Origin of the sequence: Xanthomonas sp. XNM01 (genome assembly GCF_014851915.1) — a bacterium.
GTDB lineage: Bacteria > Pseudomonadota > Gammaproteobacteria > Xanthomonadales > Xanthomonadaceae > Pseudoxanthomonas.
In genome coordinates, this window is sequence record NZ_JACVAP010000005.1 from 113,816 (window position 1) to 169,441 (window position 55,626).

At 70.8% G+C, this 55,626-nt stretch carries 52 protein-coding genes, 1 pseudogene and 1 riboswitch (1 of these 54 running past the window's edge); of the genes and pseudogenes, 26 read left to right on the plus strand and 27 right to left on the minus strand.

The genetic code is table 11. The annotated features are described in order from the left end of the window. Positions 1-56: 56 nt before the first annotated feature. A complete protein-coding gene (locus tag IB242_RS17190) occupies positions 57-746 on the minus strand; it encodes a hypothetical protein (RefSeq protein WP_192282455.1) in 690 nt (229 codons plus the stop codon). Between the two features lie 94 nt (positions 747-840). On the opposite strand from IB242_RS17190, the gene IB242_RS17195 reads away from it, so the two are divergent. Further along, positions 841-1,299 carry a GNAT family N-acetyltransferase gene (locus IB242_RS17195; RefSeq protein WP_192282457.1) on the plus strand — a complete coding sequence of 153 codons (459 nt, stop codon included), beginning with the start codon at positions 841-843 and terminating at the stop codon, positions 1,297-1,299. Between the two features lie 85 nt (positions 1,300-1,384). Next, complete coding sequence (locus tag IB242_RS17200) at positions 1,385-1,894, plus strand: hypothetical protein (RefSeq protein ID WP_192282459.1); 510 nt, start codon at positions 1,385-1,387, stop codon at positions 1,892-1,894. 84 nt (positions 1,895-1,978) lie between these two features. On the opposite strand, the gene IB242_RS17205 is transcribed toward IB242_RS17200, so the two are convergent. Both IB242_RS17205 and IB242_RS17210 read right to left on the minus strand, forming a co-directional pair. Then, positions 1,979-3,481: a hypothetical protein gene (locus IB242_RS17205; protein WP_192282461.1), complete on the minus strand. Its 1,503-nt coding sequence runs from the start codon at positions 3,479-3,481 to the stop codon at positions 1,979-1,981. A gap of 85 nt (positions 3,482-3,566) precedes the next feature. Further along, a complete protein-coding gene (locus IB242_RS17210) occupies positions 3,567-4,793 on the minus strand; it encodes a serine hydrolase domain-containing protein (protein WP_192282462.1) in 1,227 nt (408 codons plus the stop codon). A 294-nt stretch (positions 4,794-5,087) separates the two neighbouring features. Here IB242_RS17210 and IB242_RS17215 point away from each other — a divergent pair, with 294 nt between their 5' ends. Further along, positions 5,088-5,309 (plus strand): hypothetical protein, encoded by a 222-nt coding sequence (locus IB242_RS17215; protein WP_192282464.1) that lies wholly within the window; start codon positions 5,088-5,090, stop codon positions 5,307-5,309. 54 nt (positions 5,310-5,363) lie between these two features. On the opposite strand, the gene IB242_RS17220 is transcribed toward IB242_RS17215, so the two are convergent. The 5 genes from IB242_RS17220 to IB242_RS17240 all read right to left on the minus strand — a co-directional run bounded on the left by IB242_RS17220 (position 5,364) and on the right by IB242_RS17240 (position 14,279). After that, positions 5,364-6,770 carry a hypothetical protein gene (locus IB242_RS17220; RefSeq protein ID WP_192282466.1) on the minus strand — a complete coding sequence of 469 codons (1,407 nt, stop codon included), beginning with the start codon at positions 6,768-6,770 and terminating at the stop codon, positions 5,364-5,366. Positions 6,771-6,904: 134 nt separating this feature from the next. After that, positions 6,905-8,101 (minus strand): glycosyltransferase, encoded by a 1,197-nt coding sequence (locus IB242_RS17225; protein WP_192282468.1) that lies wholly within the window; start codon positions 8,099-8,101, stop codon positions 6,905-6,907. A 154-nt stretch (positions 8,102-8,255) separates the two neighbouring features. Next, positions 8,256-9,791: a hypothetical protein gene (locus IB242_RS17230; RefSeq protein ID WP_192282470.1), complete on the minus strand. Its 1,536-nt coding sequence runs from the start codon at positions 9,789-9,791 to the stop codon at positions 8,256-8,258. A gap of 101 nt (positions 9,792-9,892) precedes the next feature. Next, a complete protein-coding gene (locus IB242_RS17235) occupies positions 9,893-12,088 on the minus strand; it encodes a GGDEF domain-containing protein (protein WP_192282478.1) in 2,196 nt (731 codons plus the stop codon). 331 nt (positions 12,089-12,419) lie between these two features. Continuing rightward, the gene (locus IB242_RS17240) at positions 12,420-14,279 is read right to left on the minus strand and encodes a DUF885 domain-containing protein (protein WP_192282480.1); all 1,860 of its coding nucleotides are present in this window, start codon (positions 14,277-14,279) and stop codon (positions 12,420-12,422) included. A 195-nt stretch (positions 14,280-14,474) separates the two neighbouring features. Between IB242_RS17240 and IB242_RS17245 the strand changes: the two genes are divergently transcribed. Continuing rightward, the gene (locus tag IB242_RS17245) at positions 14,475-14,864 is read left to right on the plus strand and encodes a hypothetical protein (protein ID WP_192282482.1); all 390 of its coding nucleotides are present in this window, start codon (positions 14,475-14,477) and stop codon (positions 14,862-14,864) included. Between the two features lie 7 nt (positions 14,865-14,871). Here the strand turns inward: IB242_RS17245 and IB242_RS17250 are convergent, their stop codons facing one another. The 3 genes and pseudogenes from IB242_RS17250 to adhP form a co-directional block, all read right to left on the minus strand. Beyond that, positions 14,872-15,774: a GyrI-like domain-containing protein gene (locus IB242_RS17250; RefSeq protein WP_192282484.1), complete on the minus strand. Its 903-nt coding sequence runs from the start codon at positions 15,772-15,774 to the stop codon at positions 14,872-14,874. A gap of 880 nt (positions 15,775-16,654) precedes the next feature. Beyond that, positions 16,655-17,003 (minus strand): annotated as a pseudogene (locus IB242_RS20545) (DUF779 domain-containing protein); the annotation flags it as partial. Positions 17,004-17,204: 201 nt separating this feature from the next. Beyond that, positions 17,205-18,233 (minus strand): alcohol dehydrogenase AdhP, encoded by a 1,029-nt coding sequence (adhP, locus tag IB242_RS17260; RefSeq protein WP_192282485.1) that lies wholly within the window; start codon positions 18,231-18,233, stop codon positions 17,205-17,207. A 311-nt stretch (positions 18,234-18,544) separates the two neighbouring features. On the opposite strand from adhP, the gene IB242_RS17265 reads away from it, so the two are divergent. Further along, complete coding sequence (locus tag IB242_RS17265; protein WP_192282487.1) at positions 18,545-19,969, plus strand: FAD/NAD(P)-binding protein; 1,425 nt, start codon at positions 18,545-18,547, stop codon at positions 19,967-19,969. Positions 19,970-20,024: 55 nt separating this feature from the next. On the opposite strand, the gene phhA is transcribed toward IB242_RS17265, so the two are convergent. Next, positions 20,025-20,918, minus strand: a complete 894-nt coding sequence (gene phhA, locus IB242_RS17270; RefSeq protein WP_192282489.1) for a phenylalanine 4-monooxygenase — start codon at positions 20,916-20,918, stop codon at positions 20,025-20,027. Positions 20,919-21,041: 123 nt separating this feature from the next. Between phhA and IB242_RS17275 the strand changes: the two genes are divergently transcribed. The 5 genes from IB242_RS17275 to IB242_RS17295 all read left to right on the plus strand — a co-directional run bounded on the left by IB242_RS17275 (position 21,042) and on the right by IB242_RS17295 (position 23,113). Beyond that, complete coding sequence (locus IB242_RS17275; protein ID WP_192282491.1) at positions 21,042-21,521, plus strand: Lrp/AsnC family transcriptional regulator; 480 nt, start codon at positions 21,042-21,044, stop codon at positions 21,519-21,521. Positions 21,522-21,574: 53 nt separating this feature from the next. Further along, positions 21,575-21,757 (plus strand): hypothetical protein, encoded by a 183-nt coding sequence (locus tag IB242_RS17280; RefSeq protein WP_192282493.1) that lies wholly within the window; start codon positions 21,575-21,577, stop codon positions 21,755-21,757. A gap of 68 nt (positions 21,758-21,825) precedes the next feature. After that, positions 21,826-22,149 carry a hypothetical protein gene (locus IB242_RS17285; protein ID WP_192282495.1) on the plus strand — a complete coding sequence of 108 codons (324 nt, stop codon included), beginning with the start codon at positions 21,826-21,828 and terminating at the stop codon, positions 22,147-22,149. A gap of 229 nt (positions 22,150-22,378) precedes the next feature. Continuing rightward, positions 22,379-22,732 carry a GFA family protein gene (locus tag IB242_RS17290; protein ID WP_192282497.1) on the plus strand — a complete coding sequence of 118 codons (354 nt, stop codon included), beginning with the start codon at positions 22,379-22,381 and terminating at the stop codon, positions 22,730-22,732. A 72-nt stretch (positions 22,733-22,804) separates the two neighbouring features. Further along, on the plus strand, positions 22,805-23,113 hold the full coding sequence (locus IB242_RS17295; protein ID WP_192282499.1) for a hypothetical protein: 309 nt from the start codon (positions 22,805-22,807) through the stop codon (positions 23,111-23,113). Between the two features lie 277 nt (positions 23,114-23,390). On the opposite strand, the gene IB242_RS17300 is transcribed toward IB242_RS17295, so the two are convergent. From IB242_RS17300 to IB242_RS17335, 8 genes are all read right to left on the minus strand, one after another. After that, positions 23,391-24,416: a TIGR00266 family protein gene (locus IB242_RS17300; RefSeq protein ID WP_192282501.1), complete on the minus strand. Its 1,026-nt coding sequence runs from the start codon at positions 24,414-24,416 to the stop codon at positions 23,391-23,393. A gap of 654 nt (positions 24,417-25,070) precedes the next feature. Then, entirely contained in the window at positions 25,071-25,949 is an 879-nt protein-coding gene (locus IB242_RS17305) for a phosphatase PAP2 family protein (RefSeq protein ID WP_192282724.1), read from the minus strand. A 160-nt stretch (positions 25,950-26,109) separates the two neighbouring features. Further along, positions 26,110-26,904 carry a rhomboid family intramembrane serine protease gene (locus tag IB242_RS17310; protein WP_192282503.1) on the minus strand — a complete coding sequence of 265 codons (795 nt, stop codon included), beginning with the start codon at positions 26,902-26,904 and terminating at the stop codon, positions 26,110-26,112. 57 nt (positions 26,905-26,961) lie between these two features. Then, complete coding sequence (locus IB242_RS17315; protein WP_192282505.1) at positions 26,962-27,462, minus strand: hypothetical protein; 501 nt, start codon at positions 27,460-27,462, stop codon at positions 26,962-26,964. A gap of 264 nt (positions 27,463-27,726) precedes the next feature. Next, a complete protein-coding gene (locus tag IB242_RS17320) occupies positions 27,727-28,227 on the minus strand; it encodes a hypothetical protein (RefSeq protein ID WP_192282507.1) in 501 nt (166 codons plus the stop codon). Between the two features lie 24 nt (positions 28,228-28,251). Then, entirely contained in the window at positions 28,252-28,542 is a 291-nt protein-coding gene (locus IB242_RS17325) for a LysM peptidoglycan-binding domain-containing protein (protein ID WP_192282509.1), read from the minus strand. Between the two features lie 457 nt (positions 28,543-28,999). Then, positions 29,000-29,818, minus strand: coding sequence for an NADPH-dependent 7-cyano-7-deazaguanine reductase QueF (gene queF / locus IB242_RS17330; RefSeq protein ID WP_192282511.1), 819 nt, complete (start codon positions 29,816-29,818; stop codon positions 29,000-29,002). A gap of 283 nt (positions 29,819-30,101) precedes the next feature. After that, entirely contained in the window at positions 30,102-30,506 is a 405-nt protein-coding gene (locus IB242_RS17335) for a MerC domain-containing protein (protein WP_192282513.1), read from the minus strand. A 52-nt stretch (positions 30,507-30,558) separates the two neighbouring features. Between IB242_RS17335 and IB242_RS17340 the strand changes: the two genes are divergently transcribed. Beyond that, complete coding sequence (locus tag IB242_RS17340; protein ID WP_192282515.1) at positions 30,559-31,884, plus strand: GTP-binding protein; 1,326 nt, start codon at positions 30,559-30,561, stop codon at positions 31,882-31,884. 395 nt (positions 31,885-32,279) lie between these two features. Here the strand turns inward: IB242_RS17340 and IB242_RS17345 are convergent, their stop codons facing one another. Then, a complete protein-coding gene (locus IB242_RS17345; RefSeq protein ID WP_192282517.1) occupies positions 32,280-33,146 on the minus strand; it encodes an EamA family transporter in 867 nt (288 codons plus the stop codon). Between the two features lie 145 nt (positions 33,147-33,291). Between IB242_RS17345 and IB242_RS17350 the strand changes: the two genes are divergently transcribed. Together IB242_RS17350 and zapE are read left to right on the plus strand one after the other, a co-directional pair. Further along, positions 33,292-33,957: an alpha/beta fold hydrolase gene (locus tag IB242_RS17350; protein WP_192282519.1), complete on the plus strand. Its 666-nt coding sequence runs from the start codon at positions 33,292-33,294 to the stop codon at positions 33,955-33,957. After that, the gene (gene zapE, locus IB242_RS17355; protein WP_192282521.1) at positions 33,954-35,066 is read left to right on the plus strand and encodes a cell division protein ZapE; all 1,113 of its coding nucleotides are present in this window, start codon (positions 33,954-33,956) and stop codon (positions 35,064-35,066) included. Before IB242_RS17350 ends, zapE begins: the two co-directional genes overlap by 4 nt. A 4-nt stretch (positions 35,067-35,070) precedes the next feature. On the opposite strand, the gene IB242_RS17360 is transcribed toward zapE, so the two are convergent. Next, positions 35,071-35,739 (minus strand): DUF998 domain-containing protein, encoded by a 669-nt coding sequence (locus tag IB242_RS17360; protein ID WP_225540808.1) that lies wholly within the window; start codon positions 35,737-35,739, stop codon positions 35,071-35,073. 511 nt (positions 35,740-36,250) lie between these two features. Here IB242_RS17360 and IB242_RS17365 point away from each other — a divergent pair. The 8 genes from IB242_RS17365 (at position 36,251) to IB242_RS17400 (ending at position 43,778) form a co-directional block, all read left to right on the plus strand. Continuing rightward, entirely contained in the window at positions 36,251-38,746 is a 2,496-nt protein-coding gene (locus IB242_RS17365; RefSeq protein WP_192282523.1) for a ribonucleoside-diphosphate reductase subunit alpha, read from the plus strand. A gap of 175 nt (positions 38,747-38,921) precedes the next feature. Further along, complete coding sequence (locus IB242_RS17370) at positions 38,922-39,965, plus strand: ribonucleotide-diphosphate reductase subunit beta (RefSeq protein WP_192282525.1); 1,044 nt, start codon at positions 38,922-38,924, stop codon at positions 39,963-39,965. A gap of 87 nt (positions 39,966-40,052) precedes the next feature. Further along, on the plus strand, positions 40,053-40,538 hold the full coding sequence (locus IB242_RS17375; protein WP_192282527.1) for a flavodoxin: 486 nt from the start codon (positions 40,053-40,055) through the stop codon (positions 40,536-40,538). Continuing rightward, the gene (locus tag IB242_RS17380; protein WP_192282529.1) at positions 40,510-40,836 is read left to right on the plus strand and encodes a thioredoxin family protein; all 327 of its coding nucleotides are present in this window, start codon (positions 40,510-40,512) and stop codon (positions 40,834-40,836) included. Before IB242_RS17375 ends, IB242_RS17380 begins: the two co-directional genes overlap by 29 nt. A 274-nt stretch (positions 40,837-41,110) precedes the next feature. Further along, entirely contained in the window at positions 41,111-42,256 is a 1,146-nt protein-coding gene (locus IB242_RS17385; protein ID WP_343237168.1) for a serine hydrolase domain-containing protein, read from the plus strand. Positions 42,257-42,522: 266 nt separating this feature from the next. Then, the gene (locus IB242_RS17390; protein ID WP_192282531.1) at positions 42,523-42,924 is read left to right on the plus strand and encodes an acyl-CoA thioesterase; all 402 of its coding nucleotides are present in this window, start codon (positions 42,523-42,525) and stop codon (positions 42,922-42,924) included. A gap of 207 nt (positions 42,925-43,131) precedes the next feature. Further along, on the plus strand, positions 43,132-43,386 hold the full coding sequence (locus tag IB242_RS17395; protein WP_192282730.1) for a DUF2789 family protein: 255 nt from the start codon (positions 43,132-43,134) through the stop codon (positions 43,384-43,386). A gap of 80 nt (positions 43,387-43,466) precedes the next feature. Further along, positions 43,467-43,778 (plus strand): hypothetical protein, encoded by a 312-nt coding sequence (locus IB242_RS17400; protein WP_192282533.1) that lies wholly within the window; start codon positions 43,467-43,469, stop codon positions 43,776-43,778. Positions 43,779-43,796: 18 nt separating this feature from the next. Here IB242_RS17400 and IB242_RS17405 read toward each other — a convergent pair whose 3' ends face one another. The 4 genes from IB242_RS17405 to metE all read right to left on the minus strand — a co-directional run bounded on the left by IB242_RS17405 (position 43,797) and on the right by metE (position 49,213). Further along, positions 43,797-44,009, minus strand: a complete 213-nt coding sequence (locus IB242_RS17405; protein ID WP_192282535.1) for an oxidoreductase-like domain-containing protein — start codon at positions 44,007-44,009, stop codon at positions 43,797-43,799. Between the two features lie 304 nt (positions 44,010-44,313). Continuing rightward, positions 44,314-44,937, minus strand: a complete 624-nt coding sequence (pncA, locus tag IB242_RS17410; protein ID WP_192282732.1) for a bifunctional nicotinamidase/pyrazinamidase — start codon at positions 44,935-44,937, stop codon at positions 44,314-44,316. A gap of 241 nt (positions 44,938-45,178) precedes the next feature. Then, complete coding sequence (locus IB242_RS17415; RefSeq protein WP_343237169.1) at positions 45,179-46,066, minus strand: fructose bisphosphate aldolase; 888 nt, start codon at positions 46,064-46,066, stop codon at positions 45,179-45,181. An 855-nt stretch (positions 46,067-46,921) separates the two neighbouring features. Continuing rightward, the gene (metE, locus tag IB242_RS17420; protein ID WP_192282539.1) at positions 46,922-49,213 is read right to left on the minus strand and encodes a 5-methyltetrahydropteroyltriglutamate--homocysteine S-methyltransferase; all 2,292 of its coding nucleotides are present in this window, start codon (positions 49,211-49,213) and stop codon (positions 46,922-46,924) included. Positions 49,214-49,429: 216 nt separating this feature from the next. Then, a riboswitch (cobalamin riboswitch) is annotated at positions 49,430-49,669 on the minus strand. A gap of 668 nt (positions 49,670-50,337) precedes the next feature. On the opposite strand from metE, the gene IB242_RS17425 reads away from it, so the two are divergent. The 3 genes from IB242_RS17425 to purU all read left to right on the plus strand — a co-directional run bounded on the left by IB242_RS17425 (position 50,338) and on the right by purU (position 52,989). Then, positions 50,338-50,685 carry a hypothetical protein gene (locus IB242_RS17425; RefSeq protein ID WP_192282541.1) on the plus strand — a complete coding sequence of 116 codons (348 nt, stop codon included), beginning with the start codon at positions 50,338-50,340 and terminating at the stop codon, positions 50,683-50,685. 283 nt (positions 50,686-50,968) lie between these two features. Beyond that, the gene (locus IB242_RS17430) at positions 50,969-52,072 is read left to right on the plus strand and encodes an NADH:flavin oxidoreductase/NADH oxidase (RefSeq protein WP_192282542.1); all 1,104 of its coding nucleotides are present in this window, start codon (positions 50,969-50,971) and stop codon (positions 52,070-52,072) included. A gap of 65 nt (positions 52,073-52,137) precedes the next feature. Then, positions 52,138-52,989: a formyltetrahydrofolate deformylase gene (gene purU, locus IB242_RS17435; RefSeq protein ID WP_192282544.1), complete on the plus strand. Its 852-nt coding sequence runs from the start codon at positions 52,138-52,140 to the stop codon at positions 52,987-52,989. Between the two features lie 531 nt (positions 52,990-53,520). On the opposite strand, the gene IB242_RS17440 is transcribed toward purU, so the two are convergent. Beyond that, positions 53,521-54,306, minus strand: a complete 786-nt coding sequence (locus tag IB242_RS17440; RefSeq protein WP_192282546.1) for a TSUP family transporter — start codon at positions 54,304-54,306, stop codon at positions 53,521-53,523. 106 nt (positions 54,307-54,412) lie between these two features. Between IB242_RS17440 and IB242_RS17445 the strand changes: the two genes are divergently transcribed. Further along, positions 54,413-55,309 (plus strand): DUF6624 domain-containing protein, encoded by an 897-nt coding sequence (locus IB242_RS17445; RefSeq protein WP_192282548.1) that lies wholly within the window; start codon positions 54,413-54,415, stop codon positions 55,307-55,309. Positions 55,310-55,337: 28 nt separating this feature from the next. Beyond that, positions 55,338-55,626, plus strand: partial view of an amidohydrolase gene (locus IB242_RS17450; protein WP_192282550.1) — the 5' portion only. 1,049 nt of this gene lie beyond the right edge of the window; the window shows 289 of its 1,338 coding nt (coding positions 1-289); it begins with the start codon at positions 55,338-55,340; its stop codon lies off the right edge, out of view.

A 55,626-nucleotide genomic window follows, 5' to 3' on the forward strand; every position in this document is an offset into this window, starting at 1 on the left:
GGCCCGGCCCCTCGCCACGCATCGCCGGCAGCCGCCTGCGATGCGTGGCGGCCCGCTCAGATCTGGTCGACGGTCATCCAGCCGACCAGCAGCACCGGTGCCTGCAGCAGGGCAGCGACGGTCCTCAGTGGATGGCGTCGCGCACGCCGGTCGCTGTAGACCGACAGCGCCAGCGCGAGCGGGCGTTCGCTGCGGGCCGTGGCCAGCAGCGTGTCGCGGTCGTCCAGGCGCAGCGCCTGCCCGCGCGAGGAGAAGCTCACCGCGTAGTAGCGTGCCTTGCCCTCGTCCAGGCCGCAGGCACGGCGGTCGAAGCGGTACCACAGCGCCGGTGCGGGCCTCGGATCGGCCGGGTCGATGTCGATGGCCTGCAGCCGGTACTGCGTGGCCAGTGCCGGACTGACGGCATCGGCACGCAGCAGCAGGCTGTAGCTGCCGTCGAAGCGGCTGCCCGGCTGGCCTGCGGCATCGCGTTCAAGGAACAGGTCGCCGCGCATCTCGGTGCAGACGACCTGCTGCCGCAACGGGCCGTCCATCAGCGCGCGGTAGGCGGCGAACGCGGCCGGCTCCAGTGCGTAGTCGCGGTCGCGGCCGAGCAGGTACAGCGTGTCGTGCGAGACGAAGGCGCCGTCGATCCGGTCCCATCCGCGGGTCAGCGTCGATTGCGGCGCGGTGCCGGCGCAGCCGGCGAGCAGCGAGGCCAGCACCAGGCCGGCGATCGTCGTCGATGGGGAAACACCTCGGCGCATGCGCGGCCGCACCCGATGGAAGAGGACGCGACACTGTACCGCCGCGGCGATGGCCCGTTGTACAGTCGCCGGCCCGACGTGAGGAGCCGACACCATGCCGCCGCTCGACCGTGTGGTGCCGGTCCGCCTGGCCACCGTGGCCGACATCCCCCGGATCTTCGCGGTGCGCACCGGCGTGCGCGAGAACCATCTGTCGCTCGCGCAGCTTGCGGCGCTGGGCATCACGCCGGACACGATCGCGTCGATGCTGCAGACCGCGGACTGCGCCTGGGTCTGCGCCTGCGATGGCGACGTGGTCGGGTTCTCGATGGTCGATCTCGACGATGGCGTGCTGTTCGCCGCCTTCGTGCTGCCGGAGCACGAAGGCCGCGGCATCGGGCGCGCGCTGGTGGAGGTCGCTGAAGCGGCACTGTTCGCCCGGCATGCCACGATCGGCCTGGAGACCGCTGCCAGCAGTCGCGCTGCAGGCTTCTACCGGCATCTTGGCTGGCAGGTGGTCGCGTCGCTCGATGGCGGCGATGTACGCATGCAGCGGCACCGCGCACCGCGCTGATCCGGGCAGGCGTCGACCTGCCGGCGAGGTCGCATTCGCGGTGGACGAGCGATTACCCTGAGCGGCCTCCCTGCACACAGCGGCCATGCCCACTCCACTCGCCTTCCTGTTCGGCTCGGTCCCGGTCAGCTTCCGCAGCGCGCATCCGCTGCAGGATGCGGTCGAGCGCCTGCGCGCAGCGACCACGCCGCGCACGCTGATCGGGCCCAGGCAGCCGGCGATGCTCGGCCGTGTCGAGCCCGATGACGTCGCGCTGTCGTACAAGATCCCGATGGTGCACAACGCGTTCAAACCGGTGTTCCGCGGCCGCTTCGAGCAGGATGCGGACGGTGTGGCGCTGGTCGGCCGCTTCACGATGCAGGGCGTGGTGCGTGCGCTGCTGGCGCTGTGGTTGGGCTTCGGGCTGCTGTGGACGGGGGGTGCGCTTGCCCTGATCCTCAGTGGTGCGGCGGTGGTGGCGATGGCCTGGCTGTTTCCGCTTGCCGGCGTCGGCCTGCTGCTGGTGGGGCTGGGTCTGGTCCGCCTTGGCCAGCACCTGGGCCGGCACGATGCGGATGCGATGTCGCAGCGGATCCGGGCGGCGCTGGGCAGCTAGACGCGTGCCCATGGCCCGGTCGCCGATGCCGTGCGCTGCGATCCGGGTGAAGGCCGTCTCCACCGTCGACATGGATGGCCTGGATCAGGCCGGCTCCAGGCTGCGCAGATGCCCGGCCAGCAGTGCATGCAGCACCGGCGGCATCGGCATGTCGCGTTGGCCGTCATCCCAGCGCTGCAGGAACGGCGCCAGGAAATCGCGCGCCCATGGGGTTGCCTGCCTGCGCTGCTGCTGGCGGCTCCGCAGGCGGTCGACCAGCGCCGACGCCGCGCCCTCCTCACCGTGCTCCAGATGATGGAACACGAAGGCCAGCAGCAGGCTGTCCGGGCTGTCGAACAGCACATGCTCGGGCACGATGCCGTTCTCGTCGCCTTCTTCGAGCAGGTGCAGCAGGGTGTCGACGTCGTGCCCGAACAGCCCGAACAGCGCCGGGACGCTGCGGTCGATGAAGCCGAAGTAGCGTTCATCGAGCCCGGGCAGCACCTCGACCAGGCGATCGATCGCGGCCGTGAGCTGCGCTTCGTTCTTCGTCGGATCCAGTGTCCAGCCGCCGAAGGCGCCGACGTCCTTGCCGTCGCGGACGCCATCGGGCATGAAGCCGGCGGCGATGTGCTGGAAGTGCAGCGCATGCAGGTCCTCGGAGGGCGCGCGCCGCTCCCAGCCGAGCAGCCGTGGATGCTGCAGCCCGAGCTGGACCATCAGCACGCCGAGCGCGGCCTCCTGGGTGAACCAGATGCACTGGCGGCCACCTGCGACGTCGCGCATCCAGCGCCATTCGCCGGGCGTGTCATGCACGACCGGGCGCCAGCCGGCGCTCTGCAGCAGGCTGCCGATGCGCTGCTCGACCAGCGACGGAATCAGCTGGCTGATGCGGGCATGCCGTTCGCGCGCCTTGTCGCGTGCCTTCAGCAGCGCGCTGGTGGAGCGTTTGAGCTCCAGGAAGAAGCGCAGTGCGAATTCCCGCTCGACCTCGCCGGGCTCGAGCTCATCGGCCAGGCGCGGCAGTGCGAGATCCTCGCGTGCGTCGCGCCGGCGCTTGAACGCGTTGCGCGCGGCGAGGGCGCGGATCGCCGACAGCGTCGGCGAGGCGAGCAGGCCGTCGAGCGTGCCGGGCAGGCCGTCGGCCGCATCCAGGCTGCCGTCCAGCCAGCCATTGACCAGCAGGCCGTACCAGTCGTTGCCCAGGGCGGCATCGCCCTCGGCCTCGGCCAGCTCTAGCACCGCCAGGAACAGTTCGGCCAGCGGCAGCGGCTGCTCGAGGGGCGCCTGCCGGTAGAGCAGCGATGCGCCGTCTTCGACCTGCAGATACCAGGCGGCATCCCCGTGTTCGATCCAGACCGGTGCGTCGGCGGCCAGCGCCCGGGCACGCAATCCGGCGTCCTCCAGCGTCGCCACCGGCAGGCGCTGCAGCACGCCATGCCGCAGCAGGATGTCGGGCAGGCGGAACCAGGTCAGGCTGGTGTCGTAGCGCTCCTGCAGGCGCAGCAGCGCGTGCATCAGCGTGGTCCTGCGTGCGGCATCCAGCGTGCTGCGGTCGACCAGATGGATCGTGTCCTCGACCAGGTCTTCGATCGCGTGCTGCGACATCGCCGGGGTCCATCCTCATGTGTGCGGGATCGGACCGATTATCCGCAGCCTCCGTGAACGCATGTGACACGGTCGATGCACGCGGTCATTGCACTGGCGGCGTGCCCTTCAGCGAGCGGGCGTAGCTGCGCAGGTCGCCGAGCAGGTCCACGAACGGTTTCATCCCGTCGCTGCACACCGAGGTGTTGGTGAACAGGACGATGCCGACCCCTTCCGCCGGGTCGAACAGCATCTCGGTCTTCAGGCCCGGATCGGAGCCGCCGTGGCCGACCAGGGTCGCACCGAGTTTGGTCGACCAGAACAGGCCGCTGTTCCTGCTGGCCGGGTCGAGGTTGGCCGGATGGTGCGCGGCATCGAACTGCAGGCGCAGCATCTCCCGCGCCGAGGCTTCGCCCAGGATGCGCCGGCCATCGTGCGCGCCGCCGCCGAGCAGGGCCAGGAAGAAGCGGCCGAGATCGTTGACCGAGCTGCGCACGCCGCCGTCCGGGTAGGTCGCCAGCCCGTACCAGGGCAGCGGGATCGCCAGCCCCATCTGGCGCACGTACAGGCGCGCCTGCCGCTCCGGCGGCACGTCGGCCAGGCGCCAGACGGTGCTGTCCATGCCGAGCGGGGCGAAGAGCACCCGGCGCGTGTAGTCCGGCAGCGGCTCGCCGGTGGCGCGTTCGACGATGTAACCGGCCAGCGCCGCGCCGATGTTGGAGTAGGCGTGATGGGTGCCGGGTGCGTGCGGGGCGAAGTTGCGCGCCGGATCGGCACCGGTGGTGGCGTCGAAGTAGTCGGCCAGGAACGCGGCGAGCGTGACCGGGCTGTCGCCACCGTAGTGGTAGCCGGTGGCGTAGGCGTCGCCGCGGTCCTCCAGGCTGGAGGTGTGGGTGGCCAGCTGGCGCAGCGTGATCGGCACGTCCGGAAACGCAGGGTTGGTCACCGCGAACGGCAGGTAGGCGTTGATGTCGCGATCCAGTTCGAGCAGCCCGTCCTCCACCGCACGCATCATCGCCGCGCCGGTGACGGTCTTGCTGATCGAGGCGATGTTCATCACCGTGTCCGGCGTGAAGGCGATCCCGCGCTCGCGGTCGGCCCAGCCGTGGCTGCCGGTCCAGCGCACCTGACCGTCGATGACGATCATCGCCGCCATGCCGACCATGCCGCCTTCCTGCATCCGCGTGGCGATCTGCTGGTCCAGCGCATCCACCGCCGCCGGTGCATCGCGCGGCTGCGACGCGATGGTCAGCGCCGGCAGCAGGGCGAGCAGCAGCGCGAACGCGGAGGCACGGCGCGCGTGCGGGTGGGGGCGGGTGGCAGGTCTGGGCATCGGTGCGGGCGTCCCTGGGGATGTCGCAGCAGGCTGCGCGCGCGCCGGCGGGAGGACAAGCCCGATGCGACGGAGCGCCGGTTCCGCCGACCGAAGCATCGGTGCGGCTGCCCGGACGCCTGCCGCGCAGCGCGCATGCGTGGGGCCGATGCGCGGGTCGCGCACCGGTTCCGGTCGCCGCCACCCGCGTTTCGTCGGCGCCCGCGGGCTCTGGTCGCAGCGCGCTTGTCCGCGCGCGGTACGCCTCGCATGCTGGGCACCGATGGCCTGCGGGCCGATGACGGAGCACCTCGCATGAAGACGCTGATCGCCCTGCTGGGGTTCTGCCTGCTGTTGGTCCTGTGCTGGCCGCTGGCGGTACTGGCGCTGCTGCTGTGGCCGCTGGTCTGGCTGCTGTCGCTGCCGTTCCGCCTGGTCGGGATCACCTTCTCGGCGGCATTCGCGCTGCTGGCGGCGGTACTGACCCTGCCGGCGCGCCTGCTGGGCTGGCGTCCGCGCACGGTCGCCGCCGGCTGAGGCAGGGCCGCCGGTCGCCGCGGTGCGATGCCGGCCACCCGGCATCGGCAGCGCTCAGCGCTGGCGGGCCTGGTGGTCCTCGGAGGGCTGCGCGATCGAGGGGATGAACCAGAACGGGATCAGGTACTCGCGCCTGCGCTGGATGCCGCTGTCCTCGCTGGCGGCATTCCAGACCAGCGCCAGGTCATGGCGGCCGGGCGCCTTGCCCTCCAGGTCGATGTAGCCGACCAGGCCGCGCATGCCCAGGTCGCGCCGTTCCAGCGGCACGAAGTGATCGATCGGCACCGGCGTGCCATCCAGGCTGACGCTCCACATCGCCGCCAGGCAGGCGCTCGCCCGTGCGGCCGCCTCGGCGCCCTCGGCGGTGTTGCGGCCGTGGTCCAGGCCCGGGCAGCGCTCGCGCGCCAGGTCGTTGTCGAGGCGCGGGCGGTGCGGAATGAACAGGCGCAGATGGGTCTCGGCGATGCGGTCGGCGGTGATCATCGGATAGCGCAGCATCACGTCGTCCGGCGACCGCATCGACTCGTAGTGCGCGCTGAGCATGCCGTGTTCGACCGCCTCGGTGGTCAGCACCTCGTAACGGCTGAGCATGGAGAAGCGGAGCGAGTTGACGATGTGCACGGCGCCGATCAGCAGCGCGGCCATCAGCACGATCAGGTAGACCGCGGTGAAGCCGCGGTTGCCCAGGTTGCTCTGCAGGGTGAACTGCACCGGCACGATTAGCCGCTGCGGCACCACGAGGGTCAGCACGCGCAGCAGGACGCGCACGCTGCGGGCCAGCAGCGGCGAGGGCCTGCGCGCGCGTTCGCGGCGCGTCACCAGCTTGTCCAGCGCGATCATGGTGACGCTGCTCACCATGAACAGCACGTACAGCACGCCGAAGGCGATGAACGCGATCCGGTCGCCATCGTCGAACAGCAGCGACAGCGCCGTGCTCGGAATCATCAGCAGCAGGCCGAGCAGACCCGACCAGGCGATGGTCAGCGCGATCAGGATGGTCATCGCGAACAGGATCGACGCGGTGCGGTCGACCCGGTCGATCACCTCGCCGAGGTCGCCGACCATCTCGCGGTAGAACCCGCGCGCGACCGAGCCCATCAACGGCAGGCGTTCCCACTGGATGCCGGCGGGGAAGGTCGACTTCAGGCCGACCAGGCCGACCCAGTAGCCGCGGATCGCCAGATGCACGACGAAGGCCAGGCCCAGCGAATAGCTGAAACCGACGCCGATGGTGAAGGCGAACTGCAGGCCCTGCGCCAGCGCGCCCTCGACGTGGACGTCGTTGCGCGCCCACGCGTCGAACAGGCGGCTGGGCACGGTCAGCAGGGCGAAGGCCAGCAGGCCGGAGATCAGCAGCTCGAGCTCGTCGGTGCGCTCGCGCAGGCGCTCGAAGGCGATGCGCCGGCCGGGAACGGGCGTGGCACCTTCCGGCCGCGGCTCGGCCGGGATCTGATCGCTCATCGTGAAAGGCTTCCCCCGAGGCAGGCATGGAGTCTACGGCCGGCGGGGCCGTCGTGCAGCGTGGGCATCGGCGGTGGTGACGCACCGGCTGCGGCCACGGGAGTGGAGGGCGCGGCGACGCGCGTGCCGGCCGCTCAGCCGCCCGCGTAGCGCTCGACCAGCGCCACCGCGGTGGCCAGCCCGTCTTCCCGGCGCATGCGGGTCCCGATGTCCGCAGCGGCCGCCCGTGCCGCCGGGCTCTCCGCGTGGGCGATGGCGCGCGCCAGCGGCGCTGCGCGCAGCGTCGCGCCCTTGAGCACGGCGGTGGCGATGCCCGCTCCGCGCAGGCGCGCGGCCCAGAAGAACTGGTCGCCGGCGAACGGCACGATCACCGAGGGAATGCCGGCGCGGCAGGCCGAGTGGGTGGTGCCCGAGCCGCCGTGGTGGATCGCCAGCGCGGTGCGTGGCAGCAGCCAGTCGTGCGGGGCGGGGCCGGTCACGTGGATGTTGTCGGGCAGCCCGTGCGGATCGATGCCGCTCCAGCCGGGCTGGAACACGGCCCTGCGCCCGTCCACCGCCGCGACGATCGCCTCGCGCATGCGCACCGTGTCGAAGCCGCCCATGCTGCCGAAGCCGACGTAGAGCGGCGGCGCACCGGCGGCGAGGAAGGCCAGCAGGTCCTCCGGCGGCGACCACGCCGGCGCCGGCGGGATCCACTGCCCGCACAGGTGCGCGTTGTCCGGCCAGTCGGCCGGGTGCGGCAGCAGCGTCGGCGATACGCCGTAGAGCATCGGGTGGGTGGTCGACAGTCCACGTTGCGGCGCGAGCCCGGCGCTGGCGCGTGCGCGATTGGTCGCCTGCTGGAACAGCCGCCAGCTGGCCTGGCCGAACAGCACGTGGCTGCCGCGGTTGAACAGCCGGGGCGGGGTGAACGGCAGGAACGGCGAGGCGAACGCGGACGTCGGCGAGAGCGGGATCAGCATTGCGCCGATCGCCGGCACGCCGAGCGCCTCGGCCACCGAGAGCCCGACGAAGGCGGTCAGGCCGGACACGATCACCGCATCGCAGCCACGGCCGGCCTCCAGCGCCTGTTCCATCCACGCGCCGGTGTGGGCGATGGTCAGCCTGGCCAGGGCGCGGGTGATGTCGCGCATGCCGTCGTCGCGGGCGATGGTGGCGCGGATGTCGCCGGCCAGTGCGGTGCAGGGCAGGCCGAGCGCGCGCGCCACGTCCAGGGTCGAGCGGTCGGCGAGCAGATGCACCGCATGTCCGGCCTGCAGCAATGCGTGGCCGAGCGCGGCCAGCGGGCGGGTGTCGCCCTCGGTGCCGTAGGTGAGCATCAGCAGGCGCATGCGAGGGGTCCGAAACGCCGGCGGAATCGGCAGGCCACACGATGCCGGCGAATCCGCCCGCGCTCAACCGCGGCGCGCACGCGCCGAACGCTCATGAGCCGGCGCTGCCAGGTGCCTTCGATCGGCCGCACCGCGCAGGCGGTACCCGCACCGCTCAGGCCGGCGCGACCGTCTCGTCCTCGACGATGCCGGCCATCTGGTACTCGATCGCCTGGTACTGCGCGGACTGCATCAGCAGGCGTTTGGCGCGCACCGCGACCAGGCCGGCCGCATCGGCCACCAGGAACTCGCGGTAGGGATGGAAGTAACGGCCCTCGACCACCAGCACCCGGCGCGCATGCAGGCGCAGCGCATGGTGGAAGGCAGACTCGCCGCGCGAGGTCACCGGGGTGACCATCACCGCCTGCGCCCCGCCACCGATGAATTCGATGCCGCACTGGGTTTCCAGCGAATCGACGCGGCAGCGCATCCAGCGCACCAGTCCCAGCCGCCAGGGTTTCTCGCGATGGCGGTAGGCGATCAGCTCGCCGGCCACCAGCGGATAGCCGCTGCTCTCGCCGGTCAGCAGCAGCCCGGAATGGCTGACGTTGGAGACGCTGAAGATCGCCGGCGTCTCCGGCGTCGGCAGCGCCTGCGGCTGCTCCGGCAGCGCAAAGCGGCGCTCCCAACCGGCTGCTGGCGGATCGGCCCGGTCGCGGTCGAGCAGCGACCAGCAGTGGCGCATCGCCGCGACCATCTCCACCTGCTCGCTGCCCGCGCGCTGGCGCCTGCGGTGGCGCCGCTGCGGCGGCTGCACCCATTCCTGGCGGATCCGTGCGATCAGCTGCACCTGGCGCGGCGCCGCCACCGGTGCGGCCTGCAGCTGGGCGATGCGCCGGTCCAGCGCCCGCGCCATCGCCTCGGTCTCCAGCTGGACCAGGCCGGGCGTGTCGAACGGCCAGGCGTCGACGAACACCGGCGGACCGTCGGCTTCGGGCCGCAGCAGGAAGCCGCCACCGGCCGGCGCGGTGCCACGCAGCGGGCGCAGCTCGAGATGTTCTGCCTCGTCGGCGATCAGCTCCAGCAGCACGCCCAGCTGGCGTGGCTCGTAGCGGTTCACGCCGGTCATGCCGAGCAGCAGCAGGCGCCGGTACAGGGTGCCGATGGTCGGCTGGCCGGCGCCACCGGCGCGGTCCTGCCAGCCCTGGGCGAGCGCATGCGCGTACAGCTGATGGCAGCCGGCCCAGAAGCCGCGCGGCAGCAGCCCGTAGGCATGCGCGCTGGCGCCACCCAGCCGCCACGCGCTGTCCAGCGCCAGCGCCAGCAGCTCCTGCGCGGGCTTCTGGCTGGCGAACAGGCCACGGATCTCGCCGGTGTCCTCCACCGCCTGCAGCAGCCCGCGGTGCAGCACCAGCAGCAGCTGCTGGGCCAGGCGTGCGGCCCAGCGTGCCTTCTCCGAATGCACCGGGCCGCCGGCATGCATGCGCTTGAGCAGCGCCGGCAGCAGCGCGTACGCCTCGTCCTGGCGGGTGCGCAGCGCGGCCAGCCGCACCGGCAGCGCCGAGGCCGTCTTCCTGCGTCCGGCGGCCTCGAGCTGGCGCAGCACCCTGGCGAAGGTCGGATCCGCGCGCAGCGCCTCCAGCGATGCCGCGTCCTCGCCCTCCAGCAGGCTCGGCACATCCGGGAACACGCTCGGGGTCAGGATCGGCATCGTCGCGCGGTCCGCAGCAGGCAATCGGACATTCTAGGAAAAACGCGGCGCGTGGCGCGATCCGGTCGACACGGGCGGTCCCGGCCGAAGCGATGCCCGGCTCACGCGCCGGGTGTGTCCGCGAGCGCGGCATCCTGCGACGGCGTGCCACCGACGCGCTGCAGGCAGCCCAGCGCCTCCAGCACGTCGACCGCCGCATCGGCACGGCAGGTCTCGGCCACGCTCACCGGTCCGGCGATGTAGCCGGACCAGCGTCCGCGTCCTTCGGCCTTGGCCCGGTACAGTGCCGCATCGGCCACGCGCAGGCTCAGCGCCCAGTCGCCGGCATGCTGCGGCCACGGTGGCAGCAGCGACGCGCCCATCGACACGTGCAGCGGCACGCTGCCGGTCGGGCGTACCAGCGGCTCGCGCTGCAGCTGCTGGCAGATCCGCCGGAACAGGCGCGCGGCCTCGGCCATCGAGGTGTCCGGGCAGATCCACAGGAACTCCTCGCCACCCCAGCGGGCGACCACGTCCGAACCGCGGCTGCAGCCGCGCAGGATGTCGGCGAAGTGCATCAGGGCGTGGTCGCCGCCCTCGTGCCCGTGCTGGTCGTTGATGCGCTTGAAGTGGTCGATGTCCAGCAGCAGCATCAGCACCGGTTCCGGGGTGCGTCCCTGCGCCAGGGCCTCGCGTTGCGTCTGGCCGAGCTGCTCCAGCCAACCCTGCACGTAGCGGCGGTTGCGCAGGCCGGTCAGCGCGTCTTCCTCGCTCTGGCGGCGGATCGTCGCGGTCAGCTTCTCCAGGTCGCGATGCGCCGTTTCGATCTCGCCGTTCTTGCGCGCCAGCTCGCGGTTGATGCGCTTGCGGACCCGGCTCTCGCGGATCTTCAGCAGCGCCAGCACCGCCAGCACCAGCACCGCTGCCAGCAGGCCGTACACGGTCAGGCGCTGGCGCTGGTCGCTGGCGGCCAGCTCGGCGAGCGTGGCCTGCTGCGCGGCGCGTTCGCGGCCCAGCTCGGCCAGCTCGCCCTCCTTGCGTGCCAGCTCCACCGCCGACTCCAGTTCGGCGATGCGGGTCTTCGACTCGACGTTGACCACCTCGTCGCTGGTCGCCTTGAACTCGCGCATCAGTTCCAGCGCCTCGCGGTGCCGGCCCAGCGCGTCGAGGTTGTCGATCATGCGCGGGTACAGCTCGAGCCGGCGCGGCACGTTGTCCGCGAGCCGGAACAACGCACGCGAGCGGGCGAAGGACTCGGCCGCGGCCGGGTGCTGGCCCAGGTCGGCCTGGGTGGCGCCGATGTTGGAGTGGACGATGGCCGCCTCCTCGTTCTTGCCCGCCGCTTCGATCTGGCGGGCGGCGTCGGCCAGCATCGGCAGCGCTTCGCGCTGGCGGCCGGTGCGGCGCAGCACGTTGCCCAGATTGTTGAGGATGTCGCCGGTCGGGCGGCCCGCCTCGAGTGCGGTGTCCAGCGCTTCGCGGTACAGCGCCTCGGCGCGTTCGTAGTGCTCGGCGCCTTCGTGAGCCGAGGCCAGGTTGTTGAGCACCGCCTCCCGGGTCAGCGACGGCCGCGGCTTCTGGTCGTAGCTGGCCAGTGCCCGTTCGCCGTACTCGATGGCGCGATCGAATTCGCGCGCGTAGACGAACACCGCGGTGGCGTTGTGCAGGAAGCCGGCATCGAGCGGGCGGTCAAGCGCCTTGGCCACGCGTTCGACTTCCAGCAGGGCTTCGATCGCCTCGGGATGACGGCCCTGCTGGGCGGCCACCAGGAAGATCAGCTGATTGGCGTTGTACTCGACCAGATGCGGGTGCGTGGGCACCTTGGACAGGGCGAGCCGGGCCAGGCGCTCCGCGTTGGCGCTGTCGCCCATCAGCATGTAGGACGCGGCCAGCTGCCGCCACATCTCGGCCAGCGATTCCTCGCCGGGCAGCCTGGCTTCCAGCCGCTCCATGTCGCGCTCGAGCTCGGCGATCCGCGATGCGGTGCGCGGCTGCCAGATCACGCCATTCAGGCGTTTGAGCAGGCGCAGCTGCTGCTCCGGCGTGAGCCGGTCCATCGTCTGCGCGCGCAGCGGCGCGCCGATCTCCAGCACCCGGTCCTGCCGGCGCAGCGCATTGGCCGCATCCATCAGCTCCAGGCCGAGTTCGATCACGGTCCGCTTGTCGGCGGCCGCATCGAAGACCGGATCGCCCAGGGCGAGCGCGGCGGCAGGGTCGGACTCGCGCAGCGCCTTGACCCGGGCCAGCACGTCGTCCGGCGACGCTGGATCCGCAGGCCGGAAAGCGCTGGTGGTGGCCGGCGCGGTCGGTGCCGCCATCGCGCAGGCATGAAAACAGAACGCCAGCAGTGCCATCGGCACGGCCAGCCGGTACCGCACGGAAAATCCCCGGTGCATCTCGAACTCCGAGCCGCGACCGGCATGGCCGCGGCATCGACATGCGCACCCGGCACGACGACGCCCGCTTCCTCGGGCATCGGCACGCTGGACGCAGCCCCCTGTGTCCGCGACCTCCCGTCCACCGCCCTTCCGGGGGCGGCGCGACGGGCTGCATGAATGGCGCCGGCCGGACCGGCCGGCGCCGAGGTCGATTATCGACCGGATCGATGCCGTTCTGCAGGCCCCCGACCTGCAGGACGGCGCGCGGCGGTCAGGCCGCCTTCTTCGCGGCGATCCACTGGTCCACGCGACGCTCCAGCAGGTCCAGCGGCAGCGCGCCGCCGCCCAGGATCACGTCGTGGAAGCCGCGGATGTCGAACTTCCCGCCCAGCTCGGTCTCGGCCTTCCTGCGCAGCTGCTGGATCCGGATCATGCCGACCTTATAGGCGGTGGCCTGGCCCGGCATGATCAGGTAGCGGCGGATCTCGGACTGGATCGCGGCCTGCGGGATCGAGCTGTTCTGGCGGAAGTAGTCGACCGCCTGCTGCTCGGTCCAGCCCTTGGCATGCATGCCGGTGTCGACCACCAGGCGGATCGCGCGCCACATCTCCGACATCAGGCGGCCGTACTCCGAGTACGGGTCGGTGTAGGTGTCCGGCATCTCCTTGGCCAGCCACTCCGAATACAGGCCCCAGCCCTCGGTGTAGGCGGTATGGAACTGCTGGGTGCGGAAGGTCGGCACGCCGGTCAGTTCCTGCGCGATCGAGATCTGCATGTGATGGCCCGGCAGGCCCTCGTGGTAGGCGATGACCTCCAGCTCGGTCTTGGGCATCGCGTTCATGTCGGACAGGTGCGCGTAGTAGATGCCCGGGCGCGAGCCATCCGGGGTGCCCGGATAGTAGTGCTGGGCGGCGCCGGGCTGCTCGCGGAACGCCTCGACCCGGCGCACTTCCAGGCCGGCCTTGGGCAGCAGGCCGAAGTACTCGGGCAGGTGCTTCTTGATGTTGTCGATCGCCGCGGTGGCGTCGTCGATGTAGGCCTGGCGGCCGGCATCGGTGTCCGGGTACTTGAACTGCTTGTCGCTGTCGATGAACGTGAAGAACGCCTGCAGGTCGCCCTGGAAGCCGACCTTGTCCTTCAGCGCCTCCATCTCGCCACGGATGCGCGCCACCTCGTCCAGGCCGAGCTGGTGGACCTCGTCGGCGGTCATCGCGGTGGTGGTGTTCTCGGCCAGCTGGTACGTGTAGTACGCCGCGCCATTGGCCTGGGTGGTGCCGACGCCGGCCGGATTCACCAGCGCCTTCGGCAGCTCCTCCTCGCTCCAGGCGATGATCCGCTCGTAGCCGGGCTTGAGCTGTTCGACCAGGGCCACGCGCGCTTCTTCCTTCAGCTGGTCGGCGCGCTCGGCGGTGATGACCTTCTTCTCGACCAGGGCATCGGCCTTGGCCTTCAGGTCGGCCCACAGCGCGCTGTCGGCGCCGTCGTCGAACGGAGCGCCGGTGATGATCTTGCGCGACTGGTCGATCACGCCTTCGAACGCGAACTTCGGCGCGCGGATGTTCTGCGCCGAGGCGGCGCGGCCGCGTTCGAGCAGCTGGTCGAACATCACCGGGGCCGCCTTCAGGCGCGCGATGTAGGCCTGGTAGCCCTGCTCGTCCTCGGCCTTGTGGATGCTGATCATGAAGGTCGGGAACGCGCTGTGCATGCCGTTCATCTGGTCGAACACGTAGCCGTTGGCCAGGAACGGCATGCCGTCGCGCATGCTCTCGTACTGGCGCTTCCACAGGTCCCAGGACAGCCTGGTCTCGTCGTCGAGCGCGTCGTACTTGAATCCGGCCTCCATCTCCTTGACCGAGGCTTCCAGCCACGCCAGGCGGTCCTTCGTGGCCTGCTCGGACATGTCGTCGAGCTTGTCGTTGTGGTCGGAGCGGCCGAGGAAGCTCAGCTGGGTCGGGCTCTGCTGCAGCAGTTCCTCGTACTTGGTCTCGAACCAGGCATTGAGACGCGCGGACTCGTTCTCCGCCTGCTGGGCGGTGCCGGTGGCGGCGTTGTCGCTGGTGGAAGGCTGCGGCGAGCAGGCCGCCAGGGCCAGGGCAAGCGCAAGGGTGCTGCAGGCGAACACGGGACGCACGGGCTTCTCTCCTCGGGGCGGTGACAGGCCCGCATTCTGGGCATGCCGGCCTCGCGAAGGCCAGTGCGGGATGTCATGGCCCGCGCTCTGCCGGGACAGCCTGCGCCGTGCGCCCGGATGTCGCGCCACCCGGCCCCGCCGCGCCAAGCGCGCGTTCTGCCAGACTGGCGGCCACCCGATGCGCCAGGAGCTTCCATGCAGGTCGCGATGCAGCCGTTCGGCCCGGCCGTGGACTGGTTCCACGGCTCGGCGATCGTCGAGGTCCACCACGGGGTGTCGGGGTTGCGCATCGTCGCGGCCGCGCCGCACGGCGTGGACCGCTACCTGGAGGTGCATTTCGCGTTCGCCAATGCGTTCCAGGTGATGGACGAGGGCGACATGCTCGATTACTGGGCGCCGCCGTATCGACCCGACGGCCATCTGGTGCACGAGGTGCTGGAAGGCGGCTGGCGGCCGCGCGTGCAGGGCCGGCTGCTGTCGATCACCGGTGCGCACGACGGGCTGCGCGAGTGGCTGGTGTCGACGGTGGACCTGTGCGTGAGCGTGATCGCCGCCGAAGCCCCGCACGTGCGCGAATACGGCTGAGTCCTGCTCAGTCCGCCAGCGGCAGGCAGGCGATCCATTCGGCGTCGCCGGCCGCCACGTCGGGGAACAAGCGCAGGCGTTCCAGCAGCGGCGGCGCATCGCGCAGCGTCTCGCCGCTGGCCGGCAGCCAGTGCCCGTACAGCCAGGCGAATGCCGCGGCCATCGCTGCGTCCGAGCCGCGCCCGTGCAGTTGCGCGACCCGCCCGCCGTGGATCACGCCGGCGACCACGCCTTCGGGATTGGGCGCGACCGCCTCGGTGGTCGCCGCGCACAGGCTCATGCGGGAGTCGTCCGGCGCGACGTCGTCCGCCGTGTGGAACAGGTTGAAGGTGCGGCTCCGCGAAGGCGGCAGCCGGTGCGCGCGGCGCCAGGCGATGAAGCGGCGCAGGCTCCCGTCCAGGTGTCGGGGATCGCCGCGGTGTTCGAGCATGGCGACGGCGATGTCGGGCTGATGGACGATATCCACCGTGTGCGACGGCGCGGCGTCACGCATGGTCGGACCTGAGTTGGCGTCGTGAGGAAAGGCATCGAGTGCGACGAAGGCGTCCCGCCAGCGCGCCGGGTCGGGTGCGCGACGGAATGCGCCCGGGCTCTGGCCGAGCAGGTGCCGGAAGGCGCGGCCGAACGCATCGGGCGTCGCATAGCCGTGGGCCAGCGCGATCGTGGTGATGCTGTCCCGACGGTAGGCCAGCGCGTGTGCCGCGCGCTGCAGGCGCCGCAGCTGCACGTAGCGCCCCACCGGCATGCGGTACAGCGCGGTGAACAGGCGTTGGAAGTGGAACGGCGACAGTGCGGCGATCGCGGCCAGCGTGAGCGCGTCGAGCGGCGCATCCGGATGGGCGTCCACATGGGCCAGCACGCGTTGCATGCGGGCGTGCAGGTGACGCGATGGCGGGGCTGTCTGATGCATGGCCGCAGCATAGGCGCCGCTGCTGGTGCCCGCCCTGCAGATCCTGCGCAGTTGCTCCGGATGCCGCCGCGCGCATGCATGCGGCGGAGAAGCTCGGATCCGGCCGGCTGCCAGTGCTTGCTCGACCTGGCGCACGGCTTTCAGCAGCCGGATGCGTGTCTGTCGTCGCAGTGGATGCCCGCGCCTGCGCGCCGCCGACCGCAGCCGGTGGCGTGGTGATGCGGCGTTCCGGTGTCCGCCGCGGCGCTGCGCAGCCTGCCACCGGGCGTGGAGGTGTCGTTGCCGGGAGCAGGCGGGCGCAGGATGGAGATGGCGGTGTGCAGGCACTGGACGACCAGTTCGACGCGACCTGTCCGAACGCACGCCGAGCCCGGGGCGTAAGCTCCGCGGCGCGCAAGGCGTCGACGGCGAGTCAGGCCGAGGGAGCCCGCCGGGCGGACTGACGTCGCCACAGGGTGACGTACTGGTTTTCCTGGCTCGCCAGCGTGCGCGTCATCGCCTCCCGGTCGAACCCGTCCAGCGCCGCCAGTGCGGCTACTGCCTCGTCCGCCCCGATGTCCAGATGCGGGAAGGTGCAGGCCACTGCGTCCTGCGCGTCATGGAGCGACCACCAGATATCCATCGCGTCGAGCGGGCTGGTATAGGTGGTGTCGAGGGTCACCGCGTGCAGATCATCCCAGCGCACCCCGCGCTGGCGGCCCACCGCATCGATCACCCGCACGCCGTACGCATCGATCTCGACCTGCCATGCCGGGTCGTAGTGGGTCGGCGGCGGAGCCGCCTTGCGGAACCATCCAAACATCGCGCACTCCTTCTGCCGCCACCCTAACCGATCGGGCGGTGGGTGGCGGCTCGGCGGCCAGCGCCGCGTACTCGGCGCCGTGAACAGCCGCGAGCGGACCAGGAGGCGCACGCCTTCGCCGTTCTCCAGCGAGAACATGCCGCCGCGGCCGGGCACCACGTCGATGGTCGGCCGGGTGTGCTTCCAGTACGCGAACTGCGAGGGACTGATGGGTGCGCCGCACCACCGGTCTCGCCCAGACGGAGGTCGCGGTCGCCGAGGATGAAGTCGCCAACCGGGTAGCGCATCGGCGAGGACCCGTCGCAGCCGCCGCCGGACCAAGGTGGAACAGCACCTGTCCATGCCGCGCCTGCAGCGTCGCGACCAGCTGCAGCGCCGCCGGCGTGGCGGTGACCTGCAACGGCGGTGCGGCTGCGGATGCCGCCATGTCGGTGGCGGGCGTGCCGGACGGGGCGTGCCTGCGGACCTCCAGTGGACGGGTGTTCGGGCGGCGGCGGTGGGGCTGTTCCGGCGTCGAACGTGCCTGCGTCGCAGCATCGGACGCGTGGAGTGCATGCGGTCCGTCGCGTCGACTGCCGTCCGTACCCGGCGCCCTGCCGGCCGGGCACGGCACTCCAGGCGCGACGGCTCAGGCGTTCATGTCGAGCACGATGCGGCCCTCGATGGTGCCGGCATGCATGCGCGCGAAGATGTCGTTGATGTTCTCCAGGCGGTCGCTGGCGACGGTCGCGGCGACCTTGCCCTGCGCGGCGAACTCCAGCGACTCCTGCAGGTCCAGGCGGGTGCCGACGATCGAGCCGCGCACGGTCACGCCGTTGAGGACCAGGCCGAAGATGTCCAGCGGGAAGTCGCCCGGCGGCAGGCCGTTCAGCGACACGGTGCCACCGCGTCGGACCATGCCGACCGCCTGTTCGAAGGCCTTCGGCGAGACCGCGGTGACCAGCGCACCGTGCGCGCCGCCGATCTCCTTCTTCAGGTAGGCGACCGGGTCGGTGGTCTTCGCGTTGACGGTGACCGTCGCGCCCAGGCGCGTGGCCAGGTCGAGCTTGGCGTCGTCGACATCGACCGCGGCCACGTTCAGCCCCATCGCCTTCGCATACTGCACGGCCATGTGGCCCAGGCCGCCGATGCCGGAGATCACCACCCAGTTGCCCGGCCTGGTATCGGTGACCTTCAGGCCCTTGTAGACGGTGACGCCGGCGCACAGGATCGGCGCGACCTCGATGAAGCCGACGTTCTTCGGCAGGTGGCCGACGTAGCCGGCGTCGGCCAGCGCGTACTGCGCGAAGCCGCCGTTGATCGAGTAGCCGGTGTTCTGCTGGCTCTCGCACAGCGTTTCCCAGCCGCCCAGGCAGTGCTCGCAATGGCCGCAGGCCGAGTACAGCCACGGAATGCCGACCCGGTCGCCTTCCTTGACGTGATGCACGCCGGCACCGACCGCGACCACGTGGCCGACGCCTTCGTGGCCGGGAATGAACGGCGGGTTGGGCTTCACCGGCCAGTCGCCCTCGGCGGCGTGCAGATCGGTGTGGCAGACGCCACAGGCTTCGATCCTGACCAAGATGTCGCCGGCACCCGGCCGCGGTACCGGTACTTCCTCGATCGCCAGCGGCTTGCCGAACTCGCGCACCACCGCGGCCTTCATCGTCTTGTCCATCGCATCGCTCCTGCAGGGGGAAGGGCGTGGCCGAGGCTACGCCGACGGCCCGGCGGCGCCTTGATCGGCGTCAATCGACGTGTGGCCGGCACCGTGGCGCCCGGCCGCAGCGTGGGCTGATCGCAGCCGCATGCAGGAGAGTGCGCAGGCGACGCCGCCATCCACGATCAGCAAGGGTGCGTACTCATGCCCATCGGCTATATCCACGTGCCGAACCGTTGCCAGGCAAACCGGCCCGGATAACCGTTGTTTCACCACAATCCGCTGCCGGCCCGGTATCTCTGGGTCCGGTCCACCGGAGGGGACAACGCATGCGGATCACCATCATCGGCGCCGGCTTCAGCGGCAGTGTCCTGGCCACGGAACTGGCGCGCGGCGCAGCCGCCGGGACCGAGTTGTACCTGGTCGGCGTCCCGGACAGTTATGGCCGCGGCGTGGCCTATGGCGAGGCCCGGGCCGAGCATCTGCTCAACGTGCGCGCGCGCGACCTGGGCGCGACGATGGACCATCCCGGCGAGTTCGCCACCTGGTTGAACCTGAGCAGGCGGGCCGAGTCCAGCTTCCTGCCGCGGCTGGTGTACGGCGAGTACCTGTACTCGCGGCTGCAGGGCGCGGCGCAGACCTCGCTGGCGGCGTTCAACCAGATCGCGCAGGAGGCGATTGCGGTCGAGCGCGAAGGCAGCGGCTTCCGCGTGCTGCTGGCCGACGGCGAGGACTTCTTCAGCGACGCGGTGGTGCTGGCGGTCGGCACGCTGCCGCCGCAGCGGCTGCACGGTGTGGGCCCGCGCCTGCTGGTCGATCCGGCCTACGTGGCCTGGCCTTGGCAGCGCAGCCTGGCCGGCGTGGACGCGATCGACAGCGTCGATGCGGATGCCCGCGTGCTGATCGTGGGAACCGGCCTGACCATGGCCGACACCGTCGCCACGCTGCAGCGCCGCGGCCATCGCGGCGCGATCACCGCCCTGTCGCGGCATGGCCTGATGCCGCGCGCGCACGTGGCCGAACCCGGCACGCCGATCGCCCTGCCGCCGACCGTGCTGCATGCACTCAACAGCGGCGACGTGCGCCTGCTGCTGCGCGCGCTGCGCGCGCTCGTGCCGATCGTGCCGGACTGGCGCAGCCTGGTCGACGCGCTGCGCCCGTACACCCAGGGCTACTGGAAGACGCTGCCCGATCCGGAACGCGCACGCTTCCTGCGGCACCTGCGCTCGTACTGGGAGATCGTCCGGCACCGGCTCGCGCCGAGCCTGCACCAGGAGCTGGAGCAGCTGCAGGCGGACGGACGGCTGCGGATCCGCGCCGGGCGCCTGCTGCGGGCACGGCGGGGCGAAGGCGAGCGCGCCGTGGAGGTGCTGATCCGCGAGCGCGGGCAGAGCCATGCCTCGGCCGAGCAGTACGACGTGCTGATCCGGGCCACCGGCCTGGACACCGATGTCGAACGCACCAGCCATCCGCTGCTGGCCCAGCTGCGCGACGCCGGGCTGGTCAGCGCCGACCCGCTCGGGCTCGGCGTGCGCGCGTCGGCCCGGTTCGAATCGCTGGACCGGCATGGCGCGGCGGTGCGCGGCCTGTACTGCCTCGGTCCGCTGCTGCGCGGTCAGCTGTGGGAGATCACTGCCGTCCCCGAGCTGCGCGTGGCCGCGCGTGACCTGGCCGCGCAGCTGCTGAAGGCGCCCGGCGTGGTGGCCCGGCCGGTGCGCGAGATGTCGCCGCGGCCCGCGCTCAGGGCGCGTTAGCCGCGGCCGGGGTGGTGCGCCTGGCGGACCGCCTTCGCCGCCGTGCCGCGGCCGCTCACACGTCGCCGCCGTCCTGCCAGCCTTCGCCGCTGCCGCGCTGGAACACCGCATCGTCGTCGCGCACCGTGCCGGCCGGGATCGATTCCTGCCGGGCCAGCCGCGCATAGATCGGGGTGAAGTCCGGCGCGGTCGCGGCCATCAGCTGCTCGAAGCTGTCGATGACGAAGTAGGTCTTCTGGAACGTGTCGATCCGGTAGCGGGTGCGCATGATCCGCTCCAGGTCGAAGCCGATCCGGTTCGGCGCGGCCGACTCCAGCGAGTGCAGCGATTCGCCCTTCGACGAGACGATGCCGGCGCCGTAGATGCGCAGCCCGTCGGGCTGGCGGATCAGGCCGAACTCCACCGTGTACCAGTACAGCCGGGTCAGATGCTGCAGCGCGTCCGGGCCGATCGCGTGGGCTTTGACGCCGCCGCGGCCATAGGCCTCCATGTAATCGGCGAACACCGGGTTCATCAGCAGCGGCACGTGGCCGAACAGGTCGTGGAACAGGTCCGGTTCGGCGATGTAGTCGATCTGCTCGGGGCGCCGGATCCACCAGGTCACCGGAAAGCGGCGGTTGGCCAGATGGTCGAAGAAGTCCAGCTCCGGCAGCAGGCCTTCGACCCCGACCAGGGTCCAGCCGGTGGCGGCGCCCAGCACTTCGTTGAGCTGGTCGAAGCGCGGGATCATGTGCGCGTCCATGCCCATCGCGTCCTGCGCCTGCAGGAATTCGTCGCAGGCGCGGCCGACCAGCAGCGCGCGCTGGCGCTCGTACAGCGTGCCCCAGGTGGCATGGTCGTCAGCGCTGTAATCGTGCCAGGGCTGCTCGACCACGGCGGTGGTGTAGACCGGCACGTAGCCCTTGTCGGTCTGTTGGTGTTCGACGCGGCGTGGGGTCGGGGTCTGCATGGCGGGGCTCCAATGACCGGTTTCCCAGCGTACGCGCGCACCGGCGCAACAGGCTTGCGAAGTTGCGCGGGCGCAGCCTTCTGGCGCAATGTTGTTGCGTCTTTCGATGTTGCAGGGCAACAAATGGCCGATACCATCGCGCTGGACCGCACCGATCTGCGGCTGCTGGCCCTGCTCCAGCAGCAGGGCCGCACCAGCAATGCCGACCTGGCCGCGCAGATCAACCTGTCCGCCTCGGCCTGCCTGCGCCGCACCCAGCGGCTGGAGGCGGCCGGCGTGATCGCCGGCTACGCGGCGCGGCTGGAGCCGAAGGCGGTCGGCCTGGGCCTGCAGGCCTTCGTCCGGGTGCAGCTGGAGAAGCACGGACAGCCGGGCATCGAGCGCTTCGTCGCCGGCGTGCTGGAGTGGGACGAGGTCGTCGCCTGCCATGCGCTGACCGGCGACATGGACTACCTGCTGCACGTCTACGTGCAGGACCTGGAGCACTTCTCGCGCTTCCTGCTCGACCGCCTGCTCAATGCGTCGGGCGTGGCCGACGTGAATTCCAGCTTCGTGCTGCGCACGGTGAAGGCGTTCACCGGACTGCCGCTGCCGCGCGGCTGACGCATCGATGGCTGCGGGTTATGCTCGGCCGCCGTGACAGCCAGGCCCGCGTAATGAACGACCCGAAGGATCCACGCCGGCAGCGCGCACAGGGCATCGGCATCGCGATCGGCACCGCACTCGGCGTCTCGATCGGCCTGGCGATGGACAACATCGCGCTGGGCATCGCGATCGGCATCGGGGTGGGCGTGGCGCTGGGCCAGGTCGGTGGGCGCAGCGGCGGTCCGCCGCCGTGAGATGCGCCGGTGTCGCAGGCGATGCATCCACGACCGTCCATGCGCTGCGCAATGCGAGGACGTGCTGAATGAACCCATGGTGGCTGCTGGCGCTGGTGCCGATCGGACTGAACCTGATGGCCAGCCGCGCGGTGCTGCGCACGCCGCTGGCGACGCCGTTGCAGCGCAGGCTGCAGCTGGCGGTGATCTGGCTGCTGCCGGCGATCGGCGCCGTGCTCTGCCTGGTGTTCACCGCCTCGCAGGACGGCACAGGCCGGCCATCGCCGGCCGACGCGGGCGATGGCGCGGGCATGCCGTACGCGGTGCTGCCGGCCGACGACGGCGGTGCATGCGGCGTTTCGTCCGATACCGGTGGTGGTTGCGGTGGCGGCGATGGGGGTGGCGGCGACTGAGCCGGCGTGCAGCCGGACGCGTGGGCCGTCACCGTCGTGACCGGATCGTCCGGTCCCGCCGTGCAACGCCTCGCCGACGGATCGGTGCGCTGCCATCGTCGCCGCGGACGTGGAACGCGTGCCGTCCGGTGACTTCCCTCATGCGGTCGAAACCGCTGCCCGACGGCATGGCTGCGTCGCGGCCGCGTCCGCTACCATCCAGACCCCGCCCAGCACAGGACGCATCCGGATGAGCACCACCTATCGGGGAAGCTGCCATTGCGGCCGCGTCGCCTTCCAGGTCAGTGGCGAGATCGACGGCGCCCTGGCCTGCAACTGTTCGATCTGCAGCCGCAAGGGTTCGCTGCTGTGGTTCGTGCCGCGCGCGCGGATGACGCTGCTGACCGACGAGGACGCCGCGGCGTCGTACACCTTCAACCGGCACGCGATCCGCCACCGCTTCTGCCCCACCTGCGGCATGCACCCCTACGGCGAGGGCGTGGCGCCCGACGGCCAGGTGACCGCGGCGATCAACCTGCGCTGCATCGAGGGCATCGACCTGGATGCGATCCCGGTGCAGCACGTCGACGGGCGCGCGCTGTAGGCGGCCCGGTCCGGATGCTATCGTCGCCGCATCGCAAGGGTGGCGACGCGCCGCCCGGCCAGGGAGGCACCGATGTCGATCGTCGCACTTCTTCTTTCGCTGTCCGGCACGGTCACGCCGGCGATCCCGCACCTGCACGAACCGGTCGTCTCCAACTCCGGTGATCTGGTGTCGTGGTGCAGACAGGCCGCCGAGGCGCGCTACGTCGCCGCCGGAGTGAACACCTACCAGTGGGCGGCCAGGCACAGCGACCGCGGCAACATGCTCAGCGTCGAAGGGCGGCTGCGCGTGGAGAAGCGCGACGTCAAGGTGAACTGCCGGATCGCCCGCGGCGCGCACGTCGGCGCGATCACGGTCGAGATCGACGATCCAGGCCCCTGACCGCAGCGGCGTGGCGCCTTTCGAGGACCGGCGCCGCGGTCCGATGATCCGGTGCGGCAACAGCGACGCGCGGATCGGAAGGCCGACCCGCCACAGGCCGCGACCAGCGGGAGGCGGGCCGCCTCGATCCGGAGGGATGATGCGCCCCGGCGATCCGCCTGCCCACCCGGGAGGCGGCGCTCCGACCTGATCGGGACGCGCACATGCAACGCGATGCCGCCGTGGCGCGGCCGCGGCACGCCGTTGACCGGCGCACCGCCACCGATGCCCGGGCTGCTCAGAAGCGGTTGTCGCCGTCCAGGATCCGGCCCAGTCCGCCCAGCACCGAGCCTTCGCCGCGGTTCTGCCCGCCGCCCTGCGGTGCGGCCATCCACATGCGTCCGGCCAGGCGCGAGAACGGCAGCGACTGCAGCCAGACCTTGCCGGGCCCGGTCAGCGTGGCCAGGAACACGCCTTCGCCACCGAAGAACATGCTCCTGACCCCACGCACCGCGCGCACGTCCATGTCGACGCTGCCGTGGTAGGCGACCACGCAGCCGGTGTCGACGTCGATGCGCTCGCCGGCGGCCAGTTCGCGTTCGACCACGGTGCCGCCGGCATGCACGAACACCCAGCCGTCGCCTTCGAGCTTCTGCATGATGAAGCCCTCGCCGCCGAACAGGCCGGTGAGGATCTTGCGCTGGAAGTGCACGCCGATCCGCACGCCGCGCGCGCCGGCCAGGAAACTGTCCTTCTGGCAGACCAGGCGGCCGCCGTGCTCGTCCAGCTTCAGCCCCAGCACCGTGCCCGGATAGGGTGCGGCGAAGGCCACCTTCGCCTTGCCGTGGCCGGTGTGGGTGAACAGCGTGGCGAACAGGCTTTCGCCGGTGATCACGCGCTTGCCGGCCGACATCAGCTTGTCCATCAGGCCGCCGCCCTGGCCGCTGTGCGAGCCGTCGCCGAACACGGTGTCCATCTGCACGCTGGCATCCTTGTACATCAGCGCGCCGGCCTCGGCGATCGCGCTTTCGCCCGGGTCCAGTTCGATCTCCACGAACTGCATGTCGTGGCCGACGATGCGGAAATCGACCTCGTCGCTGCCTCCGCGCCGGCCGCCCTGGCCCGGCAGCGGCGGCAGGTGCGGCGGTGCGCCCGGCGCGGCTGCGGACAGCTCGGCAATGCCACGCACCGGCTTCCATTCGCTCATGCCCTCGCGCCAGCCCAGCAGGCCAGGGCTGCGCTGCGCCTGCGCCCGCGCGGCGTCCTCGTCCAGCGGACCGGTGCGGCTGTTGTCGGCGGGGTCGTGCAGGTACCACTGGGTCATGGCGGCATCCAAGGCGGTGGGGAAACGTGCGCGAGTCTAGCGCCGGCCCACGGCGTCCGGATGCGCCGGAGGTCGCTGTTGCTTCCGGTGGTCATCGTCCGTTGCGTCTGGCCGTCCGTGCCGCGTGCGCGGACATGCAGCGAGGTCCGGGGCGGGGCGCAGGCGCTGGCCACATCGTGCCGCGACGGCAGGTACGGGCCGATCCAGGAGCGCGTGCAGGCGCGCCGTCGCTGCAGTGCGGGCATGCAGGGCCGCGCCCGCATGACGACGTGGCCGTGTCCGCGCCGATCGCCGCGGGTGTGACGGCAGTGGTTCCGGTCGGTCGGACCTGCGCGGTGGGTGCCGACGCCGGGCGTCGACGTGTATCGATGGAGGCGGGGGCCGTCGGCAGGCGTCGCACGGGCCATGCCCGGTCGATGCGGATGCCGACCGTCGTGTATGGATGTCGGCACCAGCGCCAGCCCGGCGACAGGGTTGCGGCCTGGCCGGCCGGATGCGGCGGCTGGGCGTGCCTGGCTTGGTTTGGCGTGACGTGGCGTGGTGACGCAGGGATGCGGCGGCGGCCCGCCATGCGGGCACTGCCGGCGATGCAGCGCTGTTGACGACGGCGGGGCGTGGAGGCTTCCGCCGCCGTCCGGCCGCGGCGAGGCCGTGCTACAGCGCGCCGGGCACCGGCCGCGCCAGCGCGGACGCTTCGGTCGCGCAGTCGCGCGAGGTCGGCGTGCGACCGGCGGCGCGAGCGCGCCGGATCTCGTCGGTCGCGGCGGCCATGTCGGCGGCAAATGCCGGCTCGGCATGCAGCCTGGCGACGGTCGCCGCGCCGAGGAAGCGGCCCTGCAGCACGTCGCTCTGCCAGTGCACGTTGCAGACCAGGCGGCTCTCGCCGTACTGGCGACCGCGCAGCAGCACGGCATCGGCGCGCTCGGGCGCGGCCTCGGCCAGCAGCAGCGCCCAGCTCCAGCCGATCGCGGTGTGCCCCGATGGATAGGAGCCGTTGGTGCGCAGGCCGGTCTCGCTGTCGGGCGTGCAGGTCGGCGCGCCGTTTTCCGTGAACGGGCGCGCGCGCTGGTACTGGTGCTTGGCCGCGCGCACGCTGCGGGCGGCATCGGCCAGCGAGCGGCGCAACAGCCGCACCAGATGCGGCGTGTGGGTGTCGTCGATCTCCACGCCCAGCGCGCAGGCGAAGGTGCCGGCCGCCTGCGGAAACACCAGGTCGGCATCGCGGGTGGCCTGCTCCCAGCGCGGGCTGCCGCGCAGGACCAGCGCCGCGGCAGCCACCGCGTGGTCCTGCGCCAGGGCCGCGCTGCCGGCGACCGGTGGTGCCGGCACCAGCGCCAGGCTGTCGGGCAGGGCGGCATCGTCCAGATAGCCCACGCTGATGCCGGGACGGACTTCGGGCACCGGTGCCGGATGGCGGTCGCCGGGACCGGCACAGGCGGCGAGGGCGGCGGCAAGAACCAGCGCCAGGGCCAGGCGGGCCACGCCGAGGCGGTGGCGGGATCGGGCGGCGGCCTGGGGCGGCCGGGCGGGCATCATCGTGCGGACTCCTGGGACGGACGCGGCCAGCCGCGCGCTGCCTGGCAGGTCAGCGGATGCGGTGGCGACGGAACAGGCGCCGCATGATGCCTGCCTGTCGCCGCCGGCGCATCCCGCCTTCGGTCGCTGGCGGACGATCGATGCCTGCGTGCGCCGCTCAGTCGCGCGGCTCGGGCGGGGTCTGCGGACGCTGCGTCGGGAATCGCAGCACCACGCCCCGGGTCGGCGGCTGCGCGTCGCGATGCCACAGCACCGGGACCTCGCGCGGCGCTGGCGGCTCGAGCTCGTCGCGCTCCTCGGCCGCCAGCGTGTCGGCGTCGTCCTCGTCCTCCCAGCTGTAGCGCTGGCGGGGCGTCATCGGATCCAGCCGCCGGAACAGCAGGCCGGCGACCAGGCCGCCGATCGCGCCGCCCAGATGCGACTGCCAGGAAATGCCGGGTTCGTTCGGCAGCACGGTCATCAGCATGCCGCCGTAGAACAGGAAGCCGATCATCGCAGCGGCGATCGAGGACCGGTCGCGCCGCAGCAGGCCGAGCGTGCCGACCATGAACATCAGCCCGTGGGTCACGCCGCTGGCGCCCAGATGATGGCTGCCCGGCTCGCCCAGCAGCCACGCGCCGATGCCCGAGCCCAGCCACATCAGCGGCAGCGACCACAGCGTGGCGCGTGGATAGACGCTGCCGGCCAAGGTGCCCAGGATCAGCAGGGCGCCGGCGTTGGCCGCCAGATGCTCGAACGAGCCGTGCAGCAGCGGCGCGGTCAGCAGGCCGAGCCAGTTGCCGGTGTCGTGCGGCGCGACGCTGAGTCTGCGCAGATCGAAATCCGGCTGGGCCGAGTACACCACCAGCAGCAGGAACACGAAGGCCAGGCTGAGATTGAACGCGCGCAGCAGGCGGCGCCGGTCCTGGCCTGGGGCGGCTGCCTCATCGGGCTGGTGTGTGTGGTCGCTCATGAATCATGGGATGGCGGCCGCAGGCAAGCGAATCAAGGCCGGGTGGCCCGGGATGCTTCATCCCGCGGGCGGGCCGGTGCGCGATGGTCGCCACCCGCTCATGGCGGCGTGGCAGGCAGGGTAGCGGCGAGCTGCCGCAGTTGCGTGGCGTGGCGGGTGTTCAGCTCCGCGATGCAGTGGCTGGCGCATCGCCAGGCCCGTCCCGATCGCGCCGCCGCCCCGCGACCGGGCCAGCACGCCGTGCGCGGCGCGGTAGCCGGCGAAGGCCGTGTTGTCGGTCGGCAACCGCTGCCTGGCCCGATCGCGATGCATCGCGTCCTCGTCCCAGCGGTCGATCGCGGTGGCCAGCGCGGACGCTGCGTCGAGCAGCTCGCGTGCGCTGGCCTCGGCGACCCGCTGCAGGCAGTCCAGACGATCGGCCTGGGAAGACGCGTCGCAATCGTCAGCGGCCGCATGCAGCGGCAGTGCGGACAGCAGCACACCTGCGGCGAGGACGCTGCGCCAGCGGTGCGTGACGGGTCGCGCCGGATGGATGCCGGCGGGGCATGTGTCGCGCATCGGCCCGCGATCCTGCCTTGGAGAAGATCGGATTCTCGCCGGGATGCAGCGCGGCCGGGCACCGATGCGGTGGAACGAGCGAGCGGCGCATACGGCTGGAACCGGCTGCCGTGCAGCGACAGTTGATGTGCTCCTGCCCCTGGCGCGTGTCATCGCCGCCGGCGCGGAACAAAAAAACGGGCGCGGTTCGCACCGCGCCCGAACATGCTCACCCTGCTGGGAGAGAGACAGAGAGAGAGCCCTTGCTACGTCACCTGCACCTGCTTACTTCACTTCGAACTCGCGGGTCTGGACGACGCTGCCGTCCCACGCGATCTCGACCTTGTACTTGCCGGCCGGCAGACCATCCGGCTTGCTGATCTGGAACGAGGTGGTGCCGTCGCCGGTCAGGGTCAGCTGGCGGCTGTCCTCGTGCACGGTCTGGCCATCCTGGTAGGTCCACTTGGCCGACAGCGTGCCGGGCACGCTGCCGCTCGGCTCGCTGGTCCGGGTGGCGACCGAGGCGAAGATCGTGTCGGTCGGTGCGAACGTGGTCGCCGGCGTCGCGACGCGGTTGTCGGCGCCGACCGCATTGCCCAGGTCGACCGAGGTCACGCTCGCGCTGGTGGTGGCCGGAGCCATCGGCGCGGCGGCCGCCGGCGTGGACGGTTCGGTCAGTGCGGGCGACGGGGCCGGCGCCGGCGCTTCTTCGGGCTTCTTGCAGGCGGCCAGGGCCAGCGTGACCGAGGCGCCCAGGACGAGCAGTGCGGAACGGGAACGGATCATTGGCGTGTGCTCCTGTGGGTCGGGTCAGCTTGCCGGCGGGATGCGCAGCACCTGGCCGGGCTGGATCCGGTCGGGATCCTCGAGCTGGTCGCGGTTGGCTTCGAAGATGCGGGTCCAGGCATTGCCATCGCCGTAGATCTGCTTGGCGATCCTGGAGAGGCTGTCACCCTTGACCACGGTGTAGATCTGGTCGGCGTTGCCGGCCTCGGTCGAGCGCACGCCACCCTGGACGTTGGAAAAATCCGGGCGCTCGGCTTCGGTACTGCGGACGCCGCCCTGGACGTTGGAGAAGTCGGGGGACTTGCCGGTGCTCATGTGCGGGACCTGGCGGGAAGGCGCGGCCAAACTCGCACAGCGACTGTTAACGACCCATCGCAGGGTCGTGAAGCATTTATTGGAGCGGCGACCGGCGTTCATCACCCGTCCGGAAAAGCGCCCCGGTGTGGCGTGCGGTTGCACCAGTGCGGCGGCCCCAACCGCGACACGTGCATCGTTGGCGCACCTGCCGCAGGCCTCATGGCGCCACAGCGCCGGCAACGCGCATGGCGTCTGACCTCGTCGTCCCGGTCGCCGCCACCCTGGAGCGGACCTCGCCGTCACTGCCGGCAGTGCGCGACGATCACCCGCGGCGTCGCGGTCCAGGGACGCGGTCGCGCATCGTCAGGCGGTGGATGCCACACCGCCCATCGCCCGCCCGCGCCTGCATCGAAGGCCGTTGCCGCGCCAGCCTGCTGCAGGCGTCGGCGTCGGCGTCGGCGTCGGCGTCGATCGCCTACTGCCGCTCGTCGCGCAGGGGGGCCGGCGCGTCCAGGCCGGGCGAACCGCGCCACGGATTGATGTCCAGGCCGCCGCGGCGGGTGTAGCGGGCTTCGACCGACAACCGCTGCGGCGCGCAGCGGGCGAGGACGTCGAGGAAGATCCGTTCCACGCACTGCTCGTGGAACTCGGCATGCTCGCGGAAGCTGACCAGGTAGCGCAGCAGCGCGGCACGGTCGATCCGCGGGCCCCGGTAGTGCAGGTGTACGCTGGCCCAGTCCGGCTGGCCGGTGACCGGGCAGTTGGACTTCAGCAGCTCGGACACCAGGGTCTCTTCCACGATTACGCCGGCGTCGGCATGCAGCAGCGCCGCCTGCGGCGGGCCGTAATGGTCGATGGCCACGTCCAGCGCATCGATCAGCGTCGCCGCCGCCGGCGCCTCCGCCAGCGGCGGCAGGCCCGGGGTCACCAGCACCGGCGCGCCGGCGCAGCGCGACAGGTCCGCCGCGATGCGGGTGTGGACCGATGCGGCGTCGTCGAAGCGGGCGCCGTTGAGCGAGTTCAGATAGAGCTTCAGCGACTTGGATTCGATCAGGTGCGGCGAGTCGGCAGGCACATGCAGGGTGGCGGTGCCGGCCTGCGGCTTGCCGCGCCCGTCGAGCCAGCCCAGCTCATAGACATGCCAGCGGTCGTGGCCGACGAAGGGCAATGCGGCATCGGCGATGCCGAGTTCGGCGCGCGCGCCGGCGCGCGGGATCGGAAACAGCAGCGTGGCGTCGTAGCGGGTCGGATAGGCGACCTCGCGCCCGAGGCTGGAATCGTGGGGCGTGTTCATGGCGCCATTCTACGGACTGCGCGCGGCGCGCCGGCGCGGCATGCGTCGATCCTCGCAGCCGGCGTTCAAGCGCGCAGGGTGGGCGGCGGCCCGGACGGTGCGGCAGCACCCTGCGCGATGCCGGCACCGGGCGCGACCGCGCCCTGGCGTTCCTGCGGCGCGGCGATGCGCCGATGCCAGGCGGCAGCGTCGGGCGCGGCTCCCGCCCGGAGACCGGCGCAGCGGTGGACCCGTCGCGCGGACCGGCGCGGCTCGACGCTGCCGGTCAGGCCGCGGAGCCGGGTCAGAGCCGCTGTACCGGGCGTCCGCGAGCGGCATGCAGCCGGCGCAGGTTCCACAGATGCGCGGCGGCCAGCGCCAGCGAGCCGGCCACGGTCAGCGGTGTCTCCAGTGCATGCAGCGGCCAGCCCACGGCGCCCAGCGTCAGCAACAGCAGTCCTGCGGTCGCCAGCGCCACCACTGCGGCCGGCAACGGATGCCGGCGGTGGCTGCGCCGCAGCGCGGTCGCGGTCAGCGGCAGGGCGATCGCCACGAACAGCAGGTGCACCCATTCGGCCTCGGCCCAGGCCGACAGCAGCGGCAGGAACGCGGCCGCCAGCGGCAGCAGCAGGCAATGCACGACGCACAGCCCGGACAACCCGATCGCGGCGTGGTCGAAAGCGTGCGTGCGCGACAGCGGAACAGGCATGGACAATCTCCGGAATCTCGTTACAGTTATAACATAACACAAAGGAGTCCTCATGGCCGTTTCGTCCGACCCACGCCTGCCGGTGACCGTGCTCTCCGGCTTTCTCGGCGCAGGCAAGACCACCCTGCTCAACCACGTGCTGCGCAACCGCGACGGTCTGCGCGTGGCGGTGATCGTCAACGACATGAGCGAGATCAACATCGACGCCCAGCTGGTCCGCGACGGTGGCGCCGCGCTGCGCAGGACCGACGAGACGCTGGTGGAATTCAGCAACGGCTGCATCTGCTGCACGCTGCGCGACGACCTGCTGCAGGAGGTGCGGCGGCTGGCTGCCGAAGGCCGTTACGATTACCTGCTGATCGAATCGACCGGGATCGGCGAGCCGATGCCGGTGGCCGCGACCTTCGCCGTGCGCGACGAACAGGGCGTCTCGCTGTCCGACGTGGCGCGGCTGGACACGATGGCCACCGTCGTCGACGCGGTCACCTTCATCGACGGCATGGGCTCGCCCGAGCGGCTGGTCGACCGTGGTCTGCAGGCCGGGCCCGATGATGCACGCGCGCTGGTCGACCTGTTGATCGAGCAGGTCGAGTTCGCCGATGTGATCGTCGTCGCCAAGTGCGATCTGGTCGATCCCGAGCGCCTGCGCCTGACCACGACGGTGCTGCGTGGGCTCAACCGCGATGCACGCATCGTTGAATCGCGCGGCGCCGATGTGCCGCTGGCCGAGCTGCTGGACACCGGCCGCTTCGACTTCGACCGCGCGCGTCTGGCACCGGGCTGGCTGCAGGAGCTGCAGGGCATCCACACACCGGAGACCGAGGAGTACGGCATTGCCAGCTTCACTTATCGCGCGCGTCGCCCGTTCCACCCGGCGCGCCTGGCCGCGCTGCTCGACCACGGGCTGGAGGGCGTGATCCGCAGCAAGGGCTGGTTCTGGCTGGCCTCGCGGATGGACTGGGTCGGCGAGCTGGCGATCGTCGGTGCGGCCACCCGGACCAGCGCGGCCGGATTCTGGTACGCGGCACGCGAGCGGGTCCGTGCAGGCCGCATCGGCCTGCTGCCGGAGGCGGCCTTCCTGCACGCACCTCTGGCGTTGTCCGGGGATGGGGCGGCGCGCTGGCAGGCGGCGGCCTGGTCGGCGCCGCAGCCTTCGCCGCTTGAGCTCGGGGATGCGCAGGAGCACGCGGCGCTGGCGCGGCTGTGGCATCCGCTGTGGGGCGACCGCCGGCAGGAACTGGCGGTGATCGGCGTCGGTACGGATGAGGCGCAGCTGCGCGCGCACCTCGACGCCTGCCTGCTGGACGACGACGAGATGGCCGCCGGTCCGGCGGTCTGGCGCGACCTGCCCGATCCGTTTCCTACGTGGCAGCGCTGACTGCCACGTTCCGCCGCCGGTCATGGCGGTGTGGTGGCGAGGCAGCGCGACCACCGGCGCAGGCCCGTCGCTGCCGTCTCCATGGGCGCCAGGGGGGCTGCTGCCATCGGCAACGCGGACCGGCGCGGAGGCCGTGCAGCAGCGACGGGCCGGCCTGTATGGCGCAAAGCAGTGCGGCCAGGCACCGTGCCGGCAGCGCTGCGTCCGCTGGGGCGTGCGATGGTGGGTTGCGGTGTGCCGTGGCGCAGGCCCGGGACCGCTGCGGCGGTGGCCGGCGCGGTTGTCGCAGGATGTGGTTTCGGCGGCTGTGCGGTGGGTCCCGCGGCTGCGGCCTGCTGGCAGATGACGGTGTTGCCTTCAGCCCGCGCGCTGCCGTCGCGCGCATGACGCGATGGTCAGGGCGCGGTCGCGATCACCGCGATCGCCGCCACCGCCAGCACGATCGCCGCGCGGTTGAGCCAGGAGGTGCGTTCGCCGAAGGCCAGCATGCCGACGGCGGTGCCGAGCAGGACCACGCCGATGTTCATCGTCGCGAACACCACTGCCGGGCTGTCGTGCAGCTGCTGGTGGGCGCGCACGTAGAAGACGATGTTGCCGAAGTTCAGCGTGCCCAGCAGCAGGCCGGCGCCGAGGTGGCGCAGGTCCAGCCGGGTGCGGCCGCGCGCCTGTCGCCACAGCTGGGTGCCCAGCATCAGCACGAAGGCGATCGAGAACGCCGTCAGCAGCGAGGCCGACGATGGAATGCCGGCCTGGGCGATGGTCTTGAGCATCACGTCGACCAGCGCGAAGCCCGCCCACACCGCCAGCAGCAGCCCCCAGCCGCCGGGCGCCTGTCCGGTGGCGCTGGCGGCTGGATCGGGGCGGGCGACGATGCCGGCCACCGCGACCAGTCCCAGCGCGAGCCCGGCCAGCTTCTGCATCGAGGCCTGTTCGCCGAACAGCGCGAACGCGGCCAGCAGCGACAGCAGCAGCGACAGGCGCTGGGCGACGTCGGTACGGACGATGCCGGCCCGGCGCACCGCCGCCGCCAGCACCAGGAACAGCGATGGCAGCACCACCGCCAGGGTCAGCAGCGCGGCCCACGGCGCCTGCGGCGAGCGCAGCGGCTCCAGCGGCGGACGCAGCAGGCCCAGGCACAGCGTCGCTGCGGCCAGGTAGTTCCAGGTCACCAGCTGGCCTGCATCCAGGCGCCAGCGCGGGGCCAGCTTCAACAGCACGCCGACCAGCACGCTGCAGGTGACGCTGAGCAGGATGTAATGCATGCGGACCGGGTGGCGTTCGGGGGCGCCATTGTAGGCATGCACCACCTGCGCACCCGCGGGCGCGGCACCGCCGCGACGCAGCGTCCCGCCGCCGTGCGCGGTACATCGCGGAGGCTGCACGGGCGCAGCGGCTATCATGTCGCCCATGCACGATCCCGCCTTCCCCACTGAATCCGGCGGCCTGATGCTGGACGGACCGGCCGGTCCGCTCGAGCTGGCCATCGACCTGCCCGATACCGACGTGGCCCGACCGCTGGTCGCCATCGTCTGCCATCCGCTGCCCACCGAGGGCGGCACGATGCACAACAAGGTCGTCACGATGGTCGCGCGCAGCCTGCGCGAACTCGGCGCCACCTGCGTGCGTTTCAACTTCCGCGGCGTCGGCGCGTCGTCCGGCAGCTTCGACGAAGGCCGCGGCGAGCAGGACGACCTGCAGGCCGTGGTCGACTGGGTACGCCGCCATCGCCCCGAGGCCAGGCTGTGGCTGGCCGGTTTCAGCTTCGGCTCGTATGTGAGTCTGCAGGCGGCGGTGAAGCTGGAGGCCGACGCAGTGATCTCGATCGCGCCGCCGGTGTCCGGCCGCGGCTGGGACTTCAGCGGCATCGCCCTGCCGCAGGTGCCGTGGCTGGTGATCCAGGGCGATGCCGACGAGATCGTCGACGCCCAGGCGGTCTACGACTGGATCGACGGCCTGGAGCAGCCGCCGCAGCTGGTGCGGATGCACGACACCAGCCACTTCTTCCACCGCAAGCTGATCGACCTGCGCGGCGCGCTGCAGCACGAGGTCAAGGCGTGGCTGCCGGAGGCATGAGTCGGACCGCCCTGGCCGCCGATGCCACGCCCTCGCAGCGCTACGACGCCGGTGTCGCCAGTGGCGAGATCACCGACGACCCGGCGCAGCGTCCGGCGCTGGCCGAGCTGGACCGCATCCACGCCGCGCTGCTGGCCCCCACCGGCGGCGGCCTGCTCGGGCGGCTGCTGAAAAAGACGCCCGAGCCGGTGCGCGGCCTGTACTACTGGGGCGAGGTCGGCCGCGGCAAGACCTTCCTGGTCGACCTGTTCTTCGACGGCCTGCCGATCGAGGGCAAGTACCGCACTCATTTCCACCGGTTCATGCGCGGCGTGCACGAGCGGCTGCGCGCGCATGCCGGCCAGTCCGATCCGCTGGCGAAGATCGTGCGCGAGTGGCGCGGCGAGCTGAAGCTGCGGGTGCTGGTGCTGGACGAATTCTTCGTCACCGACATCGGCGACGCGATGCTGCTGGCGCGGCTGCTGGAGCGGCTGTTCGCCGAGGGCGTGACCCTGGTGACCACCTCCAACACCGCGGTGGAGAACCTGTACCGCGACGGGCTGCAGCGCGACAGTTTCATGCCCGCGATCGCGCTGCTGCAGCAGCACTGCGTGGAGCTGCGCTCGGACGGCCAGGAGGACTACCGCCTGCGCGCGCTGACCCAGTCGCCGGTCTACCGCGCGCCGCTGGATCCGCAGTCGCCGGCCTGGCTGGAGGAACGCTGGAAGGCGCTCAGCGGCGGCGAGCCCGCGCAGGCCGGCAACATCGAGATCGAGTCGCGCAAGATCCCGGTGCGCGGCCGCGGCAAGAGCATCGCCTGGTTCGATTTCACCGCGCTGTGCGAAGGCCCGCGCGGCACCAGCGACTACATCGAGATCGCGCGCGAGTTCAACACCGTGCTGGTCGGCGGCATTCCGCATTTCGACCGGCTCAACGAGGACGCCGCGCGTCGCTTCGTCAACTTCATCGACGAGGCCTACGACCGCCAGGTCAACCTGGTGTGCACCGCCGCGGACGCACCGCCGCTGCTGTACACCGGCACCCGGCTGGCCGGCGCGTTCGAGCGCACCGCCTCGCGCCTGATCGAAATGCAGAGCGCCGAGTACCTGGCGCGGCCGCACCGCAGCTGAGGCGTCAGCGGCTGGCGGCGTCGGTCGTCCGCGTGTCGCGCCCTGCATCGCGGCCTGTGGCCGGCAGCGAACGCAGGCGCAGCGCCACTCCGCACAGCCACAGCAGATACAGCGCGATCACCGCCTTCTGCGAGGCGCCGCGCGGCAGCTCGCGCCACAGCGCATGCAGCCACAGGCCGGCGAACGCCAGGGCCGCCACCGCCAGCAGCGGCGCCGCCACCGGGCGCCAGTACGGGTCGTGGCGCAGCACCGCCGACTGCAGCAGCATCGCCGCGCCGACCAGCAGGAACGCCGCCATCGCCGCCAGCCCATGAACCAGCGCGCCGGCATCGCTGACCGGATGGCCCGGACTGGGGCCGGGCCAGTACGCGGTCGCGATCAGCGCCAGGCCGCCGAGCGGCAGCAGCACCGACACCAGCTGCCGGCGTGCGGCCGGGGCCAGGGCGGCCCACAGGCTGGTCGCCAGCACAGCCATGGCCAGACCCAGCAGCGCGTACGCCAGCCGCAGCCAGCCGCTGTACGGGCCGGACAGATAGAAGCTCAGCGGCGCCTGCCACCAGTCGTGCTCGATGCGCAGCAGCTGTACGCCGACCCCCGCCACCGCGAAGCAGGCCAGCGCCACGAGCGTGAAGGAGGCGGCGCGGGCGGGGGAGACGGCGCGGAGCATGGACATCGGTCCAGTCTGGCCGATGCGCCGGCCCCGCGGCAAAGCCTCGCGGCCGGGACGCTTTGCCGCAGGGCGGAGCTGCCCGGGTCCCCGAAAGTGATGCCGGTCACCCAACCGTGCATCCCCGCATGGCCGGCACCGGGGCCGGGTAACGGGTTGGGCCGGACGGCCGGAGGATGTTCCACAGGACACCCCCGGACATCGCTGGCGTGGAACCGGATGAGGGCGAAAAAAGCGGCTCCGGCCTTGACACGGAATTTACACTTTGACCGCGATATATCGCGTTGACTCCCCTTCGACACCACACTATCTTGTGCCGGTTGGTTCCGGCAGCCCCGCTCCCGGAATGCGCGCGACCCCTGCCGCGCCGTTTCCCCGTCGGAAGTGACAGTCCTGCAGTAACCGGCGCGGTGTCCGTGCGTTCCGGTGGCTGTGGCGACCTCGCTTCCGGCCGCGCCCACCGTTGGCCGTTCCGTGCGTCGGAGCGGCTGCGTGCACCACACATGGAGGAGGATGCATGAACCCCGAAGACACCCTCGCCGCCGAGGCCGGTTCCCCCGCCGTCGCGGCTGCCGCCACCCCTACGACCCCGTCGGCTCCGGCCCAGACCGCGCCCGTCGCCGTCGACCCGTCAGACGTGGTGCCCACGCCCCGCCAGGCCTCCGCAATGCCCGCACAGATCGAAGAACAGAACGTCTCCACCTGGATCACCAAGGAAGCCGGCAACCGCCGGATGCCGTTCGAGCGCGAGCGCCTGGACCGCAGCATCGACCAGATCCACGCCGAATTCCCGCAGCTGGACATCGCCGACTACAAGCGCTCGGTGTTCGGTTTCATCGAGCGTAAGGACAGTGTCAACGCCGACGACCTGGTCGACCACCTGATCCGCGAGGCCGAGGCCCGCGTCGATCTGACCGCGCCGGAGTGGGAGTTCTTCGCCGCGCGCCTGTACCTGCGCCGCCTGTACAAGCGCGCCAGCCGCAACCGTTTCTACGACGCCAGCCAGAAGTACGGCTCCTACGTCGGCCTGCAGGAATCGCTGGCCGACCGCAACGTCTATTCCAACGACATCCTGCGCGCCTATTCCAAGGAAGAGCTGCAGGAAGCCGGGAAGATGATCGAGGCCGAGCGCGACAAGCTGTTCGCCTACAACGGCCTGTACCTGCTGGCCACCCGCTACCTGGCCACCGACAACTCGCGCGGCGTGTTCGAGCTGCCGCAGGAGCGCTGGCTGACCATCGCCCTGTACCTGATGCAGAACGAACTGGGCGCCGGCCGCGGCAACCGCGAGCGGCGCATGCAGCTGGTCGGCGAGGCCTACTGGGCGCTGTCCAACCTGTACATGACCGTGGCCACCCCGACGCTGCAGAACGCCGGCAAGGTCGGCGGCCAGCTGTCGAGCTGCTTCATCGACACCGTCGACGACAGCCTGCAGGGCATCTACGACTCCAACACCGACATCGCCCGCGTCTCCAAGGGCGGCGGCGGCGTCGGCGCCTACATCGGCTACGTGCGCTCGTCCGGCTCGGCCATCCGTGGCGTGCCGAACTCGTCCGGCGGCGTGGTGCCGTGGATCAAGCAGCTCAACAACACCGCCGTCTCGGTGGACCAGCTGGGCCAGCGCAAGGGCGCGGTCGCGGTCTACCTGGACGTGTGGCACCGCGACATCGAGGCGTTCCTGGACCTGCGCCTGAACAACGGCGACCAGCGCCTGCGCGCGCACGACGTGTTCACCTCGGTCTGCATCCCCGACATCTTCATGGAAGCGGTCGAGCGCCGCGGCGACTGGTACCTGTTCGATCCGCACGAAGTGAAGCGGGTCAAGGGCTGGTACCTGCAGGACTTCTTCGACGAGAAGAAGGGCGACGTCAACGGCACCTTCCGGAAGAAGTACGAGGAGGTGGTCAACGACGAGCGGATCAGCCGCAAGACGATCAAGGCGATCGACATCTTCAAGCGGATCATGGTCAGCCAGCTGGAGACCGGCAACCCGTTCATGTTCTACCGGGACGAAGTGAACCGGAAGAACCCGAACAAGCACGCCGGCATGGTGTACTCGTCCAACCTGTGCACCGAAATCCTGCAGAACATGAGCCCCACGCGCATGATGCAGGAGATCATCTCGGGCAATCAGATCGTCACCACCAAGCAGGCCGGCGACTTCGTCGTCTGCAACCTGTCGTCGGTGAACCTGGGCCGCGCGGTGATCCCGCAGGAAGGCCAGGGCGACCTGATCACCGACGTGCTCGAGCGCCTGATCCCGATCCAGGTGCGCATGCTGGACAACGTGATCGACCTCAACGACCTGCCGGTCCCGCAGGCCACGATCACCAACCAGAAGTACCGCGCGATCGGCCTGGGTACCTTCGGCTGGCACCACCTGCTGGCGCAGAAGGGCATCCACTGGAATTCGCCGGAAGCAGAGGACTTCAGCGACACCCTGTACGAGCGGATCAACTTCCTGACCGTGCAGGCGTCGATGGAGCTGGCCAAGGAGAAGGGCACCTACACCGCCTTCCCGGGCAGCGACTGGCACACCGGCGCCTACTTCCGCGACCGCGACTACAACAGCCCGCAGTGGCTGGACCTGTCGGCGCAGGTGGCGGTCAACGGCGTGCGCAACGGCTGGCTGATGGCGGTGGCGCCGAACATGTCGACCGCGCAGATCGCCGGCTCCACCGCGTCGATCGACCCGATCTACTCGGCGTTCTACTACGAGGAGAAGAAGGACTTCCGTCGTCCGGTCGCCGCGCCTGGCCTGTCGCTGGAAACCTGGCCGTACTACGAGAAGGGCGCCTACAAGGTCGACCAGTTCGCGTCGGTGCGCCAGAACGCGCGCCGCCAGCGCCACGTCGACCAGGCGATCAGCTTCAACTTCTACGTGCCCAGCACCATCCGCGCCAGCACCCTGCTGGACCTGCACATGACCGCCTGGCGCGAAGGCATGAAGACCACGTACTACGTGCGTTCGAACGACATCGACATCGCCGAGTGCGAGTGGTGCAGCAGCTAAGCGCATTCGCGCTTAGCTTCCACGGTTTGCGACGCAAACCGTGGACCCTGCTTCATCGGCATCCAGACCCCCGCGCCTTCGGCGCGCCCCCCTGACTCAGGGGGGCTTTCCTCCAGATTGATGCGCCGCGACTTCGTCCAGTACGTGCGCGGCGCCCGGAACACGAGTAGAAGCCATGTCCGCAACACCGCTTGATCGCATCAAGATCCTCGAGCCGCGCCATCCGAACCGGTCGACCGGCATCATCAACGGCAAGACCAGCGGCATCCTCAACTGGAACGACATCCCGTACCCGTCCTTCTATCGGGCGTACAAGGAGCTGTCGACCAACTTCTGGATCCCGGACGAGGTCGACATGAAGGGCGACGCCAAGCAGTACGGCGAGCTCTCGGCGCGCGAGAAGAACGCCTACGATTCGATCATCGGCCTGCTGGCCACGCTTGACTCGCCGCAGACGCGCTTCATCTACAACGTCGCCGAGTACATCACCGACCCGGCCGCGCACGCCAACGCCGCGATCATCGGCCAGCAGGAAGTGATCCACAACGAGAGCTACAGCTACGTGCTGGCCTCGATCACCGACCTGCAGAACCAGAACCGCGTGTTCGAGATCGCGCGCACGCACCCGACCATCCTCAAGCGCAATGCGCCGATCATGGAGTCCTACAACGACTTCATGCGCGAGAAGACCGCCGAGACGCTGCTGCGTTCGCTGATCCAGTCCTCGATCCTGGAGGGCATCAACTTCTATTCCGGCTTCGCCTACTTCTACAACCTGGTCCGCCAGAACCGGATGACCGGTACCGGCAAGATCATCAGCTTCATCAACCGCGACGAACTGGCCCACACCAAGTTCATCAGCGAGGTGATCCGCGCCATCATCGGTGAGAACCCGGAGCTGCAGACCAACGAACTGACCGACTACGTGCACAAGGCCTTCGCCCACGCGATCGACCTGGAAGTGGAGTGGACGGGCGAAGTGCTCGACGGCATCGACGGCATCGACGTCGACGAGATGATCCGCTACGTGAAGTACCGCGCCAACAAGATGTCCGGCATGCTCGGCATCGAGAAGCTGTACTCGGAGACCACCGACAACGTGATGCCGTGGATCAAGGCCTACGCCGACAACTTCACCGAGACCAAGACCGACTTCTTCGAGATGCGCAATGCGTCGTACAAGAAGACCAACTCGGACAACGGCTTCGACGACCTGTAAAAGGCAGTCAATGGAGAAGGGTGAATGGCCAGACAGGGCCGCTGCCGTTCCCCTTCTCCGGTTTCGTCTTCTCCAGTGACGGCTTCCATGAACATCCTGATCGCCTTCGCTTCGCTCAGCGGCAACACCCGCGATGTCGCCCGCGCGATCCGCGCGCGCTGCGAGGACGCGGGGCACACGGTGGCATGGTTGGAGACCGGCGTGCAGACCCTGGCCGACGTGGCGCCGGACCCGCACGGCTTCGACCTGTTCCTGCTTGGCGCCTGGACCGACAACGCCGGGCGCACGCCCAGCGAGATGAAGCACTTCATCGCCGAGCTGGTCGCCGCGCGCGGCAAGCCGCCGCGGGTGGCGGTGTTCGGCACCGGTGAGACCCAGTGGGGGCAGGAGTATTATTGCGGGGCCGTGCACCGCATGGCGGTGTTCTTCGACAGCCCGTTCCCGCGTCTGCTGATCGAGCAGATGCCCCATGGCGACCGCGACGCGCGCGCGATCGTCGAATGGACCGACCAGGTCCTGTCCCTTTGCAAGACCGATGACCCCGATGCAGACCATTACCGCCACGTCGCCTGACGAGTACACCGCCGCCTTGGCCGCGCATCCGCGCCTGCTGGTGGATTTCCACAAGGACAACTGCCCCGGCTGCAAGATGCTGGAGATGTCGCTGCAGAAGTTCGCCGCCACCGAGGCCGCCAACGGCGTGGTCCTGCTCAAGGTGAAGATGGAGACCGTCGGCGAGGAGCTGTTCCGTGGCCTCGGCCTGCGCCAGACCCCGACCCTTGCGGTCTTCAAGGAAGGCGCCGAAGTGGCGCGCCTGCCCGGCTTCCAGAGCCCGGCCCAGGTCGAGAGCGCGGTCGGCACGCACCTGTAATCGCAGCCGCCTTGTCCGCGCGGCCCCGGGCCGCAGCGGGCTCGCGGTGACAGACCGCTCCGGGCATTTCGCGACGTGCTGCGATGCGGTGACGCCTCCGCTTGAAGCGGCCTCCGGCACGGCGCTCTAATGGCCCATGCCACGCCACCCTGCCGATGCCGTCCTGCACCGCTCGCGCCGCCACCTGCTGGGCGCCTGCTTGGGCGGGGCCGCGCTGGGCCTCCTTCCGCGTGCCGCCCTCGCCGTGCTGCCTGCAGGCGAGCGAGGGAGCTGGGTGCCTTCCGCCGATCTGCTGGCCGACCTGCCGCGGCAGATGCACGCGCTGGGCGTCCCCGGCGTCGGTATCGCGGTGGTGGAGGGGGGCGAGCTGGTCTGGTCGCAGGGCTTCGGCCTGCTGCACGCCGGCCGCGATGCACCCGTGACGGACGGCACGCTGTTCGAGATCGCCTCGCTGAGCAAGCCGGTGTTCGCCTACCTGGTGCTGCAGCTGGTCGATCGTGGCGAGCTGGCGCTGGACCAGCCACTGGTCGACACCCTGCGCCCCGAGTACCTCGGCGGCGCTGGCCCCGCGGCCATCTGGGCCGAGGCGATCACCGCGCGCGACGTGCTGCGCCACTCCACCGGTCTGCCGAACTGGCGCGCCGATCCTGCACGCGAGCGGCTGGTACCGATGGCAGCGCCCGGCACGCGCATCGACTACTCCGGCGAGGCCTTCGTCTGGCTGCAGCGCGTGGTCGAGACGATCACCGGCGAGAGCCTGGACCGGACCATGCAGCGGCTGCTGTTCGGGCCGGCAGGCATGCGCGACAGCAGCTACGGCTGGAGCGCGGCGCTGGGCGCGCGCTCGGTGTACGGACATGCCGCGCCGGACGTTCCCGGCAAGGAGCTGCCGCAGCAGCTCCTGCGCGAGCAGTGGCAGGCCGCGCAGCCGGTGGCCGAGCGGATCGGCAGGCCATTGTCGGACTGGCGCTACGAGGACGCGGCGCGGGCATTGCCCGAAGTCCTGGCCGGCGCGCCGGAGGGACTGGTCCACTGGCCCGGCGACATCGTCGCCAATGCGGCCGCCAGCCTGCGCTGCTCGGTGGCCGACTACGCCCGTTTCTTGGCGCTGATGGTGCATGCGCGCCGCGCGGACTGGGAACTGCGGCCGGCCACGCGCATGGCGATGTTGCAGCCGCAGATCGAGATCCCCGGACGCTGGAGCGAGAAGACCCTGGGCTGGAACCTGGAAGCGACCACCGCCGGACCGGTGTTCTTCCACGCCGGCAGCAACGGCGGCATCTTCAAGAACTTCGCCATCGGCGATGCGCGCCGCCAGCGTGCCCTGGTGGTGGCGACCAACGCCGCCCAGGGCAACCTGCTGTACCGGCGCGTGGTACGCGCGGCCACCGGGATCGACCTGCTCGCCTTCGACGTCTGAGCACCGGCGGGAGGCGGCACCGGGTGCGCGTGCATCGGCCGCCGCGTACGCGCCGATCCGGCATCGCCTGCACGGACGTGGCGCCGTCGATCGGTCGGTCACGGGCCTGCCCGGCAGGCGACGCGCGGAGGCCTGCCGGCCGCCTGAGCACGCCAGCGGCAGGCCATGCGTGCCGCGCCTTCGGCAGTCGCGACGGGCGCGCAGCGATCTTCCCGCCATGCCGGCATGCGCTACGCTGCCGCGATCCTCCCCTGCCGGACCGCGCCATGAGCGACGCCCCGACCCCCGAAACCCCGCCGACCGAGGCGCGGTTGCTGCACATGGTCTTCCCCGACCACACCAACCACCTGGGCACGCTGTTCGGCGGCCAGGCGCTGGCGTGGATGGACATGGCCGCCTTCATCGCCGCCTCGCGCTACGCGCGCACGACCGTGGTCACCGCACGCTCGGAACAGGTCGATTTCAACCTGCCGATCCACAAGGGCGACCTGGTCGAAGTGATCGCACGCGTGGTCAAGGTCGGCCGCAGCTCGATGCACGTCGATGTCGACGTGATCACCGAGGACCTGCTCAGCGGTGAGCGCAAGCTGTGCACGCGCGGGCACTTCGTGATGATCGCGTTGGATCCGCTGGGCCGGCCGACCGCGGCACCGCCGTTGCCGGCCTGAGCACAGCCTCAACGGTCTGCGCGGTATCACGCGCCTCGAAGTCCGCTTCATGGCGTGTCTGATCCGATGGAGATACGCGTCTGATGTCCGATGCATCGCTGTTCGCCGGCAGATTCCGATCGAAGCGAAGCAACGACCATCGATGCATGGAGCCAGCGCCGTCGTCGGCTTACCATCGCCGCCTCCTTTCTGGCTTCCGAACCTTTCATGGACGACACGCCGCGCATGACCAACCTGTTCCTGCAACTGGGGCTGGAGGCCGATGAGCAATCCATCGCCGGATTCATCGTCGATCACCAGCTGCCGACCGAGCTGTCGATTCTCGAGGCGCCGTTCTGGAACGAGGGCCAGCGCCAGTTCCTGGCCGAGCAGCTCAAGGCCGATGCGGCGTGGACGATCGTCATCGATCAGCTCAACGAATACCTGCACGAGGATGCCGTCAGGCGCCGCACGGGGCTCTGATCCGGCTTGGCCGGCATGGCCGTACCGCGGCCCCGGCGTGGCGGTATGCTGCGGCGATCACCGCCCGCCGGAGCACATCGATGTCAGCCCGCATCCGCATGCCAGTTCTGTACGCAAGCAGTGCCGTCGGTCTCGGGCTGCTGCTCGTTGGCTGTGTCAGCGACCCGGGCCCACGCATCTCCGGCAGCGGTCAGTGCCGTGATGCGACGCTGGGCTGGGCGGTGGGCCAGCCGGGCGACGAGGCGACGCTGCGGCGGCTTTCCAGCGAAAGCGGCGCCGGCCTGGTCAATCCGGTGGGTCCCGGCAGCGCGTTGCGGCACGACAGCCGCAGCGACCGGTTGCGTGTGTACCTGGATGCGGACAACCGGATCACCGCCGCGCGCTGCGAGTAGGCGGCGCGAACCGTGCGGTCAGCCGCTGTCGCGGCCCTGTGCGCTGCGTTGCGCCTGTCGCGCTTCCCACGCAGTCAGATCCAACCGGTACTGCGCCATCGCCTCGGCGTGCAGATCGTGGACGCAGATCGGACAGCCACTGTCGCAGCACTCACTGGGGAGCGGTGCATCGGGTGCGACCGGTCGCGGATCAGTGTCGTCGGGCGCGATCGGTGGGTGCGGGGTCTTCATTGCCCGCGCAGCGTAGCAGCGTGCAGCTGAGCGGAGGCATGCCCGTGCAGGCGATGCCACCTGTTTCCGGGCCGCTGTTCCCGGATGCGTCCGGTGATCCGTCGCGTTTCTCCGTTGAGCGGGCGTGCGCCGCATGCAGGCGCCTGTACCCGGCAGGGTGTCGCTGCGGTGCTGTGCGCACCTGCGGCACCGCGGCGGTGTGGAACAGGCGAAACTGTCCAAACGGCAGTGTTCGTGGCCGGTGCATCGGTGCGCTACATGTGGCTGTTCTATCAAGCAGCGTGCCCGCTGCTGCAGCCTGCGCTCATCCGTCGATCGCGATACCGGCGGCGTCCAGCGCGTCGCGGGTCGGCGCATCGCCGTCCGGGCTCACCGGCCGCGTCAGCGACCACAGGAAACGGACCCGGAACCCGGCCGCCAGCGCGTCCTGCGCGGTCCACAGCACGCAGTAGTCGCGCGCCAGGCCGCAGACATGCACCTCGGCGATGCCGCGTTCGTGCAGCCAGCCGGCCAGGCCGGTCGGTGGCCGCGTGCCGTCGGGGCCGTGGTTCTCGCGGAAGCCGCTGTAGGAGTCGACCTGCGGCGTGCCGCCCTTGCGCAGCACCAGGTCCAGCGGCGTCCAGTCCACGCGCGGGTCCAGTGCAGCGCCGGGCGTGCCCTGCACGCAGTGATCCGGCCACAGCGTCTGCGGATGGCCATGCAGCGTGATCTGTTCGAACGGCTGGCGCCCCCGATGCTGGCTGGCGAACGAGGCGTGCGTGGCCGGATGCCAGTCCTGGGTCGCGACCACGGTGCGATAGCGGCGTGCGCGCAGCAGGGCGTCGATGCCCGCAACGATCGCATCGCCGTCATGGCAGGGCAGCGCGCCGCCGGGCATGAAATCCGGCTGCAGGTCCACGACGATCAGCGCGGTGTCGTTGGAGGGCATGGTCGTGACCGGGTCGTGCATGGCGGGGTGTCATCGCGGGACGAGCCGGCATGCTGGCATGTCGCCGCGGCGAAGACGAGTGCGGATGCATCCGCGCTGCTTGCACGCCCATGGGCGCGCGGATGCCGTTGCACGCGTTTCACAGGGCGGCGATGCGACGCGCGCGTGGACCAGCCCGCGGCAGACATGGAAAGGCCGGCACAGGGCCGGCCTTTCCGCAGCGGTCGGCGGGCGTCGGACCTCAGGTGATCGACGCGCGGTAGATCGATTCGATCGCCGCATCCAGGGCCTGGTCGAACTCCGCGTCGCTCTGCTGCGCGCTCAGGCCTTCGGTCAGTGCGCGGCTGAAGCTGGCGACCACGCCGGGATTCTTCGCCAGCCTGGCGTTGGCATCGTCGCGGCTGTAACCACCGGACAGGGCGACGACCTTCAGCACGGCGACGTGGTCGACCAGCTCCTGGAAGTAGCCGTCCACGCTGGGCAGGGTCAGCTTCAGGATCACCGGGGTCTTCGGATCGATCTTGTCCAGGCGGGCCAGCAGGCCCTGCTTCAGGGTCGCCTCGATGGCTTCCTTGTCGGCGGCCTTGATGTCCACTTCCGGTTCGATGATCGGCACCAGGCCGGCATCCAGCACCTGCTGGCCCAGCGCGAACTGCTGGTCGAGCACCGCGGCGATGCCGGCGGCGTTGTTGGCCTTGATCACCGAGCGTTCCTTGGTGCCGAACACGCCCTTGGCCCTGGCCTTGGCCAGCAGCGCATCCAGACCGGGAATCGGCTTGAGCAGCTGGACGCCGTCGGCCTCGTCTTCCAGACCCTTGTCGATCTTCAGGAACGGCACGACCTGCTTGGTCTGCCACAGATAGGTCGCCGCGTCCTGGCCGGCGAAGCTGTCGTCCAGGGTGCGCTCGAACAGAATCGCACCGAGCACGCGCTTGCCGTTGAATGCGGCGCTGGAGACGATGCGCTCGCGCATCTGGTGGACCTTGGCGAACATTTCCGCGTCGCCCGAATACGCCGACTCGTCGACGCCGTAGAGCTTGAGCGCCTTGGGCGTGCTGCCACCGCTCTGGTCGAGCGCGGCGATGAATCCCTGGCCCGACGCGATCCTCTCCAACTGCTCCTGATTCACTGCCACGGCTGCTTCTCCTGTGAGGTCGATATGCATGGAACCGGCATGGCCAGTCAGCGTGACATGATACCCGTGACGGACGCGGCGACGTCCCGGAACAGCGCAGATACGGCGCCGTTTTCGGCGGAAATTCAGCCTGGCCGATGGTGTGCTCGGAATGTCATGCGCTGTCAGTCGCGCGCCGCGCGTCGCCACGGAGTTTCAAACCCGGTCGTTCACCATCCGCGGGCCGCGCGCAGTGTGGCGGTTGCAGTCGCGCAGCGAAGGGAGGCCGTCGCAGTGCACCCGCCTGGACACGCGTTCGCGCCTGCCGATCCCGAGCACGTGGGCCGAGCCGCCACTTCTGCGTCAGGTGTCGTTCCGGTCGCCGATTCCCGAGGGCGTGCCGCCGCGCGATGGCCGCGGTCGTCGATCTGGTGCATGCCGTTCCGGCGCGCCATGCCGGCAACCTGCAGATCATCCCGCAGCCATGCGCGTGCCGGAGGTGCAGGTCGAAGCACATCGTGCAGCGGATACCGCGTCCGGTGCGGTCTCCCTGCTGCCGGCGCGGGCGGACCGGCGGCTGCGGTCGTGTTCGCAGTCGACCTCGGCCGCGCGTACGCCTGCGCGGAACGCAGGTTTCCTTTCCCCCTGCGCGGCGGGTGTGGTGCGCAGGGCGGATGCCGGCGTGTGGAAGAAGATGGTGCCGTCGATGCCGGTGGCCAGCAGCGTCTCCGTCAGGACGCGGGCACGCCATGCAGCGGGAGTGCAGCAGCGAAGGAACCGGCACCGGCAGGATGCAGGTGCCGGGGCGCTGCACGGAAAGCGCCTCGCTGCGACGGGAACCCGGCTCGCCCGGGTTCCCGCATCACACCATCAGGCCGCCCGCGCGCGTCCAGCACGCAGGATGCGGGCCGCTTCGACCATCCGCTCCAGCGCGGTGCGGACTTCCGGCCAGCCGCGGGTCTTCAGGCCGCAGTCCGGGTTGACCCAGAGCTGCTCGGGGGCCAGTACCGCACGCGCCTTCTCCAGCAGGCCGACCATCTCCTCGACCGTGGGGATGCGCGGCGAATGGATGTCGTACACGCCCGGGCCGATCTCGTTCGGGTACTGGAAGCGCACGAACGCGTCCAGCAGTTCCATCCGCGAGCGCGAGGTCTCGATCGAGATCACGTCGGCGTCCATCGCCGCCACCGCCTCGATGATGTCGTTGAACTCCGAGTAGCACATGTGGGTGTGGATCTGGGTCGCATCCGCCACGCCGCTGGCGCTGATCCGGAAGCTGCGCACCGCCCAGTCCAGGTAGGCGCGCCAGTCGTCCCGGCGCAGCGGCAGGCCTTCGCGGATCGCCGGCTCGTCGATCTGGATGGCCTTGATGCCGGCCCGCTCCAGGTCGACCACTTCGTCGCGCAGGGCCAGCGCGATCTGCAGGCAGGTGTCGGCGCGGGGCTGGTCGTCGCGCACGAACGACCACTGCAGCACCGTCACCGGTCCGGTCAGCATGCCCTTGACCGGCGCTGCGGTCAGCGACTGCGCGTAGTGCGACCAGCGCACCGTCATCGGCGCCGGGCGGACCACGTCGCCGAAGATGATCGGCGGCTTCACGCAGCGGCTGCCGTAGCTCTGCACCCAGCCCAGCTTGGTGAAGGCGAAGCCGTCCAGCTGCTCGCCGAAGTACTCGACCATGTCGTTGCGCTCGAACTCGCCATGCACCAGCACATCGAGGCCGATCTGCTCCTGGAAGCGGATGCAGCGTTCGGTCTCGGCGGCGATGAAGGCCTCGTAGTCGGCGTCGGCCAGCCTGCCGGACTTGTGCTTCGCCCGCGCCTCACGCACGTCCAGCGTCTGCGGGAATGAACCGATCGTGGTGGTCGGGTACAGCGGCAGCTTCAACGCATCGGCCTGCAGGCCGCGGCGCAGCGCGAACGGGCTGCGGCGCTCGGCATCGGCCGGCGTCAGCGCGGCCAGGCGCGCACCGACCTCGGGGCGATGCACGCGCGGCGACGCACGGCGCGCCTCGATCCGCTGGCGCGCATCGTCCAGTGCGGCCTCGGCACCGTCGCGGCCGTCCAGCGCATCGGACAGTACGCGCAGTTCGCCGATCTTCTGCTTCGCGAACGACAGCCACGACTTCAGGTCGGCCTCGAGCGCCTTCTCGCTGTCCAGGTCGACCGGCACGTGCAGCAGCGAGCACGACGGCGCCAGCCACAGATTGCCGGCGCCCACCCGGTTGCGGGCGTAGCGGGCCAGCAGCAGGGCGTTGTCCAGGCGGCTGCGCCAGATGTTGCGGCCATCGACCAGGCCGGCCGACAGCACGCGGTCGGCCGGCAGCGCGTCCAGCACGGTCTCCAGCTGTTCGGGCGCACGCACCAGATCGACATGCAGGCCGTCCACCGGCAGCGACGCGGCCAGCTCCAGGTTGTCGCCGAGTGCGCCGAAATAGGTGGCAAGCAGCAGCTTCGGCCGGTCGGCGTTCTCCAGTGCGGCGTAGGCGCGGCGGAAGGCGTCGCGCACGTTGTCGTCCAGGTCCAGCACCAGTGCGGGTTCGTCGATCTGCACCCAGTCGGCGCCGGCCGCCTTCAGCCGCGCCAGCAGTTCGGCATAGACCGGCAGCAGCCGCCCGAGCAGGGCGAAGCGGTCGCTGCTGTCGGTGGTCTTGGACAGCCACAGGAAGGTCACCGGCCCGATCAGCACCGGGCGCGTGGCGTGGCCGAGCGCCCTGGCTTCCAGGAACTCGGCCACCGGCTTGTCGTCGCGCAGCGCGAACTGCTGGTCGGCATGCAGTTCGGGCACGAGGTAGTGGTAGTTGGTGTCGAACCACTTGGTCATTTCCAGCGCACGCAGGTCGATGCCGTCGCGCTGCACGCCGCGGGCCAGCGCGAAGTAGCCGGCCAGCGGCTCGGCATCGGCCAGGGCGCGGTAGCGCTGCGGGATCGCATCCAGCAGCCAGGCGGTGTCCAGCACCTGGTCGTACAGCGAGAAGTCGTTGCTGGGCAGCAGCTGTGCGCCGGCGTCGGCCTGCAGCTGCCAGTGGCGCTGGCGCAGTTCGCGGGCGACGGCGAGCAGCTGGCTGGCGTCCAGTTCGCCGCGCCAGTGCGCCTCCAGCGCGCGCTTGAGTTCACGGCGTCCGCCGATGCGGGGGAAGCCGAGATTGGTGACGATGCTCATTGATGCGATTCCTCATTCGTTGGGCGAAGAGGAACGAAGGAACCGCGCACCCGCGCGGCCGGATCCGGCCGATCGTGCACGCCAGCGACCTTCGCCCCCGCGGGCGAACCGGAGCCATCGCGGAGAGGCGGACGCAGGCGCGCGCCCGCACCGGGCGGTACGGACGACGGCCCCGGCCATCCCCCCGCGGGGATTCCAGGTCGAACATGCGGAGGGGCACCTCCACACGGCCAGGGCAGGTCTTCGGGCTCGTGGACGCAGTGCCGCGTGACGCCGGCACCTCCTACTGTCCGCCGCTTCCCGGCCGGTTTCCCGGCCAGTGCTGATGGCGAAGGTCGTTTCCACCTACCGCTGCGGGGCAGCGCCGGCATTGGACCCGTGGGTCCGCACAGGCTTCCCTTTTAATCCATCGCATCATGCGGATGAAGCGATGAAACCTCGGCAGGCGGCACGTTAGCCGGTGGCCGGGCGGTGCGTCAACCGCGTCTGCCGTGGGGTGGCGGGCAGGTCGCGGAGCGACGCGCGCGGTGCATGCAGGCGTGGGGTCCCCGCGCCTGCGGATCGACGTGCGGCTGAGCAGCGGTCTCGTGCGAGAAGAACGACGCGCGTGCGGATGCAGCTCCAGGGGCTGCGCGCGCATCGTCGCCTCACAACGGCATGGGATGTCCGAGCGCCGGGCTGGCCCGGGATGTCGGGCGGCATGACCGGACGTCCTGCAGGCCTGCGATGGGGCTGTGCGGCGCCGCTTTCACCGCTGCCGGAGCGAGGGAGCTTGCGCGTCATCCAATGGCCGCGACCGGGAGGGCGACAGCCGGCGGGTCGTCGACCACCTCGCGGAAATTGCATGCGGGCCACTGGGAGGACGTCGCGCAAACCGTTGGCACGGCTTGCAGCCGGCCGCGGACCACCTCCGCCGCTGCGCACGGCCCCGGACCTGTCTGGTCCATCCCTGCACCGCATCGCGTCTACAGGCATGAATCGGAGCCCACGTCGCGCTTGCGATCGAAGAGAGGGCATGCGTGTCGGTGCGCGATGCCTTCGGTCCCCAGGCAACCTTGGTCGAAGAGCAGGCGGTCGCTGCCGATCGCTTCCGGCACCTGAGCGGCGGATGGAATAATCGCGGCATGACCGATGCACCTCCGACCCTGCTGGTCGTCATTGCCTTCCTGTTCGCGATCAGCGGGATCTACATCGTTCTCGTCGGCCTGGTCTTCGACGTCTGGATGGAACGTCGGCATCGGCATCGCACCAGCCTGCCCCTGGTCACGCCGCCTGCATCGGTGCCACTGATGACGCCGTTCCAGTGCGGTCTGGTCCTGCTGCTGCCCGGATACGCGCGGGCGCGCGACCAGCAGTCGAGCATCCATCTGGCGCGTCCGCTGTGGCGCTGGCTGGCGATCGGACACGTGTCGATGGTGATCGTCTTCAGCCTGTCCCTGCTGGGTGCGCTGTGGCTGCTGCCCGGTCGCTGAGGCCGGCCTGACGCGCCGCTGGACCGGCCCATCGACGAGGCGTCGCGCGTGCGCCGCCGCCGCGCTCACTGGCATGGCGGCGCCGGTCGAAGGTCTGCAGGACGGACGCGGATCGGCGTCGGGCTGTCCGTATCGCACGCGCGGCCGGTTTCCGTTTCCGGCGAGCCGGACGGGGCAGCCGGACGGCAGCGGCGGACGACCGCGACACAGCGATCCACCCACCGCCTTGCCGGATGAGCCCGGGGCGGGTGCAATGCCGGCTTCCCCCGCTGCCCCGTCCGCCATGAGCCTGCTGTTCTCGCCGTTGACCCTCGGCCCGCTGACCCTGCCCAACCGCATCGTGATCGCCCCGATGTGTCAGTACTCGGCGCACGCCGGCGTGGTCAGCGACTGGCACCACATCCACCTGGGCCAGCTGGCGCTGTCCGGCGCCGGGCTGCTGATCCTGGAGGCGACCGCGGTGGAGCCGCGCGGCGGCATCAGCCATGCCGACCTGGGCCTGTGGAACGACGACCAGGAAGCCGCGCTGGCCGCGCTGCTGGCCTCGCTGCGGCGCTGGTCGCCAATGCCGCTGGGCATCCAGCTGGCGCATGCCGGGCGCAAGGCCTCGACCCGGCGGCCCTGGGAAGGCGGCGGCCAGATCGAGGCCGGGCATCCGCAGGGCTGGAGCACGGTGTCCGCCTCGCCGCTGCCGTTCCGCGAGGGCGATGCCGCACCGCTGGCGCTGGATGCGGCCGGGATCGATGCGCTGGTCGCCGACTTCGTCCAGGCCGCGCGGCGTGCCGAACGCGCCGGCCTGCAGCTGATCGAACTGCACGCCGCGCACGGCTACCTGCTGCACCAGTTCCTGTCGCCGCTGAGCAACCAGCGCGACGACGCCTACGGCGGTTCGCTGGAGAACCGGATGCGGCTGGTGCTGCGGATCTTCGACGCGCTCCGCGCGGCGGTGTCGCCTGCGGTCGCGGTGGGCGTGCGCATCTCCGCCACCGACTGGGTCGCCGGCGGCTGGGATCTGGAGCAGAGCGTCGCCCTGTCGCAGGCGCTGGACGCGCGCGGCTGCGACTTCATCCATGTCTCCAGTGGCGGCCTGGATCCGCGCCAGCAGATCGCCCTCGCTCCGGGTTACCAGGTGCCGTTCGCCGCGGCGATCCGGGCGCAGGTGCGCACGCCGGTGATCGCGGTCGGCCTGATCACCGAGCCGCAGCATGCCGAGTCGGTGCTGGCCGAGGGCCAGGCCGACGCGGTCGCGCTGGCCCGCGGCATCCTCTACGACCCGCGCTGGCCGTGGCACGCGGCGGCGGCGCTGGGCGCCACGATCGCGCCGGCGCCCCAGTACGAGCGCTGCGAGCCGCGCTCGGCGCGCGGGCTGTTCGCGCGGCCGGCCTGAGCGGGGCGGTAACGCCTGAAACCGCCCGCCCGCCGGGCGGTCCGCTCGCATACCATGTCGCCCCTATGCGAAACGACTACATCCTTGCGCTTTCCTGCCCGGACCGGACCGGCATCGTCTACCGGGTCAGCGGCCTGCTGTTCGGGCTGAACTGCAACATCGTCGACGCCCAGCAGTACGGCGACGAGGAAACCGGCCGCTTCTTCCTGCGCGTGCACTTCGAGCTGCCGGCCAGCGACACCCTGGCGCCGCTGCAGGAGCGCTTCGAGACGCTGGCCGCCGAGTTCGGCATGGAGTGGCAGATCCACGATGCGCGCCGGCGCGCGCGGCTGCTGGTGCTGGTCAGCCGCCAGGGCCACTGCCTCAACGACCTGCTGTTCCGCACCCACAGCGGCCAGCTCAACGTCGACATCGTCGCGGTCGCCTCCAACCATGCCGACTTCGCGCCGCTGGCGCAGTCCTACCAGGTGCCGTTCCACCATCTGCCGGTCGATGCCTCCAACCGCGATGCGCAGGAACGCGCACTGCTGGATCTGGTCGAGCGCGAGCAGGTCGACCTGGTGGTGCTGGCCCGTTACATGCAGATCCTCTCGCCGGCGCTGTGCACCGCGCTGGCCGGACGCGCGATCAACATCCACCACAGCTTCCTGCCCAGCTTCAAGGGCGCCCAGCCGTACCACCAGGCGCACGCACGCGGGGTCAAGATCATCGGTGCGACCGCGCACTACGTGACCTCGGATCTGGACGAGGGCCCGATCATCGAGCAGGACGTGGCCCGCGTGGACCATGCGATGACCCCGCGCGACCTGGTCCGGGTGGGCAGCGACATCGAGTCGCAGGTGCTGGCGCGCGCGGTGCGCCGCCATGTCGAGCACCGGATCCTGCGCAACGGGCACAAGACCGTCGTGTTCCGCTGACCGCCTGCGGGCGGTACGCGGCGGCGTGGCGCCAGAACAGCCGCGCCGGCGCGGCCAGCCAGACGGCGGCGAGGGTCGCCAGCAGCACGCTGGCCACCGCCGTGGCCGTGCGGACGGCCACCTTCGGCCAGCCTGCGATCCGCGCCACCAGCGCCGTCGGCCGCAGCGCCATCCACGGGGCCGCCACGCCGGCCGAGGCCAGCAGCAGGGTGGCGAACACCCCCATGCGTTCGCCGCCGGCGTGCAGATTGAAGCCGGACACGAGGGACAGGAACAGCCCGACGCCCAGCCAGGCGGCCGTCTCGACCAGGCCTGCGAGGAAGGGACGTGCAGGCGATGCGGGCGTGGTGTGGAGCACATGGCGATGGAGCAGCACGCCGCAGGCGGGCAGGACCAGCAGCGGGAACGCCGGCGCGAAGCCCGCCATCGCACCGATGCCGATGCAGGCCAGCGGCATGAGCAGGCCGGCCGGCAACGCCGCCGGCGTCACCGTCGCGATCCGGTCCGCCATGCCGCACGCGCCGTGCGGGATTACAGGCCGGCCCACTGGCGCAGCGGATGCGCCGGATCGGCCAGCAGGCGTACCGCCAGCAGCACCGACACCGTCACCAGCAGCGGCTTGATCAGGCGCGCGCCGGCACGCATCGCGAAGCGCGAGCCCAGCTGCGCGCCGATGAACTGTCCGGCGCCCATCACCAGGCCGACCTTCCACAGGATCGCGCCACTGAACACGAACACCACGAACGCACCGACGTTGGAGCCGAAGTTCAGGAATTTGGTGTGCGCGGTGGCCTTCAGGATCCCGTAACCGGCCAGGCTGACGAAGCCCAGCATCAGGAACGAGCCGGTGCCCGGCCCGAACACGCCATCGTAGAAGCCGATCACCGGTACGAAGCCGAGCGCGAACGCGCGCGGGCTGATCCGCTGCTGGCGCTCGACCTCGCCGATGCCCGGCTTCAGGCCGAAATAGGCGGCGATGCCGACCAGCACGAACGGCAGCGCCGCCTTCAGCGCATCGCCCGGCATCAGCGTGGCCAGCAGCGCGCCGAGCACCGCGCCGAGCGCCGCACCCAGCACCATCGGCAGCTGCCCGCGCAGATCGACGTGGCCATGCCGGGCGTAGGCCCAGCTCGCCGAGCCGGAACCGAACAGCGACTGCAGCTTGTTGGTGCCCAGCGCCTGCAGCGGCGGAATCCCCGCCAGCACCATCGCAGGAATGGTGATCATGCCGCCGCCGCCGGCGATGGCATCGATGAAGCCGGCCAGCAGCCCGGCGAGGAACAGCAGCAACAGGACCTGCAGGGCGAACTCGGGCACGGTGGTTCCGGAAAAGTGGGAAAAGCGCACGCGCCGTGCGTGGCGGGGCGTGCCATTCTAGGTGCGCGAGCCGGGCAGGGTGCACCGGCATGCGAGGGAGGCTTCAATGAGGCTGCACGGATGGCGCAGGCGGATCGGCCTGATCGGGCTCGGCGCACTCTCGATCGTGTTGGCCCTGCCGCTGCAGGCGCAGCCACGCAGCGCCTCGGGCGCCTACGAGGCGAAGGACTATCCCCTGTGCGCACGGCTGTACGCGGTGCAGGCCGACCGCAGTCCGCCGGTCCAGGGCGCCGCCTACGCCGCGGCCAGCTGCCTGGCCCTGGCAGGCGAGGCCGACGCCGCGCTGGAGCGCCTGCAGCGCGCGCCGTCCGACCAGCTGCGCAGCCAGATCGCGGAGGATCCCGACTTCGTCACCCTGCACGACGACCCGCGCTGGGATGCGCTGCTGGCCCGCTACCGCACCGACATGCAGGCCGAGCTGGAGGATCTGGACCACGCACTGCTGGCCGACCTCGAACGTCGCGTCGATCGCGACCAGGCGCTGCGCAACCGCTCGATGGCGGCGCCGTCCGACCCGGCCATCAACGAGGAGCTGGGCCGTGTCGACGCCGACAACACCGCCTGGCTGAAGGCTTACCTGTCCGAGCATGGCTGGCCGCCGTATGCGCTGGTCGGACGCAGCGGCAGCCAGGGCTTCTGGCTGCTGGCCCAGCATGCCGATGCCGATCCGCAGTTCCAGGAGCAGGTGCTGGTGCTGCTGGGCGAGGCCGTCGCGCGCGGCGAAGCCTCCGGCATCCACCTGGCCTATCTGACCGACCGCGTGCGCGTGGCGCAGGGGAAGCCGCAGGTCTACGGCACCCAGTTCTGGCAGGTCGAAGGCGTCCTGCAGCCGCGCCCGCTCGAGGATCCGGATGGCGTCGATGCGCGACGCGGCGCGCTCGGCATGCCGACCCTGGCCGAGTATGCGGCGACGATGGAAGACCTCCACGCCAGCCCGCACTGATCCGTCCCACGTTTTCAAGGAACCGCTCATGCCCATGCCGTCGCCGCTACGCCTGTCGCTCGTCGCCGCCCTTGCCGTCCTCGCGCCGGGTGCCTTCGCCCAGGACGCCGCACCCGCGCAGCGTCCCGACGTGACCAGCGCTGCCAGCGCGTTACAGGCGCAGGTGGTCGACTGGCGCCGCCATTTCCACCAGCACCCGGAACTGTCCAACCGCGAGGAGCAGACCGCGCGCAGGGTCGCCGAGGAACTGCGCGCGATGGGCCTGACGCCGCGCACCGGCATCGCCCATCACGGCGTCACCGCGGTGATAAAGGGCG

What these genes read in the sequence shown, in the direction of transcription:
- purU (WP_192282544.1), top strand. Translation starts at nt 52,138, where the DNA reads ATGCGAAACGACTACATCCTTGCGCTTTCCTGCCCGGACCGGACCGGC.
- IB242_RS17305 (WP_192282724.1), bottom strand. Translation starts at nt 25,949, where the DNA reads ATGCCCGCCCGGCCGCCCCAGGCCGCCGCCCGATCCCGCCACCGCCTC.
- IB242_RS17285 (WP_192282495.1), top strand. Translation starts at nt 21,826, where the DNA reads ATGAACCCATGGTGGCTGCTGGCGCTGGTGCCGATCGGACTGAACCTG.
- metE (WP_192282539.1), bottom strand. Translation starts at nt 49,213, where the DNA reads ATGAGCATCGTCACCAATCTCGGCTTCCCCCGCATCGGCGGACGCCGT.
- adhP (WP_192282485.1), bottom strand. Translation starts at nt 18,233, where the DNA reads ATGGACAAGACGATGAAGGCCGCGGTGGTGCGCGAGTTCGGCAAGCCG.
- IB242_RS17195 (WP_192282457.1), top strand. Translation starts at nt 841, where the DNA reads ATGCCGCCGCTCGACCGTGTGGTGCCGGTCCGCCTGGCCACCGTGGCC.
- queF (WP_192282511.1), bottom strand. Translation starts at nt 29,818, where the DNA reads ATGAACACGCCCCACGATTCCAGCCTCGGGCGCGAGGTCGCCTATCCG.
- IB242_RS17430 (WP_192282542.1), top strand. Translation starts at nt 50,969, where the DNA reads ATGAGCCTGCTGTTCTCGCCGTTGACCCTCGGCCCGCTGACCCTGCCC.
- pncA (WP_192282732.1), bottom strand. Translation starts at nt 44,937, where the DNA reads ATGCCCTCCAACGACACCGCGCTGATCGTCGTGGACCTGCAGCCGGAT.
- IB242_RS17325 (WP_192282509.1), bottom strand. Translation starts at nt 28,542, where the DNA reads ATGAGCACCGGCAAGTCCCCCGACTTCTCCAACGTCCAGGGCGGCGTC.
- IB242_RS17310 (WP_192282503.1), bottom strand. Translation starts at nt 26,904, where the DNA reads ATGAGCGACCACACACACCAGCCCGATGAGGCAGCCGCCCCAGGCCAG.
- IB242_RS17275 (WP_192282491.1), top strand. Translation starts at nt 21,042, where the DNA reads ATGGCCGATACCATCGCGCTGGACCGCACCGATCTGCGGCTGCTGGCC.
- IB242_RS17360 (WP_225540808.1), bottom strand. Translation starts at nt 35,739, where the DNA reads ATGTCCATGCTCCGCGCCGTCTCCCCCGCCCGCGCCGCCTCCTTCACG.
- IB242_RS17425 (WP_192282541.1), top strand. Translation starts at nt 50,338, where the DNA reads ATGACCGATGCACCTCCGACCCTGCTGGTCGTCATTGCCTTCCTGTTC.
- IB242_RS17200 (WP_192282459.1), top strand. Translation starts at nt 1,385, where the DNA reads ATGCCCACTCCACTCGCCTTCCTGTTCGGCTCGGTCCCGGTCAGCTTC.
- IB242_RS17320 (WP_192282507.1), bottom strand. Translation starts at nt 28,227, where the DNA reads ATGATCCGTTCCCGTTCCGCACTGCTCGTCCTGGGCGCCTCGGTCACG.
- IB242_RS17350 (WP_192282519.1), top strand. Translation starts at nt 33,292, where the DNA reads ATGCACGATCCCGCCTTCCCCACTGAATCCGGCGGCCTGATGCTGGAC.
- IB242_RS17250 (WP_192282484.1), bottom strand. Translation starts at nt 15,774, where the DNA reads ATGCATCAGACAGCCCCGCCATCGCGTCACCTGCACGCCCGCATGCAA.
- IB242_RS17335 (WP_192282513.1), bottom strand. Translation starts at nt 30,506, where the DNA reads ATGCCTGTTCCGCTGTCGCGCACGCACGCTTTCGACCACGCCGCGATC.
- phhA (WP_192282489.1), bottom strand. Translation starts at nt 20,918, where the DNA reads ATGCAGACCCCGACCCCACGCCGCGTCGAACACCAACAGACCGACAAG.
- IB242_RS17375 (WP_192282527.1), top strand. Translation starts at nt 40,053, where the DNA reads ATGAACATCCTGATCGCCTTCGCTTCGCTCAGCGGCAACACCCGCGAT.
- IB242_RS17295 (WP_192282499.1), top strand. Translation starts at nt 22,805, where the DNA reads ATGTCGATCGTCGCACTTCTTCTTTCGCTGTCCGGCACGGTCACGCCG.
- IB242_RS17345 (WP_192282517.1), bottom strand. Translation starts at nt 33,146, where the DNA reads ATGCATTACATCCTGCTCAGCGTCACCTGCAGCGTGCTGGTCGGCGTG.
- IB242_RS17215 (WP_192282464.1), top strand. Translation starts at nt 5,088, where the DNA reads ATGAAGACGCTGATCGCCCTGCTGGGGTTCTGCCTGCTGTTGGTCCTG.
- IB242_RS17205 (WP_192282461.1), bottom strand. Translation starts at nt 3,481, where the DNA reads ATGTCGCAGCACGCGATCGAAGACCTGGTCGAGGACACGATCCATCTG.
- IB242_RS17405 (WP_192282535.1), bottom strand. Translation starts at nt 44,009, where the DNA reads ATGAAGACCCCGCACCCACCGATCGCGCCCGACGACACTGATCCGCGA.
- IB242_RS17265 (WP_192282487.1), top strand. Translation starts at nt 18,545, where the DNA reads ATGCGGATCACCATCATCGGCGCCGGCTTCAGCGGCAGTGTCCTGGCC.
- IB242_RS17380 (WP_192282529.1), top strand. Translation starts at nt 40,510, where the DNA reads ATGCAGACCATTACCGCCACGTCGCCTGACGAGTACACCGCCGCCTTG.
- IB242_RS17290 (WP_192282497.1), top strand. Translation starts at nt 22,379, where the DNA reads ATGAGCACCACCTATCGGGGAAGCTGCCATTGCGGCCGCGTCGCCTTC.
- IB242_RS17225 (WP_192282468.1), bottom strand. Translation starts at nt 8,101, where the DNA reads ATGCGCCTGCTGATGCTCACCTACGGCACCGAGGGCGACACCCGCCCG.
- IB242_RS17280 (WP_192282493.1), top strand. Translation starts at nt 21,575, where the DNA reads ATGAACGACCCGAAGGATCCACGCCGGCAGCGCGCACAGGGCATCGGC.
- IB242_RS17235 (WP_192282478.1), bottom strand. Translation starts at nt 12,088, where the DNA reads ATGGCGGCACCGACCGCGCCGGCCACCACCAGCGCTTTCCGGCCTGCG.
- IB242_RS17230 (WP_192282470.1), bottom strand. Translation starts at nt 9,791, where the DNA reads ATGCCGATCCTGACCCCGAGCGTGTTCCCGGATGTGCCGAGCCTGCTG.
- IB242_RS17340 (WP_192282515.1), top strand. Translation starts at nt 30,559, where the DNA reads ATGGCCGTTTCGTCCGACCCACGCCTGCCGGTGACCGTGCTCTCCGGC.
- IB242_RS17245 (WP_192282482.1), top strand. Translation starts at nt 14,475, where the DNA reads ATGCAGGTCGCGATGCAGCCGTTCGGCCCGGCCGTGGACTGGTTCCAC.
- IB242_RS17315 (WP_192282505.1), bottom strand. Translation starts at nt 27,462, where the DNA reads ATGCGCGACACATGCCCCGCCGGCATCCATCCGGCGCGACCCGTCACG.
- IB242_RS17190 (WP_192282455.1), bottom strand. Translation starts at nt 746, where the DNA reads ATGCGCCGAGGTGTTTCCCCATCGACGACGATCGCCGGCCTGGTGCTG.
- zapE (WP_192282521.1), top strand. Translation starts at nt 33,954, where the DNA reads ATGAGTCGGACCGCCCTGGCCGCCGATGCCACGCCCTCGCAGCGCTAC.
- IB242_RS17395 (WP_192282730.1), top strand. Translation starts at nt 43,132, where the DNA reads ATGGACGACACGCCGCGCATGACCAACCTGTTCCTGCAACTGGGGCTG.
- IB242_RS17370 (WP_192282525.1), top strand. Translation starts at nt 38,922, where the DNA reads ATGTCCGCAACACCGCTTGATCGCATCAAGATCCTCGAGCCGCGCCAT.
- IB242_RS17390 (WP_192282531.1), top strand. Translation starts at nt 42,523, where the DNA reads ATGAGCGACGCCCCGACCCCCGAAACCCCGCCGACCGAGGCGCGGTTG.
- IB242_RS17365 (WP_192282523.1), top strand. Translation starts at nt 36,251, where the DNA reads ATGAACCCCGAAGACACCCTCGCCGCCGAGGCCGGTTCCCCCGCCGTC.
- IB242_RS17445 (WP_192282548.1), top strand. Translation starts at nt 54,413, where the DNA reads ATGAGGCTGCACGGATGGCGCAGGCGGATCGGCCTGATCGGGCTCGGC.
- IB242_RS17220 (WP_192282466.1), bottom strand. Translation starts at nt 6,770, where the DNA reads ATGAGCGATCAGATCCCGGCCGAGCCGCGGCCGGAAGGTGCCACGCCC.
- IB242_RS17400 (WP_192282533.1), top strand. Translation starts at nt 43,467, where the DNA reads ATGTCAGCCCGCATCCGCATGCCAGTTCTGTACGCAAGCAGTGCCGTC.
- IB242_RS17210 (WP_192282462.1), bottom strand. Translation starts at nt 4,793, where the DNA reads ATGCCCAGACCTGCCACCCGCCCCCACCCGCACGCGCGCCGTGCCTCC.
- IB242_RS17300 (WP_192282501.1), bottom strand. Translation starts at nt 24,416, where the DNA reads ATGACCCAGTGGTACCTGCACGACCCCGCCGACAACAGCCGCACCGGT.